Genomic DNA, 51194 nt, shown 5'->3' with positions numbered 1-51194 from the left:
CCAGAGCAGCATGGCCAGACCGCGGATCAGGATACTGCCGCCAATGGTGATGATGACCAGGTTGATCGGGGTTGCCTGCCGCAGCGGTCTGATGGCGAGCCGTTCGAACAAAATCCCGCCTACGGTGGCTGCCGCTATGGCACAGGGGATGGCTGCCCAGATCGGCAGTTTGAGAACCTCCAGAAAAAAGAGCGTCAGCATGCCGCCCAGCATGACGAATTCACCCTGGGCGAAGTTGATGATGCCGGTGGCGTTGTAGATGATCGAAAACCCGATGCCGATCAGGGCGTAGATCGCCCCGGTCGACACGCCGGAAAGTGCGTATTGCAGTACCTGGTCAAACTGCATGGTGTGCTCCGTAGCGACAGTCGGTTATGGGCGGAAAACGTTATTTCAAGAGCACCCAGTCTTTGTTCTTGATCTCTACCATTACAAAAGAATCCTTGGTCAGACCGGCATGGTCGTTTCCCGAGAAATTGAACACCCCGCTGATGCCGGCAAAGTTCCTGCTCTTTTCTATCTGGTCACGAATGGCCGCAGGGCTGTCTCCACCCTTCTCGATGGCATTTGTAACCACCATGATCGCATCCCAGGCATGCCCGCTAAACGTGTCGGCATCAACCTTGAAATGTTTCTGATAGTCTTTGATAAAGCCCAGCAAAGTTTTTTTCTGCAAGTCGGAGTTAGGGAGCGCGTCTGCCACCAGTACCTTGCTGGCAGGGAGCCTGAGCCCCTCGGCGGCGTCACCGGCCAACTCGATGAATTTTTTCGAGGAGACACCGTGACTCATGAAGAGTGGCATCTTGATACCGAGCTGGTGGGCATTTCTGGCAACGATGGCCGGACCGGGATTGGTACCCCAGCAGATCACGGCCTGGGCCTGGGAACCGCGGATCTTGGTCAACTGGGCCGTCATATCCGTATCCTTGGGGCCATAGGTGTCGTCGGATACGATCTTGATACCGTGTTTTTGCGCCTGGGCCTTGAGCTGTTCGCGGCCGGACGCCCCGAAGCCGTCCGAAACGGTCAGAAGTGCCACATTGGTCTGCTTGACCTTTTGCAGGTACTCATAAATTCTCATTACAGCCAACGTGTCGTTATTGGTAGTCTTGAAAACCCACTTCTTTACCGGCTCGGTAATCTTGATGCTGGCGGCGCAGGTAACCAGCGGAATATGCTCTTTCTCGACGATCGGAATCACAGCCATGGCCTCGCCGGACGTGTTGGGCCCAATAATTGCGACAACATGATCGCTCTTGATCAGTTTGGACACCAGTTGCACCGCCTTGGTGGCATCTCCGGCAGTGTCATACACAATCAGTTCCAGTTTGCGCCCTTTGACCCCGCCTGCCTTGTTGACCTCATCCACGACCATTTGAGCGGTATTGCGCATCGGTGCGCCCAGGAAGGAGGCGGGACCGGTCACCGAGAACAGTGCGCCGATCTTGATCGTATCTGCGGCAAACGATACGGTCGAACAGACAAGACACAAAAAGATGAAGCAGCAGACTACCTGGATTTTTTTCATGTAACCCTCCACTGGATTTTTTTCTTTCCCAATCCTGCCTATCCCCTTGACTGCTATCCGTGGTGCCGTGATGTTCGCTGTCATAGAGCTCCTCCTTTTGGTTTACCTGCGGACAAGCTTGCGTGAACGTTTGCAGCGCCCCACTATCAGGCTGCGGCGCCACCCTTGAGGGCTTTCAAATTTACGTCGGCCCCTTTATCCCTGGAAACCTCCCTGACGACCCCCTCCACAACCTGCGCATCGATGGGGAGATGCTTCATGACCGATCCAACCATGACCATGTTCACGGCCTTGGCGTTACCCGCCTCCCTGGCGATTGCCAGCGCATCGATACCATGGGCATCCGAACAGGCCCGGGCGATCTGCTCCTCCACATCCGCCGGGTAGGTAGCCATGCCGGAGGCAACCGTACTGGGATTGATGGTGACCCTGTTGTACACGAGCCTGCCGCCCGGTTTCAGATAGTGACTGTACCTGAGGGCCTCCAACGGCTCGAAGGAGAGCAGGATATCTGCGGAACCGGGCATGACCACCGGAGAGTAGACCCGCTCCCCGATCCGGACGAAGGAGATGACACTCCCGCCTCGCTGGGCCATCCCATGGACCTCGTTCTGCTTGACATCCATGCCGGAGGCAAGGGCGCTTTCGGCCAGCACCCTGGAGGCCATCAGGACCCCCTGCCCGCCTACGCCGGCAATAACGATATTGAATACATTCATGGTTATCTCCTGTCCTCACGCCACGGACATGGCGTCGAATTTACAGACCTGGCTACAGACACCGCACCCGTTGCAGATGTTGGGATCGATCTGCACCTTCATCTTGTCACCGGCCGGCACCAGCCCCAGCGCCACGCAGGTGACCTTGAGACAGGCACGGCACCCGGTGCATTTCTCCGCATTCACGCTCAGCAACGGCTTCTTCAGCCGGTACCGGAGTATGCAGGGGTTGCTGTCGATGAGGACATACGGACCGGGGGTCTCCAGCCCCTTTCGGATGGCGGCCTCGGTCTCCTCCAGGTTGTAGGAGTTGATCGCTGCAACATGATCGATCCCCAGCGCCTTCACGATCGCCGTTATGTCGACCTGTTTTGCTGGCTCCCCTTCCAGCACCCGACCGGAGCCCGGATTTTCCTGGCCGCCGGTCATGGCAGTGGCGCGGTTGTCCATGATGACCACCAGCGCGTTGCCGCCGTTGTAGGCCAGGCTCAGGAGCCCGGTCATCCCCGAATGGAAGAAGGTGGAATCGCCGATGACCGCGACCGGCTTCTCCGTCCTTCCCGCGATCCGGTTGACCTTGGCCATGCCGTGGGCCGCGCTGATGCTCGCCCCCATGCAGATGCTGCTGTGCATGGCGCTGATGGGAGGGAGCCCCCCCAGGGTATAGCAGCCGATATCGCCGGAAACGAAGACCTTGAGCTTGGAGAGGATCGTAAAGAGCCCGCGGTGGGCACAGCCGGGACAGAAGGTGGGAGGACGCTGGGGAAGCCCCTCGACAGGGGCGCCGCACGCAGTCACGGCATCACCGGCCGCTGTCCGGACGATATCCTCGCTCACCTCGCCGCAGTAGGAAATCCGGTCCTTGCCGATATCGACTCGAATCCCCATGGCCCGGACCTGCTCTTCGAATATGCCGTCCATTTCCTCGACAATCATGAACCGCTTGACCTTGGCGCTGAACTCCCGGATCTTTCTTTCGGGAAGCGGATGAACCAGGCCGAGTTTCAGTATCGATGCATTGGGATAGGCCTCCTTCACGTGCTGGTAGGAGACGCCGGAGGTAAGAATCCCCAGGTCGGTATCCCCCATCTCCACCCGGTTGAGGGGGGTCGTCTCGGCAAACGCCTTCAGCTTCAGGAGGCGCTCTTCGACCAGTTGGTGCTTGATCCGGCCGTAATTGGGGAGCATCACGTATTTGGGGACGTCTTTCACCCACTCGCCGACCTTTGGCGCGCGCTTCTCCCCCTGCTCCACAACCCCCTTGGCGTGGGAGATCCGGGTGGTAGTGCGGAGCATGAGCGGGGTATCGAACTGCTCGGAGATCTCGAACCCGGCCCGGACAAAGTCATAGGCCTCCTGGGAGTCGGCCGGGTCCAGCATCGGCACCTTGGCAAACTTTGCATAGTTGCGGCTGTCCTGCTCGTTCTGGGAGGAGTGCTGACCGGGATCGTCGGCCACCATCAGGATCAGGCCGCCATTGACGCCGGTGTAGGTAAGGGTCATGAGCGCGTCGGCTGCCACGTTTACCCCGACATGCTTCATGGTGGACAGGGACCTGCCGCCGGCAATGGAGGCGCCGATAACCGACTCCAGGGCCACCTTCTCGTTGGGTGCCCATTCGCAGTAGACCGCGCCCAGGCGGGCCACCTCTTCCAGGGTTTCGGTGCTGGGGGTGCCGGGGTAGCCGGAGGCAAAGACGCCGCCGGCATCCCCGAAACTCAGGGCAATGGCTTCGTTACCGGAAATTATCTTCTTCATGAATAATATCCCTTCTCGTTATGGTTACAGGTAATGCAGCTCCCTCGCCTGCCTGGTGATCTGCTCGCGAAACTCGGGATGGGCGATATTGATGAGCGCCTGGGTACGCTGCCGGATGCTCTTGCCGTACAGTGACGCCACGCCGTACTCGGTCACCACGTAGCGGACATGGTTACGGCTCGTGACCACTCCGGCCCCCTGTTTGAGCATCGGGACGATCTTGCTCACCTTGGTGCCGTTCCTGAGGGTAGAGGTACTCGGCATGGTGATGATCGGTACCCCCCCTTTGGAGCGGGATGCGCCGTAGATGAAGTCCAGTTGCCCCCCGACGGCCGAATAGAGCCTGGGACCGATGCTGTCGGCGCAGACCTGGCCGGTGAGGTCCACCTCAATGGCCGAGTTCACCGCCACCATCCGGTCGTTCTGCGCGACGATGAACGGGTCGTTCACGTATTCGGAACGGTGCATTTCAAGGAGCGGATTGTTGCTTGTCCATTGGTACAGGCGATCGGTACCGAGGAGAAAGCCGCAGACGATCTTTCCGGGGTGCAGGGTCTTGCGGCTGTTGTTGATCACCCCTTTTTCCACCAGTTCGATCACGCCGTCGGAGATCAGCTCCGAGTGGATACCCAGGTCTTTCTTGGCATGGAGATGCTTGAGCACGGCATCCGGAATAGAGCCGATCCCGAGCTGCATGGTGGCGCCATCGGGAATCAGTTCGGCAATATGGGCCGCGATCCGTTCCGTTGTCACCTCGTCGGCCTCATCCCCCATCGCCCTTTGCGCAAGCTGGTGGTCGGCCTCCACGATGTATTGCATGCGCGAAACGTGCATGAAGGTATCCCCCATGGTCCGGGGCATCTGCCGGTTTACCTGGGCGATGATCGTCCTGGCGGATTCCACGGATGTTATGGCAAGCCCGGCCTCCGCACCCAGCGAGCAGTATCCCTGCTCATCCGGCGGGGAGACGTGGGTAAGCGCCACATCCAGCGACAGATGGCCGTCTCTGAACAGGAGCGGCTGTTCGGAAAGAAACACCGGGGTGAAATCGGCGCGCCCCTCGTTCACGGCCCCGCGTATAGTGTGGCTGATGAAGAAGGCATTGGGCCGGAGGTGCTTATCCATCCCGGGGATGACGTAGTCGCCCGGGCAGATGGTCAGCGGCTGGAAGATCTCCACGTCCTTCAGCTGCGGAGCGCGCCTGACCAGTGCGGCCAACAGCTCCAGGGGTGCCGAGGCGTTTCCGGTCAGATAGATGCGGTTTCCCGATTCGACCGCCTTGAGCGCCTCATCAGAGGTTGTGAGTCGTGATGCGTAGATCTCCCGCCAGCTTGAAACATCCTGCGCGTTCAGAGCAGCCATGACTCGGTTCTCCTTTGGTTAGATTCTGATCCTGCCGTCCACGGCGTAGACGCTGTCGCTAAATGCCATGACCGGGTTCATGTCCATCTCCTGGATCATCGGCAGGTCAATGAGAAGCCGGGAGACCCGCTGGATCAGATTGATGATCGCCGCCTTGTTGACCCCCTTCTCGCCCCTGACACCGTCCAAGAGCGCCGCGGTCTTCAGGCTCGCCAGCATCTCCCCGGCCTCCACCTTTGTCACCGGCGCGATCTTGAACGCCACGTCCTTGAGCAGTTCGACGTAGATGCCGCCCAGGCCGAACATCACCAGGTGTCCCAGTTCACGCTCGGCAGTGGCGCCGACGATCAGCTCGCGCCCGCCGGGGAGGAACTGCTGGACAAAGAAGCGAAGCTTCCCGAACTGCCCGAGGCGGCTCTGCATATCCTCCAGTGCCGCCCGGACCGCGGCAGCATCCTTCAGGTTGATCGTCACCCCGCCCATGTCGCTCTTGTGGTCGATCTCCTCGCAGTCCACCTTGACCACCACCGGAAAGCCGATGGTCTCGGCGGCAGCGACCGCGTCGGCAGCGGTATCGACCACCCGCCAGGAGGCAACCGGGATACCGTACGCCTCGAAGATCGAGTAGACGTCGCTGGCGGAAAGGACGCTGCGGCCGGCCTGCTTTGCCTGGTCGACGATCAATCTGGCCCGGGCACTGTCCACATTGCTGAAGGTCTCGGCCCGGCCGATGTCCCGCTGCCTGATCCGGCCGTACTTGGTGAGAGCGCCCAGCGCCTTGGCAGCATCGCTCGGGTTGGCGTAGAACGGGACACCTCCTTCTTTCAGTATCCCCATGGTCTTCTGGAACCGCTCCATCCTGACGCTGGTGATGAAGTTGCAGACGAGCGGCTTCTTCCCCTGCCGATTTGCCGCTACGATTTCACGGGCAATGGCATCGGTGTCGGTGAACGGGGCGGTGACGAAGGTGATATAGATGCAGTCGATCTGATCATCCTCCAGCAGCACCTCGAGGGCGGAACGGAAATGGGGGCCGCCGGCGGTGGCGATCACGTCGACGGGATTCTCGACGGCCGCTTCCGGCAGCTGGGTCTCGGCCAGCCTGGCGATGGAGGCGTCCGAAAGCCTGGGCACGTTCAGGCCGCACGCAACCAGCACATCGGTGGCGATGACGGCCGGACCGCCGGTATTGGTGATGATCCCCACCCGGTTACCCTTGGGGATCGGCTGGGTGGCGAAGGCCATGGCAGCCTGCGCCATCTCCCCCTCGTCGCTGAAGGAGAGGATGCCGGTCTTCTCGAAGATCAGCTCGGTGGCGATATCCACCCCGGCGAGCGACCCGGTGTGGGAGGAGGCCGCCTTGGCCCCCTCTTCGGTCCGGCCGGCCTTCATGGCAAGGATCGGCTTCTTCGCCGCCACCTCCCGGGCCACCTCCAGGAATTCCCTCGGGTTGGCGAACCCTTCGGTGTAGAGGATAATGGCCCTGGTCCCCGGATCGTCTCCGTAGTAACGGACGACCTCGGAGATGGAGACGTCGCAGGCGTTGCCGTTGGAGGCATAGAGCCGCTGGCCGATCCCCAGGTCGTCAAGGGCCTGCATGATCAGCCCGCCGACCCCGCCGGAGAGCGCCACCACCGAGATGTAGCCGGGTTCGGGGTAGGTGAAGGTGAAGTTGCAGTAGGCCTTCAACTCCGGATCGGAGTTGATGATCCCCTGGCAGTTGGGACCGAAGACCCGGATGCCGTACTTCTTGGCCGTCGAGAGGAACTCCTCCTGGAGCGTTGCCCCCTCCTCCCCCATTTCGCTGAAACCGGCGGAGTTGATGATCACCGCCTTGACCCCCTTCCGGCCGCACTCCTCCATGCTCTGGGGTACCTGGCTGCTGGGGAGGATGATGTGGGCCAGGTCGATCTCGCCGGGCACCTCCGCCAGGGTCCTGTATGCCTTGATGCCGCGGATGTCGGGAGCATTCGGGTTGATCGGGTAGATGGCCCCTTTGTAGCCGTAGGTCTGCAGGTTTTTGGTAATGACGTTGCCGATGGAGAGCTCCTTGGTGGAGGCCCCGACAATGGCAACCGATCTGGGTCTGAACAGTGCATCCAACATCTTATTTCCCCTCCTCAAGCTGTTCGATGAATGCTTCCACATTGGTCCTGGTCTGCTCGTCGGATACGCAGCGCAGGTCGTTCAGGTCGCCGGAGATGACCAGGCTGGGGATGCCGGTTGCCGCCTCCAACCGCTGGGGCAGGCCGTAGCGGCTGTTGGAGTTGCAGGGGCAGGTCTTGGCGTCGTGGTAGATGATCCCGTCGATGCGGAACTTCTGCAGCATCTCCCGGAGATACGTCTCCTTGTACGCGTCGGAGCGGACGATGAAGAGCTCCAGGTAGGCCTTGGCCATGCTGCGGATCGGATCCTTCGCGTCGAAGGAGGGGAAGATCCAGCTGCTGCAGTAGGTGGAGGCCAGCACATTGGTCTTGAGGCCGGCAAACAGCTCGGAATGCTGCCGTAGCCGCCCCCAGACCGGCATCCCTTCCCAGTAGATACGCAAGGACTCTCCCTCGACGGCGGCGACCCCCTCCGTGACCCGCTGCTCCAGTTCGGCCAGGAGCACCTTGTAGTAGTCGATCGCCTCCCGGGTCCCCCGCAGCACAACGGCCGGCCCCATGTGAATGGTGCCGTCGAAAAAGGTGAGCGGTGCAGGGGACGCGGTGGCCGTTTCCAGGACCTGCCTCCAGAGCTCGGTGCACTCCCGGGAGAGGGCAACGGTTTCCCGGAGCCGGTCCATGTCGAACCTGGCTCCGGAGATCGCCGCCAGTGTCGGGATCAGCGCCTCCATCTGCCGCGCCACATCGTCGATGAGTGGGTTGGTGACGTCGTTGATGCTCTTGGGTGAGGTGATGCCGATGCAGGGGACGCTCAGTTCCCTGGCATACCAGGCGAGCCAGTCCTGCACGTCGCGGCACTGGTTGGTGTTGAAAACCAGCAGATCGGGCCTGGGGATGGCATCGATCCCCGGATACGCCTTGGCCAGTGGGGTGACCCCTTTCAGGTAGGCGCCGATGTCGGATGTCAGGTAGGAACAGATGTCCGGCGAATAGCCGATGGCGTTCGCCTCCGGTATCATGTCGGTGGAGAGACGTGTTGCGCCCAGCAAGGCCGCATGGTTTTCCGGAAAGTACACGTCGAACCCCATGGCCCGGAGCAGTTCGGCCGGGCCGACGCTGGTGCACCAGGCAATCTTCTTTGTGCCGCTGGTTGCCGCCTCGTTCAGGCCGTAGAAATAGTCGGCCATGATCTTGTTCATCAGGTCAGTGGCCTGGATCTTCTTTCTCACTATCGTGCCCTCTTCAGCCATTATTGTCTCCTTCCCGAATCCGTGAGGCGTGGAGTCTCAGTAGGTTGGGTTAGGCGGTTGTATCGCCGTAACCCAACATCGCAGCGTTGCTCGTTGGGTTACGCTATCGCTAACCCAACCTACTTTTGGCACTACCCTTTTCCTTCCAGGGCATAGAGCGCCGCACCGATGGCGCCTGCCAGCTGGGGATATTCGGGGACCGCCACCTGCCGGCCGATCATCTCCCCCACCATCTCGACGATATGGGGATTGTGCGCCACCACCCCGCCGGTCATGATGACCCGCTCGGTAAGGGAGTCCATCTCCAGCACTCTCTTGATGACCGAATAGAAGAGCCCCTTGACGATATCGCTCACCTTTTTGCCGTTGCGGATGTTTTCCAGGACTTCCGTTGCGGAGAACACCGTGCAGTAGCTGCCGAGCTTGATCATCTCCGTCGATTGCCGGGCCAGCGCGTTCATTTCCTCCAGGGAAATGTCGAGACGGCTGGCCATCTCCTCCAGAAAGGCACCGGTGCCGGCCGCACACTTGCGGTTCATCTTGAAGCCGGTGCGGCGTCCGGGAGCATCGAGCTTGACAATCTTGTTGTCCTGGCCGCCGATGTCGATGATGGTGATCGCCTCGGGAAAGTAGTGGTGGCACCCCTTGGCAATGCAGCCGATTTCGGTCCTGCTCTCTTCGGTGACAAAGGCCACATTCGCCCGGCCATAGCCGGTGGCCACGGCCCGGACGATGTCGTCGCGGGTTGCGCCGGCCATCGCCAGGGAATCGTCCAGACAGGCAGCAGCGGTCGAGGAAAAGTCGATCCCCGACTTCCTGACCGCATGACCAACAACTCTTCCGTCCCCGTCCAGGACGGCAACCTTGGTTCTTGATGCCCCCATGTCGAGGCCGACAAACAGCTTCTTGGACATTGTTCCGTATCCCTTCGTTCCGCTGATCACTACGCCCAATTTCCTCTTGGTTGGCACACAGCTCCCCCTGCCCCCTCTTAACGCAAGAGGGGGATAACTTCTATTCCGAGGGTAAGGGGAGGTTAGACGGTTCTGGCAACCGGGTGAGTCAGGAGCCGGCCGGCTCCCAGGGGTACAGCCCATGCACCCGCGCATGGAGGCGGCTGAGGCCGAGCAGGGCATCGATGTTCGGGGTGGTTTCGCCGACCTTCTGGCCGATCTCGCGCACGACGCTGACCAGGGCGTCGAGCTCCACGGCCCGACCGGCCTCCACGTCCTGCAGCATCGAGGTCTTGAACGCGCCCAATTCGCGCGTTACCGCGTTTCTCGACTCGCCGCTCTGGGTGATGGGGCAGCCGATCTTCGCGCCGATCCGCGCCGCCTCGGCCATGACATTCAGGCAGAACCGGTTTACCAGCGGATCGTCCAGTATCCGGTCGCAGGTGGCGCCGGTGATCGCGGAAACAGGATTCATGGTCATGTTCCCCCAGAGCTTGAACCAGATATCGGCCTGGATGCTCTTGGAAACCTCGACAACCATTTCCGCGGCGCCGAGAATCTCCGCCAGCTTGCGCAGGCGCGGGGAATCGCTGCCGTCGGGCTCCCCGATGATCAGCCGCTTGCCGAAACCGTGGCGCACGAAGCCGGGCTCGTTCAGGGAAAAGCTGCCGTGGACTACGCACCCGACCACATTTTTGGCCGGAATCGCCGCTCCAATCGAGCCGTCAGGATCGACCGAGGCGAGGCGCGTCCCCGCATGCTCGCCGCCGAACCCTTCGAAGAACCACCAGGAGATGCCGTTCATGGCCGTCATGACTACGGTGTCCGGTCCGATCAGCGGGGCGATCTTCTGTGCCACATACCTCAAGGCGGGTGCCTTCACCGCGATGATGACGATATCCTGCACGCCGAGTTCCGCAGGGTCGTCGGTGGCATGCACCTTTTCCGTGAGAAAGACGCCGTCACTTTGCAGCCTCAGCCCGTGCTCGCGAAGCGCCTTCAGCGTGGCCCCCTGGGCCACGGCGTTCAGCTCGAACCCGGCATGCGCGAGTCGCGCCCCGATGAATCCGCCGACCGAGCCGACTCCGTAGATGCAGATTTTCATGATCTCTTTCCCCTTTCATGATGGAGATGCCGGGACAGCTTGACGTTGACCGTATGCTGGCCGCCTCGGCAATAAAGCAGTGCCCACAAGAGCGTCCATATTTTACCAAACATTGGTTTGCTTTTCACTTCATTAAGCAGCTACCGTGCCGAGCATGTTAAACCGAACGACAGAATTAAACCAGAACAACGCCATGGAAGTAAGCTAAGCGCGACTATCGCCATCCATTTGGCAGCAAAATAACATCGTTACATCATATTGGACCATTTATCTGGGACAAATAGTTCTACTTTGTCAGATTACGTCCCGTAGGACCCAAAAGGGCCTAAAGGACAGAATGCCTGTAGCCCGGCGATTTATCGCCGGGGTTTTAAGGGATGTATTCATACGTCACGTACGTGACTGAAGGTAAAATCCGATCCTGATACCGGGGGATGAATCCCCCGGCTACATGCATTCTGTCCCGATGGGACGAAAGCTTAAATGTGACAAAGTAGAAATATTTTTCAGGATTAATTTTTTGCAGAAAATAAATTGGAGGGAATCTTGAGTCAATCAGGCCAAGAACCGGCCGTACCGGGCACGCATATATTTCAATTTTGAAATATGCGCTTCAAATTTGAAATATTACCGGTAAAAACGGCGTCATTGCGCGCTGGCAGCCATGTTACACAATATGAACGGGGGCGACTTTCAGGAGGGTCCGGTCGAGGAAATTTGCTGCCGTCTTACTGGAACAGGGTTTGAGGGCGGTCGAGGGGAGCATGACGGGCATTTCAATTTTGAAATGCCCGCTTTTTATCTATGATCAAGGTGCCTTTCTGTAGCTCAGCTTGCGCCACAAGGTAGGTTTGCTGATGCCGTACTCCCGGCACAACCGCTCCTTGTCGCCGCCATAGAGTTGAAGCAGCTTGGTGAATATCTCCTTTTCCATCATCTTCAGATCCCTGGATATGCCGATGGTCAGCTCGCTTTCTTTCTTGCGCGCCACCTCCCGGTAACTGGACCGGAACAGGTCGCTTACGGCAGCGCTGGTAATCTCGCCATCCCCGGAGTAGGTGGCGAGCTTGACGATGAAATTCCTCAATTCCCGTATATTGCCGGGCCAGTCATAATCCAGAAGTGGCGCAAAGGCTGTCCTGTCTTTCCAGTACAGCTTCCGGTTGATTTTTCCCGCCTCCCGGTGGAGAAAATTTTCCGCAATGGACAGCACGTCGTCCCGTCTCTCGCGCAGCGGCGGCAGATACAGCTCCAGTTCGCTCAGCCGGTAATACAGGTCCCTGCGGAACTGGCCGCAATCAGCCAGCTCCATGAGATTCTTGTTGGTCGCGCAGATGATCCTGGCATTGAGATCGATGATCTTCTCGCTGCCGACCCTCCTCACCTTCCGCTCCTGCAGGACCCTCAAGAGCTTCGCCTGCATGTTGATCGGGGTCTCGCTGATCTCGTCCAGAAAGATGGTGCCGTTCTGGGCGCATTCGAAAAGCCCTTTCTTCCCCCCCTTGCTGGCGCCGGTGAAGGCCCCGCTGTCGTAACCGAACAGTTCGCTCTCGAACAGGCTGTCGCTTATGGCGCCGCAGTTTACCGAAACGAACGGTCCGTACACCCGCTCGCTCTCGTTGTGGATGCTCTGGGCGAACATCTCCTTGCCGGTACCGGTTTCACCTTCGATAAGGACATTGCCGTCCGACTTGGCAAAAAGCCTGGCCATCTTAACCGCCCGCTCGAGATCGCTCCCCTGGCCCAGGATGTCGCGAAAGCTGTAATTGGCCACCCAGCCATTCTCCAGTATCTCCTTGCGGCGTTTAATCAGCTGCTGGCTGCCGAGCCTGTTAGTTTCGACGATCCGCATCGCCTCGTCGACGGCGAAGGCCACCGACTCCTCATTCGATTCCAGCAATACGCTGTCAATCCCGTGCTTGGTCGCAATGGCACAGACCAGGGCGTCGCCGATGATCAGATCATAACCGCCACCCTGCGCCAGCTCCTCGGACCGGATACTCTCGTCGATCCAGTTCTGGCAGGAGACAAAAGAGTCGTCGCTGGTGATGAAATCGATGCTCAAGCCCTGGATCTCGCTGATGTATTTGGGGTCGCAGATGATATTGGCAGTACTGATGATCACCTTCTTCCTGCCTTTGCCCCCCTCTATCCTGCCAACGGCATCGAGGATATCCGACAACGTCACCGGTATTTCTATCACGGGCACGTTTGTGTAATGCTTTGCCAGCATTGCCATGCCGCCCCGCGAAATAATGACCTGCGCCTTCCTGTCGATTCCTTTGACGACTTCCTCGGACTGCAGGGGCGGCACTTCGATGACCTCGAACCCCACCTCCCTCTCCTTGAGGATCTTGTGGGCGATCTGCGTCATCTTCGCATACGGCGACAGGAATATTACCTCGGGCATCTTCAATATCCTCCGTAGTGGCAAGCAGGCAGAGCCGGAAGCAAATCAAAGACAATTAAACACGGAGCAACGCAGATTTAAACGGATCAACACGGATAAAGAGATAAATTTTTCAAATCCGCGTGAATCCGTTCCGATCCGTGTCCATCCGCGTTCCATTGCAGTCAAGGTTTGCCCTCTGGCGTCAGAACAGCTCCAGTTGCCCCGCATCCTTCCCGGCCTTCTCCGGCCCCTTTCCGCTCCGCCCCCCGGCCTTGGTAACGAGCCGTCCCGGAATCTCACCGACGAAACGGGAGAGCTGGCGCGGCCCGGTCCCCGCCCACGGCCGGATGGCCGAGCTTGTCACTACCAGCCGCTCCCTGGCGCGGGTGAGGCCGACATAGAACAGTCGCCGCTCCTCCTCGATGTCCGCCCTTCCCATGAGGGTACAGGGGAGGAGCCCCTCCTCAGCCCCGGCCAGGAAGACCACCGGAAACTCCAGCCCCTTGGCGGCATGGATGGTCATGAGGGCCACCGCCTCGGCACGCTCGTCATAGAGTGTGGCCAGGGAGAGCTGGCGCAGGTGGTTGCCGAAGGAGGAAAGGTCGCTGCCGAAGCTGGCGGCGAGCGTAACCAGCCGCTTCGCAGCACCTTCGGTCCCGTCGATGCCGAGAAACTCCAGCACACCGGCCAGGGCAGAGGCAATTCCGGTCGCAGGCAGTTCCTCGCGGAAACGCTGAAGCGCATGGCGAAGCCCGCCCAGTGCGGTCAGGGCCGCCGGCGGGATCTCCACCCCGGTCAGCAGGGCGAAGAAGTCGCCGCTCAGGGGGAGCGACGCCTCCAGATGATCCACGGTGGCTGGACCGATGCCGGGGAGCGCAGAGGCAAGGAGCAGCCAGTCGGCAATATCCTCCGAACCTGCTGCTGCCTGGATGAACCGGTAGGCCGGCCTGAGGTCCTTCCCCATGAAGAACGGGACGGCCCCAACCTGCTGGAACGGGATTCCGCGCCGCTCCAGGGCCAGGCCGATCTCCTCCGTCTGCTTGCCGAGCCGGCAGAGGATGGCGAAGTCGCCGAAGCTCCGCCCCCGCCCCTCCTGGTCGCCGCCGCGGCCTGAGTTGAGGGAGAAGCTCTCCACCCCGCCCATCAGCTCCTCGATCCGACGGACCATGAACTCGGCCTCTGCCGCCGGGGTCGGCGCAGTATGGAGCTCGATGGCCCCGTCCCCTGTCACGGCAGCCGTGAGCGGCAGGTTGCTGCGCTGCCGGTTGTGGCTGATGACGCCAGTGGCGGCCTCGATGATGACCGGCGCAGAGCGGTAGTTGCGGACCAGGGAGAGCTCCCTGGTCCCGGGGAGGGAGGCGAGGCGGAAGAAGAAATTCAAGTCGCTGCCGCGGAAACCGTAGATCGCCTGGTCGGGGTCGCCGATGGCGAAGAGGCGGGCAGGCCCGGCCAAAAGCTCTACCAGCGCGTACTGACTGGCGTTCAGGTCCTGGAACTCATCCACAAAGAGATGACCAACCCGTGAGGCCACCCGCCCCTGCAAGTCGGCATCCGCGGTGAGACGCCTGACAAAGGTGGGGATGATCCCGTCCAGGTCGATCGCCTTCAGCCGGGCCAGTTCGCCGAAGTAACGTCGGATCGGCTCCGGCGTTCCCGGCAGTGTCCCATCAATGCCGTAACGCTCCACGAACTCCGCGATCTCCCCGATGATCTCCTCCCGCCGGGTGGCGCTGAGCTCGGGAAAGAGCCGCTTCAGGAGCCGCTCGCGGCTCTCCGGCCCGACCACGGTCAACTCCGGGACCCCCTTCTTCAGCCAGTCGAGGCAGAAGCGGTGGAAGGTACCGACGAAGAGTCCCTCGCCGGCCGGTCCAACCGCAGCCACCAGCCTGGCGCGCAGTTCATCGGCCGCCCTGGTGGTGAAGGTGATGGCAGAGATCCGGGCAGGGTCGGCACCCTGCTCCAGAAGGGATGTCAGGCGGGCCACCAGGGTGTAGGTCTTGCCGGTGCCGGGTCCGGCGGCGACGAGGATCTTTTCCCCAGCGCTCTTGATCGCCTCCTCCTGTTCAGGGTTGGGCCCGCTGGCTGTAGGCTCGGCCAGGCCGACATCTCCCCCGCGGGTTGCCACCGGCGGCAGCGGACCGGTATCGACCTTCTTCTTCCGTCCCCGGCGGGGCGCGTTGTCACCGAACAGGTTTCCCTGGCCGGCCAGCCGTTCAAGTTCCCCCTCTTCGAAAACCCGTATCACGCCGAACTCACCGTCGTACCCGGGCTGACGGATCACCTTTACGTCCCGGACCCGCCTTACCGCCTCCCCCAGGAGCGGCGCATGGAGGGCGATCTCGTCGAGCGGCGCCCGCAGGAGGAGGCCGAACTCGGAGCCAAAACGCTCGATGATCCGGGCGTACTGGCGCATCACCTCCTTGGCGGCCGGACCGACGCCGAGCAGCTCGCCGAGCATTTCCGGGAGCGGAATCAGGCTATTGAAGCCCGGCGCGTCCGGCCCATAGAGCGGCTCTTCCCGGTCGGCAAGTTCCATGACCCGGTGATGCACTCCGACCGTGACCGGCCGGCCACAGACCGGGCAGCGCAGCCCCAGTCTCCGGGTTTCATGCGGGTCGAGGCAGACCTTGCAGTCCCGGTGGCCGTCGAAGTGATACTTTCCTTCTTCCGGGAAAAACTCGACGGTGCCTAAGAAGGTCTCGCGCCGGTTCCCCCTGATGGCGTCGCGCATGGAATAGAAGTCGAGACCGGTATCGAAAAGGTTCGCCTCGCGGCCGAGCTTCTGGGGGGAGTGGCAGTCGGAGTTGGAGATGAGGCTGAAGCGGTCCAGGGCCGAGATCAGCCGGTTCATTTCCGGGTCCGAGGAGAGCCCGGTTTCCAGGGCAAAGACATGAGGGGTCAGGTCGCCGTAGCACTCCTCGATGGCGTCGAAACCCGACTTGGAGCCGAAGAGGGAGAACCAGGGGGTCCAGATGTGGGCCGGCACCAGGAACCCATCCGGCGCCTGTTCCAAGAGGATCTCCAGCAGGTCGCGGCTGTCGAGCCCGAGGATCGGCCGGCCGTCCGACTCGATGTTGCCGATGGCGGCGAGTTTTACGTTGATCCGCTCGGCCGAGGCAAAGTCCGGGACGTAGAGAAGGTTGTGGACCTTTCTTACCTGGCCAGACCGCTTGTAGATACTGCTCACCTCGGCGGTGAGGAGGAAGCGGACCGGGGCGACCGGCAGCGCCACTCCCGGCAGGGGGGACACGAGCCGCGTCTCGTCCCTGAGGCGGAAAAGGCCCGGCTCGGCCGGTATCAGCTCTTCCTTGAGTATCCCCAGCCAGCCCGGATGGGTGAAGTCGCCGGTGCCGACGACCTGAATCCCCTTGATCCGCGCCCAGGCGGCCAGTCCGGCCAGGGTACTCTCCCGGCTGGTGGCCCGGGAAAAGGGGGAGTGGATATGGAGGTCGGCGATGTAGTCCATGGGCTACCGTTCCCCGCCGCCGGAGCCCGGCTTCGTCGGCAGTTCCTGCCCCAGCCGCAGCATCACCTGCTTCATATCGTCCCACACCTCCCGCTTCATGGCCGGGTTGCGCAGGAGAAACGACGGGTGGAAGGTCGGCATGAGCGGAATGCCGTGGTAATCGTGGAAACGTCCCCTGAGTTTGGAGATCGGCTCCTTGGTGGCGAGGAGCGTCTGGGCCGCGAAGGTGCCGAGCGCCACGATCACTGCCGGGGCAATGGCCTGCACCTGACGGAGCAGAAACGGCTGGCACTGTTCGATCTCGGCCGGCTGGGGGTTGCGGTTTCCCGGCGGCCGGCACTTGAGGACATTGCAGATGTAGACCTCCTCCCGTTGGAACCCCATGGCCTGAATGATCTTGGTCAGGAGCTGCCCGGCCTCGCCGACAAACGGCTCCCCCTGCAGATCCTCGTCATGACCCGGGGCCTCGCCGACAAAGACGAGCCGCGCCCGTGGGTTACCCACCCCGAAGACCAGGTTGGTCCGCCCATCCCCCAGCTGGCAGCGGTGGCACTCCCCCAACTCGCGCCGGATGCTGTCCAATCCCTCCGGCTCCGTCACTGGCGCCGGTGCGTAGACCGGTTCCGACTCGGCCGCAATCGGGACAACGACGGATTCAACCATCTCGGGAGGAGGTTCGGCCTGATCCAGGGGGATCAGCTCCATCCCGCTCTCCTCAAGCTCCGTAACATACCCCCGCAGTGCCCGCAACTCCGCCAGCAGTTCCTCATGATCCGACACGGCAAACTCCTTTACATTACTGCAACTTTTCCCTATGATGCTCAATCATGATGTCTCTGGCTGTCCTGTTCGTACTCATCGCCCTGCCCCAAGACGCCTTCGCCTGGGGAGCCGGCATCCATCTTCACCTGGGGACGGTTGCCCTCGCCAACCTCGACCTGCTTCGACCGGCCGTTGCCGCCATCATCAGCGCCTACCCCAACGACTTCCTCTACGGCTGCATCGCCGCCGACATCACGATCGGGAAGAAATTCACCCACTATCTGCTCCACTGTCACCGTTGGAACATGGGACTGAAGATCCTGGAAGAGGCCGGACCGGACCCACAGAAGGCCTGTGCCTACGGGTACCTCTCCCATCTGGCGGCCGACACGGTGGCCCACAACTATTATGTGCCGATGAAAACCATGGAGAGCTTCTCCTCCCTGACCCTCAAGCACGCCTACTGGGAGATGCGCTTCGAAGGGATGGTGGACCGGGAGATCTGGGAGACGGGGAAAATGGTGGCCAGGGAGCATTTCGAGGCCAACGACAGGATGCTGCGGCGGGTCCTCTCGGACACCCTCTTCTCCTTCGGGACCAACAAGCGGATCTTCAACTCCATCCTGCTGGTGAGCCGCCTGGAGAAGTGGCAGCAGGTGCTCCAGACCATCAACGACACCTCCCGTTTCCCCCTGGAGGATGCGGAGAAGGACGAATTTCTGACCCTGGCCCGGGAAGCGGTATTCGACATCCTGGCACACGGCGAGGATGCCCGCTTCTTCCGCGCCGACCCAACCGGCGAACGGGCACTGGCAACAGCCGAAGCAGTGCGGAAAAACCTGCGGCTCCTGTACCGGAGCGGCAAGATCACCAAGGAGCAGGCCCTTGAGCAGTTGGGCGAGATGCAGGGCAAGATGCGGTCGGCAATCTGCGAACCGAAGCTGCTCCTGCAGGTGCTGTCGGGGTAAAGAGGTTCGAGGAAACCCTAGCCACTTACTCCAAATTTCGCAACCTTCATCCTCGTTCCTCGCTCCTGATTCTCTTCACCCGATCCAGAATGATTCCCGCCACCTCGTCCTTCGGCAGGCAGGGATACTCCTCATCCCTGCCGTCCCGGTAGAGCAGGCGCACGATGTTGGTGTCCACCGAGAAGCCGGCTCCCGGCGCACAGACATCGTTGGCCACGATCAGGTCCAGATTCTTTCCCTCCAGCTTCAGCCGGGCATGAGCCACCAGGTCGGCGGTCTCGGCGGCGAAACCGACCAGACACTGCCCCGGCGCCTTCCGCGCCCCCAGTTCGGCCAGAATGTCGGGATTCTTCACCAGATCGATGGTCAGCTGGTCGCTCTTTTTCTTCACCTTGTTGCTGGCCCGCGTCGCCGGCCGGTAATCGGCCACGGCCGCGGCCTTGATGATGACATCGGCATTGGCTGCCAGTTTCAGGACTTCTTCCCGCATCTCCAGGGCACTGGTCACGCTGACGGTTGCCACCCCCCACGGCGCCTCCAGACAGGTGGGGCCGGCCACCAGGGTGACCTCGGCGCCGCGTAGCCGGGCGGCACGGGCGATGGCAAAGCCCATTTTCCCTGACGAGTGGTTGCTGACATAGCGGACCGGGTCGATCTCTTCCATGGTCGGACCAGCCGTCACCAGAACCTTAAGTCCGGCCAGATCGCGACGAGTGGTTGCCGCCACGGCCTCCTCCACGATGATCCGCGGCTCCTGCATCTTCCCCTCGCCCTCCCAGCCGCAGGCCAGTTCCCCCCGGACCGGGGCGACGAACCGGTAGCCGTGCTGCCGCAAGCGCTCCTCGTTGGCGCGGTAGAGGGGGTTCTGGTACATGTTGACATTCATGGCCGGCACGATCAGGACCGGCGCCTTGGTGGCCATGACCGTGGTGGTGAGCATGTCGTCGGCGATCCCGTTCGCGATCTTAGCGATGACATTGGCCGTGCAGGGGGCGATGATGAACAGATCGGCCCGGTCAGCCAAGGAGATATGCCCGATCTCCTGTTCGGCAATCAGGTTGAAGAGCTCCGTGTGCACCGGATTGCCGGAAAGGGTCTGGAAGGTGAGCGGGGTCACGAACTCCTGGGCAGAGCGGGTCATGATCACATGCACCACGGCACCGGCCTTCTTCAGGAGGCGGACCAGTTCGGCTGCCTTGTAGGCGGCGATCCCGCCGGTCACCCCGAGGACGATCTCTTTGTCTTTGAGCATGGTTTTCGTTCCTGGCTAGGTAGTTGTGTTGAGAACTGCTTGGAACGTCTCACTTACTCCCCAGATACGGATTGTGGGCCTTTTCGTGGGCGATGGTGGTCATGGGGCCGTGCCCCGGATAGACCTTGGTGGCATCGGGCAGAGTGAAGAGTTTTCCCTTGACCGACGCGGCCAGATCGTCATACGAGCCTCCCGGGAAATCGGTCCTGCCGATGGAGTCGGCAAAAAGGGTGTCGCCAGAGAGAAGGATACCCTCTGCCGCCAGATAGAGGCAGCAGCCGCCCGGCGTATGACCCGGGGTGTGGATCACCCGGATCTCGTGACTACCGAAACGGATGTTCTGTCCCTCTGTCAGGTGAGTGCCGGGAGATGGCGAGTTCTCTGTGGCAAGGCCGTAGGCGGAAGCCGAACTGGCGGCTTTGGACAGATACGGTTCATCGGAGGCGTGGATCATCAGGGTGGCTCCGGTCTCGGCCAGCAGCCGGCGGTTCCCCCCCATATGGTCGAAGTGACCATGGGTATTGATGACGTAACGGATCGTCAGCCCCTTGGCCCTGATAACGGCCAGTATCCGCTCAGTATCGGCGCCGGGATCGACGACGACCCCCTCTTTGGTCTCCTGATCGGCCAGGATGAAACAGTTGACCCCCAACTGGCCGACAACAATGGTCTCGAATATCATGGGACTCCTCGCGTTGTTGAAGTGACACCCTCCGCCGCTGCCGAGCAGCAGGAGGGGGAAAAAGAGCAGTAGCAGGCGGTGGCGTGCCGAAACCATCTACCGGGAAAACAGGTCGAGGTTTTCCCCCTGCAACGCCGCAAAGGGGGAGTTCTTGAACCCGTCCGGTCGCGGCCGTTCGGTCCGGGGCGGACTGGGCTCGGCCGGCGCGGCTGGCGGCACAGGCTCGACAACCGGCGGGAGATACTCCTCGTCCTCCATGCAGTTCTCCATGTAGAAATACCGGTCGTACAGCCGGTGATAGGCAGTCCAGCGGGCCTGCGGGTCGATCTCTTTCTGGATATGGGTCCTGATGCCGTTGATCTTGGAATCAAGGTCGTCCAGATAGTTGAGAACCGTCGCCTCCAGGGTCTTGGGCCGCTTGGGAGAACCGTACTCGTACTGACCGTGGTGCGAGAGAAGCAGGTGCTTGACGAGCATGGCCAGGTCGCGGGGGAAGTCCGCAAGGCCGGCAATCCGTTCGTGAACCATTTCCACGCCGATGGTGATATGGCCGATCAGCTTCCCCTCGTCCGTGTAGTCAAAGGCCCGGACATAGCTCATCTCCCGGACCTTGCCCACGTCGTGCAGCAGGGCGCCGGCAACCAGGAGGTCCCGATTGAGGCCGGCATACAGGGGAGCAATGGCGTCCACCAGCTTGGCCACCGCCAGGGAGTGCTCCATGAGCCCCCCAAGATAGACATGGTGCATCCCTTTGGCTGCCGGTGCCATCTTGTACAGGGCCATGAATTCAGGATCGGCAAAGAAGGCGTTGAGCAACCCCTTGAGATGGGGGTTGGTCAGGGTCTCCAGGAGCGCCAGCAGCTCTGCTGCCATCTCCTCGATGTCCCGCGGCGTCTCGGGGAGGAAGTCAGCCAGGGCCACCTGCTCGTCGGGCACGCGCCTCAGTTCCGAGATGACCAGCTGCAGCTTCCCCAGGTAGACGGATGCCTTGGCCCGCACTGCCAGGAAATCGTTCTTCTCGAAGAGCGATCCGATCTGATCCACGTTGTCCCAGACCTTGGCGTCGACCTCTCCGGTCTTGTCCATGAGCCGCAGGGTCAGGTACGGCTTGCCGTTCTTGGCCATGGCCGTGATCTTTTCTTTGACGAGGAACAGTTCGTCCACCTGGTCACGGTCCTTGATGCTGCTCACGAAAATCTTGCGCATTGACTGTCCTTTGCTACCGTCATACACCCATGGGCATCGACGGAGTGCTCATTCTTTGGCGTTCTCATCGCATAATACTGATCGACAGGGTCCGTGGCAAGGATTGATCGCTGATCATGACTGTTCGGCTATTTCCCGGGCTATGGCGTCCGCCACCCGGATACCGTCCAGGGCGGCGCTCATGATACCGCCGGCATAGCCCGCCCCCTCGCCGGCCGGGTAGAGCCGCCGAAGGCTCACCGACTGGAGGTCGCCGCCCCGCAGTATCCTGACCGGAGCGGAGGTCCGGCTCTCCACCCCCACCAGGGTCGCCTCGGCAGTGACAAACCCGCGCATCTGCCGCTCAAAGGCAATCAGCCCTTCCCGCAGGGTGTCGGTGACAAAACCGGGAAGCACGGCGGCAAGCTCCGCCTCCACCACCCCCGGCCGGTAGGTAGAGCGGCAGGCTGTCGCCCCCTTCCGCCCCAGGAACGCCAGGAGATTCTGGGCCGGGGCGTGATACCCGGCCCCGCCGGCCAGGAATGCACGGCTCTCCAGTGCCTCCTGGAAAGCGATTCCGGCCAGGGGCGAACTGTCGGGGAAATCCTCCTCCCGGACGTTCACCACCAGGGCGCTGTTGGCATACGGGGCATTGCGGCTCAGGTTGCTCATCCCGTTGGTCACCACCTGGCCCGGGCCTGACGCACCGGCAACCACGACCCCGCCGGGGCACATGCAGAACGAGTAGGCGGAACGGCCGTTCGCGTTGTTGTATGCCAGCCGGTAGTCGGCCGACGGCAGCCGCGGATGGCCGGCAATGGCGTACTGTATCCGGTTGATCAGCTCCTGGGGGTGCTCCACCCTCACCCCGACGGCAAACGGCTTTCGTTCCAGGGCGACCCCGCTCTCCGCAAGCAGCCGGTAGGTGTCCCGGGCACTGTGTCCCGGAGCCAGCACCAGAAAGTCGCACGACTCCTCGCTGCCGTCGCTGCCGGCGACTCCCCGCACCCGGCCGGCATCGGTCAGCAGGCCGGTCAACCGCCACCGGAAACGGATGTCAGCCCCGCAGGCCAGGAGGTGGGTACGGATGCCGCTCACCACCTCCCGGAGGCGGTCGGTGCCGATATGGGGCTTTGCCTGGATCATGATTTCCGGCGGCGCGCCGAACCTGACCAGCTGTTCCAGCACATATCCCAGATTCGGGTCGCGCACCCTGGTGGTCAGCTTGCCGTCGGAAAAGGTGCCGGCCCCCCCTTCGCCGAACTGGACATTGCTCTCCGGGTCCAGGACTCCCCGGCCCCAGAAGGTCTGCACATCCCGCAGCCGCTCGCTAACCGGCCGACCCCGCTCGACAACGATGGGGCTGAGACCGTATTCGGTCAGGCGCAGGGCGGCGAAAAGGCCGGCAGGCCCCATGCCGACGATCACAATCCGCCCCTCTTGCTGCACCGTTGGGAACACGTTCCGGACCGGTTCGGGTGCCACATCCAGGTCCGGATCATCTCCGTGTGACCGCCAAAAATCAGGTTCGTCGGCAACGCTGAACTGCACCGTATACACCGCCTTGATACGCGGCTTTTTCCGGGCATCGAGCCCCTGCTTGAGCACCTTCAGCGCCAGGAGTGCGTCGGCAGGCAGGCAGAAGCGGGCGCAGACGGCTACGGCCAGGGCCTCGGCAGGATGGTCAAAAGGAAGGTTGAGATTGCGCAGGATAAAAGGCATGAAAATCAGGATTGGGTGTTCGTCGATTAACTGGCCACGCCAACTCGCGGGAGCCTGATGCAGAAGGTGGTGCCATGGCTACCGGACTGTTCCACTTCTATTTTCCCCTTGTAGTTCTTCACGATCCTTAAGACCACCGAAAGCCCCATGCCGGTCCCCTTGCTCTTGGTGGTGAAAAACGGATCGAAGATGTTGGGCAGGTGTTTTTTCGGAATCCCCTTTCCCGTGTCCCGCACCCGGATGATAACATCCTGGTCGTCGCAGTCGAGCTGCACCGTCAGTGTCCCGTTGGCTGGCATTTCATGGATCGAGTTGAGAAAAAGGTTGGTAAAGATCTGCTCGATTTCCGACGGATCGGCCTTGAGTGCGTCGGGAATCGTCCGGAACTCCCGGACAACCCGGATACCCTGAAGATCAATCTGGGGGCGGAACATCTCCAGCACCTGATCGACCAACCGGTCGATTTGCACATCGCTGATCTCGTACTTGGGCCGGCGGGCCGCATCCAGTAGTTTGCGGAGTATGCCGTCGATCCGGTCCACCTCGTTGAGGATCTTTTCGATGTATTCCTGCTGCTCGTGCTCTTCCAGACCGCTCCGGATCAGTTGGACGAAGAGACTGATGGAGTTGAGCGGATTCCTGATTTCGTGGGCCATGCCGGCCGCCAGGTAGCCGAGGGTCGCCAGCTTTTCCGACTGGACGATCTCCACCTGGGCACGCTGAAGCGCCTCGCTCTTTTCCTGTACGCGCGCTTCCAAATCGCGGTTCCAGTGCTCGATCTCCGCTATTAACCGCTCCCGTTCGGCCAGAAGTTCCCGGTTATGCAGTTCCACTTCCCTGACCCTGAGCACCCCGTCGATACGGTCGGCAAGGTTCTGGTTGTTGAACGGCTTGAGGATGTAATCCGAAGCCCCCGCCTTCATCAACTCGACCGCAATCTCCTCGCTCCCCTTGCCGGTGAACATGATGACATAGGTGTCGGGATAGGTCGACCGGATCTGGCGCAGCAGCGTGAGGCCGTCCGTCCCCGGCATCATGTAATCCAGGAGGACCAGCTGGGGTCGGGACTCCTCCACCAGCGCCAGGCCGGTTGTGGCATCGCTGGCGGTCAGTACCTGATACCCGCGGTTGCGGAGAATTATCGAGGTGAGATCGAGGATAACCCGCTCATCGTCGATGACGAGCAGTGTCGACTTTTTCTTTTTTCCATCCCTGGGCATTGCTATCAGGTCCTGTCAGCAGCGGTTGTCGCGGGCATAGAAAAGGGCAGCAAAGGCTGCCCATTCCGGATCGAAACTTCAAGCATGTGGAATCCTTAGGGGAGACGGACGGTCAGGACCGGGCAGCCGGCGCCGCGCACGACCCGCTCGGCGGTGCTGCCGAACAGCATATGATCCAACCCGCGACGGCCATGGGTCCCCATAACGATGAGAGAAGCCCGGGCCTCTTCGGCTTTCTTGATGATCTCTTCATAGGGAATACCGGAGAGGATCATGGTCTCGTGGTCGGCAAAATCCTTTACCTTGGTGCGGCAGAACTTTTCCATCATCTTTTCCGCCCCTTCGACGATCTCCTTTTCCAGGTTCTCGAAAGAGATATGCGGGACATAGAAGCCGCGCAGGTCCACCGGCTCGTTGATGACATGGACGATGAGCAGCTTGGCGCCATATTTCCGTGCCAGACTGAGGGCATAGTCGAACACCTCTTCCGAGGTCTCGGCAAAGTCATTGGCAAAAAGGATGGTTTTGAACTCCTTCATAACAGCCCCCTTTGGCCCTTAATGGGTCGTCTCCTTGAAGATCTTTTTCAATATCGATTTGAGCTCGTCAATCTTCACCGGCTTGTTGATATACTCGAATGCCCCCAGATTCATCGCCTCTATGTACGATTCCACCCCGCCGTAGGCGGTGATCATGATGACGTTGCTCTTGGGAAAATGCTTGTTCAGTTCCCGGAGAAAGGCGATGCCGTTCATTTCCGGCATGTTTATGTCGGTAACGATCAGGTTCACATCCTGCTGCCGGAGATAGTCCAGCGCCTCGTAGCCGTTGGCAACGCTTTCGACCAGAAATCCTTCCTGGGCCAGCAGCCGTGAAAGCCCTATGCGGGCGTTCTCTTCATCGTCCACCACGAGAATTCTCTTTGCCTGTTTTGCCACACAACTCTTCAATGAATAGCGCATAACGCATGGAGTGTAGCATGGCATCTGCCGGTGTCAAGTGGCCAATGCGGCGGCAGTCGCCTTCCCGAGGGCAACGGTGCGGCGCAGCTTTATCGCGGTCAGAATCAGGTTGGAGATGATGGAGACAAAATAGATCTCGTCCTCGGAAAAGGTCTTTATGGACGTGCTATTGAGGTTGATGACCCCGTAGATATCGCTTTTGTCGGCAATGGGAAAAGAAAGCATGGCATTGTACTTCTCTTCCTGCAGCTCTTCGAAGTTTACGTACCGCGGATCCTTGGATGCCCTGTCCAGCGAGATGTACTGCCTGTCCCGCGCCACGCTGCCGGTGATTCCCTCACCGAGCCGAATCTTTATTTTACCCACAAAGGATGGATCGAAGCCGTGCGTGGCGGCCAGCACCAATTCGTCCCCCTCCATGAGGTACAGATTGCAGACACTGACTTTCAATTGGGCGGCCATTTTGCTGGCCATCTGCTGCAAGACCTGCGGAAGTTCGAAATCAGAGGAAACGAGCATGCTGATCTCTTCCAGGGAGATGATTTCCAGGTGTTCGCGGTTGGCCCGCTGCATGGTCAGGACCATTTTACCTTTTTCGTCCTCGAGGAACGGAGTGAAGCTTGCCTTCTGGAAAAAGGGATTGACCGTCTTGACCCGTTCCGTCATCGTCCTGAAGTCGGAAAAGCCGCAACTGCACGTCATCTTCACCCGGTAGTTATCGATCCGCACACTCTTCATTACCTTGCCGCATTTACGACACCGTGCAACCACTTGCATAGCGAAACTCCTCTTATGGGGCGTTTTGAGCCTTGGCCCTGAGCACCAGATGGGCGGGCTTTCCCGCCTCACCCAGCGACTGGATCGGCTTGCCGTTGAAATCTCCTTCAAAAGCGGCGCCGTTACCCACGTCCAGTATGAAACTGCGCTCGCCCTTCCACTCTATGACATCCCCGCTCTTGAGTTCGTACTGCTGGGACATGGCGTCATCGATGGTAATGGTGAGCCAGCTGTCCTGAACCACCTTGAGCCGGAGCACAACTCCTTCGCTTGGGGACTCCCCCCGGGGTTGCTGCCCTGCCACCGGTTGCGAACCGGCGGCCGGCGCAACCGGTTGCTCCTGGTGCCGGCGGGCACTGGTGACGGCAAGCTGTCGCGGCTGCGTCGCTGAGGGCGCCACCACTGCCGGGATGGGGTGATCAACCGTGGCAGTCGGTTGTACCACCGGTCCTGGCCGCCGGTCGCCGGTCACCAGGGCTATCAACACGATAAGGACCAACAGCAGGGCGGGAAGAAGCCAGTTCCGTGCCGTGTTCGCCCCTCCCGGCTGCCGGCGGGGAGGACGTTTCCCCTGATCGCTACGGTCGTTGTCTCCCGATTCCGGCAGAGGCGGGTCCAGGAGAGCGGCGATCTCGGCCTCTCCCAACCCGAGAAACTGGGCGTACTGACGAATGAAGCCACGGCTGTAGGCACCGCTCGGGAGCTTGTCCAGGCGGTCTTCCTCAATGGCCAGGAGATAGCCCTTGCCGATCCTGGTTACCCGGGCAACCTCTTCCAGGGCTATCCCGCGGGAAGTCCTGAGCTCCCGCAGCGTGGCTCCGACCCGGCCATTGGCATGGTATAGATCCGGCGACTCAGACACCGTCATCTCACTTCGTGAGGTCCAGATACTCACGGGACAACTGCCCGATCTCGGCATCGGGAGAAATCCGCACCACCTCCCGGAAGGAGGCGCGGGCGGCGCTGTTATCTTTTTGTTTCAGGTAGACCAGGGCAAGGTTGTAGTGGGCTGCGGCATAATCGGGGTAAAGTTCGATCGCCTTCCGGTATTCGGTAACGGCCAGGTCGAGCTTGTCGAGCGAAGAGTAGACCTTGCCGAGGTTCAGGCGGGCCCGGGGATCACGGGGATAGGTAGCGACGAGCGGCCGGAGAATGGCCAGCGCCTGCTGGAACTCTCCCTTGCCCGAATAGCTAATGGCCAGATTGATGGCCGCAGCGGCCTGGTCGAGATAGAAAATATCCTCGGTCACCAGCTTGAACTGGTAGATCGCCTCGTCCCAGCGCTTCGTCTCCAGGAATACGAGCCCCAGATTATTCCTGGCGTCGGTATACGTCGGCTTCAGCGCCAGGGCCCGGCGGAATTTCTGCTCGGCAATCTCGAACTTACCCTTGCGCAGATAGGTCAGCCCCAGGTAATTGAGGAGCTCCGGGTCATCCGGAGAAAGCGACTCGGCCTGGGTGAACTCGACGAGTGCCCCGGTGATATTGTTTTCGGCCAGATGGGACTGCCCCATCTGAAAATGGTAGGATGCCTGATTCCTGGCAGTCGCGGTCATACTGCAGGCGGTGAGCATCAGGGCAAGCGCTATGCTTGGAAACAGAAAACGGCACATATCCATTGGTTTCCCCGGTGCGCAGGCCACTGAACGCGCCGGCCGCGAGCCTCCCTATGAGCAAATTCACAGCATGCGTGCGGCACCCTAGCAGATTCGCCCGACAGTGTCAATCCGGTGGGACTTCCGGCACGTTAGCCGGCGGCAAGCCCCTCGAAATGGGTCATCCCCTTGAAGCTCCGATAACGGGCCTCGATTTCCGGGTATGCCAGCCGCTTCAAACGATTCAGGCTGAAGTCCTCCACCGTAAAGGAGGCCATGACACTGCCGCAGACAATGGCCTGGCGGATGCCCTCCTCGGAAAGGTTGCCGGTATTGGCCAGATACCCCATGAAGCCGCCGGCAAACGTATCTCCTGCTCCGGTCGGATCAAAGACCTCTTCCAGTGGGTAGGCCGGCGCGGCAAACACCGAAGAACCGGCAAACATCAGCACCCCGTACTCCCCCCGTTTGATGATCAGGTTCTTGCACCCGAGGGCGAGGATCGAGCGGGCCGCCTTCACCAGGTTGACCTCGCCCGAAAGCTGCCGCGCCTCTCCCTCGTTGATGATCAGAAAGTCGACCTTGGCCACCACCTCTTTGAGCGCCTCCGGCTTGGACGATATCCAGAAATTCATGGTGTCGCAGGCGACCACCTTCGGCTGCCGGACCTGACGCAGCACCTCCAGTTGGAGTTCCGGATCGATGTTGGCCAGGATCAGGTACTCGGCATCCCGATACGCCTCCGGCACCCGGGGACGAAACGAGGCAAAGACGTTCAGATGGGTTTCGAGTGTCTGGGCCTCGTTCAGGTCGAAGCCGTAGCGCCCCTTCCAGTGGAAGGTCTTCCCCTGGTCACGGACCAGCCCCTGCAGGTCGATGTTCCGGGAACGGAGAAACGCCACATGTTCCTCGGGGAAATCCTCGCCGACCACCCCCACCAGATTCACGTCGGTGAAAAAACTGGCCGAAGTGGCGAAATAGGTCGCTGACCCGCCCAGAACACTCTCCCCTTTGCCAAACGGGGTCTCAACCGAATCGATAGCCACGGAACCGACAACCAGTACTCCCATTCCAATCTCCTTGATCGTGCAGAATCGGCACTGGCCTTTACTGGGAAAGGTTTCAGCCCCGACACATGGTATACTGTGCCTTCCAGATCAGGTCAAGTGCTAACTACTGGTTCGTGAACTGGGCATACCCATGCTTGCCCTGACAGCCCGGAACGGGTATAGTCCTTCCATGCTGAGCTTTTCCATTACCGAATCCGATCACTGCCGCCAGCTTGAAAGCTGGCTGCACACCGTGCTCCCTACGGCTCCCGCCGCCTATCTCCGCAAACTTCAGACCCGCGGCCACCTGCTGGTAAACGACCAGCCAGCCACGGCAACAACCCTGCTGGTAAGCGGCGACCATATCGCGATGAAGGAAAGTGCCCGGACCAGGGAACTGCTGGCATCGACACGACCGCTTCTCGATATTCTCTACGAGGACGAACGGGTCATTGTCGCCAACAAACCGCCGGAATTGCCGGTTCACCGGACCGGCGAAGACGAACCGACCCTCCTGGCCGTTGCCGAACGGTTTCTGGAACTACGGGGTACCCCCTGCCGACTCCGGCCGGTGAACCGCCTGGACCGGGGAACGTCCGGTGCCATCATCCTGGCCAAAAGCTCCCTTGCTGCCGGCATGTTCGGCCGACTCGTAAAAGAGGTGGGGCTGGGCAAACTGTACCTGGCCATCGTCCCGGGCCAGCTGCCGGACGCGGGAATTATCACTTCCCCGCTGGCCGGCAAGGAAGCGGTGACCCATTTCCGTTGTCTGTTCCAGGGTGCAACCGAAGCGTTCCTGGCACTGGTCCCCCTGACCGGCAGGACACATCAGCTCCGCCGCCATCTCCAGCAGTTGGGGCACCCGATCATCGGTGACCGCCGCTACGGTGGACCGACGCTCCCAGATAATCAGGGACACCTCCTCCATGCCTTTCTCCTCACGCTCCGGCATCCGGAAAACGAAAGGGAGCTGGGCATTACTGCCCCGCTCCCCCCTGGCTTCCTTTCGACCCTGAAAACGCTCGCCGGTCCCTCCAGCGGCGAACTCCTCGCAGCGCTGCCGCACCTCAGCCTGGCAGATATTTCCCGATAAGCAGGTCCAGGTTCTGCCGCGTCTCGGCAGGAATCACCTTCGGGTCGCTGATAACCGCGTACCGCAGGGCCGAGGCACAGGGACAGCTCCGCTCGGCCGCGATATCGGCCACGGCATGGCGGATGATGTTCTTGGCCGTGGCAACGTTTTGTTTGATGATCTGGATCACCGCCTCGACAGACACGTCCTCATGGGCGTCATGCCAGCAGTCGTAATCGGTGGAGAGGGCGATGATGCCGTAGCAGATCTCCGCTTCCCGGGCCAGCTTGGCCTCGGTCAGGTTGGTCATGCCGATGACGGAGGCCCCGAGGCCGATGTACATGAACGACTCGGCCCGGGTGGAAAAGGCCGGTCCCTCCATGCAGACATAGGTACCGCCTTTGTGAACCGTTGCTCCGGCCCGCTGGGCTGCGTCGAACAGGACATTGGAAAGCTGGGCGCAGACCGGATCCGCTAAAGCCACGTGGGCCACGACCCCGTTCCCGAAAAAAGTATCGGCGCGGACCCCCTTGGTCCGGTCGATGAACTGGTCGGGAATTACGATATGACCCGGCACGATGGCCTCTTTAAGGCTCCCCACCGCGGACACTGAAATGATCCGCTCAACCCCCAGCTTCTTCATGCCGTAGATGTTGGCCCGGTAGTTCACCTCCGAAGGCAGCAGGCGATGCCCACGGCCATGCCGCGGCAGGAAGACCATCCGCACCCCGTTGAGAATGCCGGTAACGAACTCGTCCGACGGCTCGCCAAAGGGTGTCTCCACCCGCACCGTCGTAACCTCGGCCAATCCCTCCATCTCATACAGTCCGCTCCCGCCGATTACCCCTATTGCCTGTTCAGTCATGGTGCCTCCTTTCCGTTTTCACTTTTCACACTTCTTCGCTTCTCCAGCTTCCCTTTCAACTGTCCGCACGCCGCCGAGATATCCCCTCCCCGGCTGTCCCGGGTGATGACGGTTACATGCCTGTCGATCAGATACTTGTGGAACGCGTCGATGGCCGCGCGAGTCGGGGACTTGAAATCGCACCCTTCGTGCTCGTTGAACGGGATCAGGTTCACCTTGTTGGGGATATCGCTGATGAGCCGCAGAAGCCGCCTGGCGTCGTCCAGCGTGTCGTTGACCCCGCCGAGCATGACGTACTCAATGGTGATCTTGCGCCGCGACGGCAGCGGAAATGCCCGGCACGCCTTGAGCAGCTCGGCCAGGGGATACCTGCGGTTCACCGGCATGATCCGGTTGCGCAGTTCGTCGGTGGTGGCATTGAGGGAGACTGCCAGATTGACCGTGACCCGCCGACCCAGCTCAATCATCTCGGGTACCAAGCCGCTGGTGGAAACCGTCACCCGTCGGTTGGAGAACTGCAGACCGTTGCCATCCATCAGGATCTGGATCGCCCGGACCACGTTGTCCAGGTTATGGAGCGGTTCCCCCATCCCCATGAACACGATATTGCGGATATCGGCATCACGGCGCACCGCACAGACCTGGTTGACGATTTCCGCTGTCGTCAGGTTGCGGGTAAGATGAAAGGTGCCGGTGAGGCAGAACTCGCACGCCATGGCGCACCCGACCTGGGAGGAGATGCACAGGGTATTGCGCCCTTCGTCCGGGATCAGGACCGACTCGACCGCTTCTCCGTCAGCCAGGATGAAGAGGTATTTGCGGGTGCCGTCGTCCCCCACCTCCACCGTCTCCGGTGTCAGGCTGCTGACAAAGGCGGTCTCTTCCAGTTCCAGGCGCAGATCCTTGGAGAGGTTGGTCATTTCGGCAAAAGAACAGGTATCCCTCTGGTAGAGCCACTTGAAGATCTGGGTGGCACGGAAGCGCTCCTTCCCTTTGCCGGCAAGAAACCGTTCCAGCTCGGGAAGGGTAAAATTCTTAAGATCAGCGAGATTCGACATGGTCTCCTACGAAAAAAGCCCTTCCGGAGAAGGGCTCAATGGATACGGCGCTGCTGGTGCCAACTATACCAGCTCCAAGGCACTGAAGAAGTAAGGGATTTCAAAAGCGGCCGTCTCCGGGGCATCGGACCCGTGGGCCGAGTTCTCCTCGATGTTCTTGGCAAACTCCTTGCGAATGGTGCCGGGCTCGGCATTGGCCGGGTTGGTGGCTCCCATCAGGGTCCGCCAGTCGGCAATGGCGTTCTCTTTCTCCAGGGCCATGACGATCACCGGGCTTCTGGACATGAAGGCACACAGATCGTTAAAGAACGGACGCTCTTTGTGAACGTAATAAAAGCCTTCGGCCTGGGCCTTGGTCAGGTGGATCTTTTTCATCCCGACGATGCGAAATCCGGCATCCTCGATCTTGGTGAGAATCTTGCCGCTGAGGTTGCGTTCCACCGCATCGGGCTTGATTATGGCAAATGTTCTTTCCATTTATTCCTCCACGCAGTTACTAAAGGTAATTTAACCGAATATTGCCGTTTACCATGTGGCATTCGTTTCTGTCAAGTGGCTTCAAATATGCGCGAACAAAAAAATAGCCCACGGATTGCCGTGGGCTATTTTGCTCCCCGTGAGGGGAAAGTCCTTACTTCTTCTCAGCAGGGGCAGCCGGAGCAGCTTCCGGAGCCTTGGCAGAAGACATCGGCTTCTGAGCTTCAGGAGCCTTGGGAGCTTCAGCAGCCGGAGCCGGAGCCGGAGCTTCTTCTTTCTTCTTGCAACCGGCAGCAAAAGAAAGGGCCAGGGTCAGACACAGTGCCAGAGAGATCATCTTTTTCATCGTTACATTCTCCTCTTTTTTTTGGTTACCAAAAGTACGCATCGCGTATGGTAGCTCACACAACGAAGAGGAAATATACTAGCTTCCCCGGAAATGTCAATATTTTTTTAAAAAAAATATCCACAATTATTTCGAGAAGTTAAACAAACCACGCATACTGTATACGTAAATAATTATCATTAATGCAGTAGGCGTTCCATGGAAAATCGAGACGATTTTCAACAAGCCGCTTAACCACCCTTCACCAATCATCTGCAGCCAGCACAGTCAGAATAGGTGCCTCACTCTCTCCACTTGCCAAACTCCGGCAGAATGTATTAGAGTGCCAATCCATTGGCAACCCTTCATCAAAGGAGCAGTAAATGTCCGACAAACTTTCTCGCAAGGACCAGCAACTCCTCCTCGCCATCGCCCGCACGACAATCGATTCCTACGTCACCAACAAGACGGTTTCTGCACTTCCGGAAGCGTATCCAGCCCTTGATGAGCAACGGGGCTGTTTTGTTACCATCAAGAAGGACGGCGCCCTGCGCGGCTGCATAGGAACCTTTACCTCCGACAAACCTCTCAACCGGACGGTTCAGGAAATGGCCGTCTCCGCCGCAACCCGGGACCCGCGGTTTTATCCGATGAAACAGGCCGACCTGGCGGACTACCATCTGGAGATTTCGGTCCTCTCACCTCTCAAAAAGATCGATTCCATTGATGAAATCATTGTCGGAACCCACGGGCTGTACATGGAGAAAAATATCGCCAGGGGGGTGCTTCTTCCCCAGGTGGCAACCGAATTCGGCTGGGACCGGGAGACGTTTCTCCGGCAAACCTGCCTCAAGGCCGGACTCAGACCTGACGAATGGCAAGACGGCGTCACGATCTACATCTTCAGCGCAGACATTTGCAGCGACAACTGACAATCAACGGCTGGCTCGCCGTTACCATGCAGAAAAAGGAAAAAGGGGAGACGCCGAGGCATCTCCCCTTTTTCCAACAACAGGCCACTGACTAGGAAAGCTGGCGGCCGCCTTCGGCAGCCCACTTCTCAAGCATTGCCGTGGTGACCGACTTCGGACGCTCAAGAGCGTAGCCGAGACCACGGTCCCAGGTAATGTTAGCCATGCAGCCCAGGGCGCGGCCCACACCGAAGAGGACGGTGTAAAATTCGAACTCGGTCAGGCCATAGTACATCTGGATGACGCCGGACTGTGCATCAACGTTCGGCCAGGGGTTCTTGGTCTTGCCGTGCTCAGTCAATACGCCAGGGGCGACTTCAAAGATCATAGAGATAACCTTGAAGAGTGGATAGTCTTTGAGTCCCGGAGTGTTCAGGCAGAACTCGCGCTGTGAGGTGTAGCGCGGATCGGTCTTGCGTAGAACGGCGTGACCGTAACCCGGGATGACCTGACCGGCATTGAGAGTATCCCAGAGTGCAGCTTTGATCAGCTCTGCGGTAGGCTCTTTATCCTTGCAGTACTTCTCCTGGAACTTAAGGGTCCAGTCGAGAACTTCCTGATTGGCAAGACCGTGCAGAGGGCCGGCAAGACCGTTGAGGCCGGCAGAGTATGCATAGTAAGGATCGGAAAGGGCAGAGTGAACCAGGTGAGTCGTATGAGCGGAAACGTTACCCGACTCATGGTCGGAGTGGAGGATGAAGTACATACGGGCAACATCCTTGTACTCCTCTTTCTGACCTATCATATGGGCAAAGTTTGCACCCATATCAAGCGTCGGATCGATGGCAATCTGCTTGTCGCCACGATACTTGAGGTTGTAAATAAATGCGGCAATGATGGGGATACGGGCAACGACATCGCACGCATCTTCATAAACATATTCCCAGGCAATGTTCTTGTTGAATTTGCCTGAATTGTAGAAACCGGCAAACTTGGAGTCTTTCTGCATTGTCAGGATGCCGACGGAGAGCATTACCATCGGATGGCTGTCACGCGGCAGGGCGCGGATTACATCAAACACGTACTGAGGAACGTTCTGGCGGGTCTTCCACTCGGCAACTACTTCGTCAACCTGAGCCTGTGTCGGCACGTCACCGGTAAGGAGCATGTACCAGAAAGACTCGACTGTCGGGTAGTTGGAGCCAGCTGCCTTGGGGAGCGCCGCAAAGGTCTCGGGAATTGTCTTGCCACGGAAGCGGATTCCTTCCTGAGGATCGAGGTAGGAGATGTCGGTTACGAGGCTGCGGATGTCACGGGCGCCACCGATGCACTGGTCGATGGTGACCTGGTCGATGATGACCTTGCCGAATTCCTTGGTGAGCCGGGTGGTACGGGGGCGGAACTCCTCAATCTTCTGCTTAAGCGTTTCCTTAAGTGCCATGGTGCGTGCTCTCCTTTCATGGATGATGGTGGGTGCCGTGCTGAGACTTCTCCAGACTAACCGAAACGAGTGAACTCCCTCCTTTCTGTTTTCATGAATGCTACCGTAAAGCTGTATGCACTGCGACCAGATAAAACGGTCATTAAGGACGAGCAGGACGCTCTTAGGGGGAGGTGCGTTATCTCTTACGGATACTGTATACAAAATTTTGCTCACATATAGCATCGTACCAAATTAAGATCAACAAAAATTTATTATTCAGCAATTCAGAGCACCACCAACTCGGCGGGCGAGTGGGTGAGCTGCCTGAGCAGGCCGTCGTCGGCCAGATAAAAGGTGTCTTCGATCCCCACCGCCCCTTCGCCGGGGAAGACCACCTTCGGCTCAAAGGCAAAGACCATCCCCGGTTCAAAGAACTGGTCGCCGATCCCCCGGGCGATGAACGGGTATTCGTCGATTTCAATGCCAACGCCGTGCCCGATAAAGGAAACCTGACTCCCCATCAACCCCATGAAGGACTCACCATGCCCCATACTGACGGCCATGGCACGACATTCGTCATACACCTCTCCCCAGGATGGCCGGGCCGGCACCAGTTCCTTCATCCGCTCCTGGATCTTCACCATATCGTCGTAGGCCTTCCGCAGCTTCGCGGACAGCCCCCCGATGGAGAAAATGCGGGTCTGGTCGACAAAATACCCATCGCAGCACCCGGAGATATCCACGACAATCGGTTCGTGCCGTTCTATTGGCTTGAAACTCGCCCCCAGGCCAAAGGATGGTCCCACACCAAGCCCCCCCAGTGGAGTGTCGGTGTAGGCTGGAACGGCACTGTCCGCGCCGGAACAGGTGAGGCCGAAGACCAGCCCGCCATTGAAGGCTCGCATCCGCACCAGTCCCTGATGCCCTTCCCGTCGGGATACGTATTCCAGCTCGGCCGTCAGCTCAAGATCGGTCATCCCCTCACGGGCAACTTCGGAGACCCGCTGATAGACCTTGTGCACCTGATCGGCGGCATCCTTGAGGAGATGGATCTCATAGGCGCTCTTGATCATCCGCACCAGGCGGATCAGCGGGGTCGCATCGCTGAACGCGGCCTCGGGAAACACAGTGCGATACCGATCATAAAAGGTAACCGGCAACACATCCATCTCCAGGCCGATCCGCTTCGGCACCGGATAGCCATACTCGGTCAGAATGCGGGGGATGTCCTTCATGGAACCAAACGGGAGCACCTCCCGGAGTCCCGACTCCATCCGTGCCCGCAAGGCATCGCGACGCACCATATAGAGTGGCTGGCCATGGGCCGGCACATACAGGTTCCCGGTCTGGGTGGTACCGGTGAAATAAAAAAGATCGGCATTCTGAACGATAATGACCGCATCGAGCCCGACACCGGCCATCCGTTCCTGCAACCGCTGGCATCGGAATTCCAGTTCAGTGACCGGCGTTACCCGCATCTCTTTGCTCCTTCGCGACTTTTTCCAAATGCCTGCGCCTACGACCACCGAGAAACGACTCTTCAATGACGATGGCTACGAACAGGACGAGAAACAGTGCCCAAATAATCGCTATAGCCTTTACCATGCCTGCATCTCCGGTTCGGTTACCTGCGCGGCATGAGCCGGCACGCGAACTGTATACACAACTCTTTGCCCCCTGTCCAGAGCAAACCTGCATTCAACGGTATTTCAACAAAACCACTCTGCTGACAGTCGTGATTTTAGCTTTTTTTTGACCGGAAAAACGGGTAGGGTTGCCCTCGGAGGACTCGACATGAGTGGTCGTATTTTTGAGCCGTCGACCATCGGCGGTTTCACCATTGTTCCCGAAGGGGCACCGGCGCCGGACAATGGTATCCCGCTTTTTTTGGGGAAAAGGGGGGCCTTCGGCTCGGGCGAGCACGAGACGACCGCCTCCTGCCTGGAGGTAATGAGAAGCCTTCCCGGAGTTGCCGGCGCCCGGGTCCTCGATCTGGGAAGCGGCACCGGCATCCTGGCCATTGCCTCAGCCAAGCTGCAGGCCGCTTCGGTTGTCGCGATCGACCTTGACTGGCGGGCAGCAACGTCCTGTCACGACAACGTCCGGATCAACCGGGAAGAACGCAGGGTGCTCACCGTCTGCGGCGAGCTTGCCTGCCTGGCCAATCACCAGTTCGATCTGATCCTGGCCAACATCTATGCCGACATCCTCCTGGCGGTTGCCGACCAGTTGGTCAGCCTCACCCGCCCAGGAGGGAGCATTCTTCTCTCCGGCATCCCCCTCCAGGACAAGTACGACATCTGGCGCCGCTATGACAACCAGGGGTGTGAACTGGTGAACAGCAGGATCATGGAAGAGTACGTCACCTATCTCTGGCGGAAGAGATGACACGTAAAACGCCCGTCATTAGTTGCTGACGGGCGTTTTGAGACTTTCTCGCGACGTTTCCGGGTCAGACGGAAGCAGACGCCTCATCCTCCAGATGCAACTCCTTGATCGCCATCTCCCGTAACTTGAATTTCTGGATCTTGCCGCTGGCGGTCATCGGGTAGCCGTCGACAAACTTCACGTACTTGGGGATCTTGTAGTTGGCAATCTTTCCCCGGCAGAACTCCGTGACCTCATCCTCGGTCATCTCCACCCCCTTCTTGAGGATGATGGCTGCCATGACCTGCTCCCCGTACTTCCGGTCCGGGACCCCGTAGACCTGGATGTCGGAGACCTTCGGGTGGGTGTACAGAAATTCCTCGATCTCCTTGGGGTAGATATTCTCGCCGCCGCGGATGATCATCTGCTTGATCCGGCCGGTGATCTTGCAGTAACCGTTCTCGTCCATGATCGCCAGGTCCCCGGTGTGGAGCCAGCCGTCGCTGTCGATCACCTTGGCGGTCTCCTCCGGCATCTTGTAGTACCCCTTCATCACCATGTAGCCGCGGGCACAGAGCTCTCCCTGCTTGCCTGGCGGCAGGGCGGCGCCGGTCTCGATATCGATGATCTTCACCTCGGCGCCGGGAAGCGCCCGGCCCACGGTCGCCACCCGCAGCTCGATGGAGTCCGCGGTCCGGGTCTGGGTGATGCCGGGTGAGGACTCTGTCTGGCCATAAACGCTGGTAATCTCGGTGACGTGCATATCTTTCACGACGCGCTTCATCACCTCGATCGGACAGACGGAACCTGCCATGATGCCGGTCCGTAAGGAGGTAAGGTCGAACCTGCCGAACTCCGGGTGTTCCAACTCGGCAATGAACATGGTCGGAACCCCGTGGACCGCGGTGCAGCGCTCCTTCTCGACGGTCCGGAGCACCTTCAGCGGATCGAAGATCTCCACCGGCACCATGGCGGAGCCGTGGGTCACGCAGGCCATGACGCCGAGCACACAGCCGAAGCAGTGGAAGAACGGCACCGGGATGCAGAGGCGGTCGTTCTCGGTGAACTTCATGCACTCACCGATGTGGAAGCCGTTGTTGACGAGGTTATAGTGGGTCAGCATCACCCCCTTGGGGAACCCGGTGGTGCCGGAGGTATACTGCATGTTGATCACGTCGTGCCGATCCAGCGTGGCCTCGACCGCTGCCAGTTCGGCATCGGGGACGTCTTTGCCCAGTTCGAGGAGTAGGTCGAAGTTGACCATCCCGGAGGGCGTCTGCTCGCCGATAAACACGACATTCTTCAAAAACGGCAATGTTGCGCTCGCCACCTTGCCCGGCTCGCTCTGCCGAAGCTCCGGCACCACCTCGTAGAGCGTCTCGACATAATCGGTATCCTTGAACGTCTTGACCAGAAAGAGGGTCGACGTATCCGACTGGTTGAGGATATATTCCAGCTCTGCCGACTTGTAGCTCGTATTCACGGTGACAAGAATCGCGCCGATCTTGGCCGTGGCAAACTGGAGCATGGCCCATTCCGGAACATTGTAGGCCCAGATGGATACGTTGTCCCCCTTCTTTACCCCCAGACGCAGCAGACCCTTGGCAACCTGACGACAACGCTGATTGAACTCGGCATAGGAATAGCGAATATCCCGTTCGGGATACACGAGGGCATCATGACCGGGATACGCGGCCGCAATGTGATCCAGCAGCCCGCCAACGGTAAATTCAAGCTGTTGTGCCATAGAGTGCTCCTTCAGGGAAAGGTGATTGCGGGACACCCACCGCTCTGCCTCAGCTACTTCTGGTCAATGGCGGTCAACTGCCACTCGCTTGCCCCGATTACCCGGGCAAAGGTCCAATATTCCTCGAACTTCACCGGCTCTACGTTGCTCCCGCCGACGACCGTACCCGTCTCATCGGTGGTGTAATCGAGCAGGTTGGCATAAATGAGCGCGGTAACGAAGTCCCACCCCTGCTCCTGCCACGCCTCGGTGATCTCCACGTTTCTGACCGCGATGTTCTCCAGCCGGTTGATCCGCTTTTCCCGCAGGAGCCGATCCACATCGTCCTGCATGATGCGTCGCATCTCCGGAGTGAGGAGGGTGGCAACCGGGGTCAGGTCCCGATGCATCCAGGCCCCCTGGATCCGGAAGAAACTATCCATCACCTGATCATTGAACCGGGCCTCGTCAAACGAGGCATCCATCTGCCGGATATGGGAAATCCCCCGGGCCAGGTCGTCACCGGCCGTTGCCTGCAGTTGGGGCGGTTCCTGGTACTGGTGCAGAGTCGGCTGTTCATAACTGCTTTGCTGGAAGTCTCCCCGGTAGATTGTTGCCTCCTGGCGGCGGGCCTTGACGAAGCGGTAGATGAGATAGCCGATCCCTGCCAGAAGGACGATTTCGAACAGGCCAATGCCGCTGCCACCGACACCGCCGCCCCATCCGCCGCCGAAACCCATGCCGCGGAACAGCATCCCCCCTAACATACCACCCAACATCCCGCCCATGACGCCGCCGGCCATGTTACGGAAGAAACCGCCGCTGGCCGGTTGGGGCTGCTGGTAGGGCGTGGCAGGTCTCTGGGGTGTCGGCTGCGCGGAAGGAGCTGGCTGAGAATAGGGACTCGACGGGCGCGAATAGCTTCTCGATCCACGGCTCCCCATCGATCGGCCGCCGCCGAAACGGGCCTCTGCATACCCTTGCCCCACACTCACTCCCACCAGCAGAGTCAGTGCCGCTATTGACAACAATCGGATCATGATTCGTTTCATATATCTTCCTCGTTTCTGCCGGTACAGGAGCAGTTTTTGCCCAGTCCGGCAACCATGGATGACCTGCGTGACAATAGTCGCAATAATGTAATCACGATCAGGTTAAAGTCAAGGAACAAATACCACTGATCATTCAAGATGATCGGAACTCCACGGCAGCTATTGACATCCATCTTCAATTATCTATATAATTTTTTCAGAGGTTAGATACGGGTTGAAAGGAGGTGTCGGTATATGAAGAAACTGACGGCTCTGAAGTCGGCCAGAACCGAGGTGCCGGTCCGCCATACCGGCAAGCCGTCCACCAGTGCACCGACCATTGTAGAAGGGGGAAATCTGCCGGCCATCGAACGGAACATCCTGTCGACGCTGACTGAAATGGAACGGTGGATGGAAGAGTCTTTTGCAAGGCCATTCTCCGGCTTTCGACTGATGCCGTTCCGGCACATGTTCCAGGACCTGGGGATGAAGGGTGATATTTCCCCATCGGTCGATGTCTTTGAAGAAGGCAACGAGGTAGTGGTAAAGGCTGAACTTCCCGGAATGAAGCGTGACGAGGTGGATGTCCGACTCAGCAACAACATGCTCACCATTTCCGGGGAAAAGAGATCCGAAGGGTCCGTGGAGCGCAAGGACTTTATCAGACTGGAGCGTGCCTACGGTTCTTTCAGCCGCACCGTACGACTTCCCGAAGGGGTCAAGGCAGAGGGTGTCAAGGCCCATTTCGTGGACGGAGTACTGGAAGTCAGGATCCCGCGAGAAGAAAACAAATCCCAAGTACGGCATATTGACATCGAATGAATTGATCGCAACAGTGGGTTCAAGGTGGCAGGCAGGGGGAATCACAGGTTCCCCCTGCCTGCGTCTCGATGGCAGAGGGGTACGCCTTGACAGAAAGGGCATGACTCTGTATAAGTTTTCGGTGTGTTAGCATCCGGGAGCCCTTAATGTTCATATTTGCCAATTTTCTCGTCGCTGTTGCCAGACTCGCCGACATCCTCCTCACTATTTACATGTATCTGATCATCGGCAGGGCCATTATCTCCTGGGTGAATCCCGATCCCTACAACCCCATCGTCAGCTTCCTCACCAGGGTAACGGAACCGGTTCTCGACCGGGTTCGCAGCAAACTCCCGAATCTGGGCGGCCTGGACCTGTCCCCGATGGTGGTGATCCTGATCATCATCTTCCTGCAGAAGTTTGCCGTCGACTCGCTCTATGATGTTGGCTACCGGATGAAGATGGGCGGAGGATTCCATTGAAAATCACCCCGCTCGACATTCAGCAGCAACAGTTCAAAGGAAAGATGCTCGGAGGTCTCGACCCGGAAGACGTTGACGCCTTTCTCCAGACGATTGCCCAGCAGATGGAAAATCTCATCAGGGAAAACAGCGAACTCAAGGAGCAACAACGGCGGGCCACGCAAGAGCTGGAGGAAATGGCCCGGCAAGAGGGGCAACTGCGGGAAACGATGCTGGCCGCCCAGAAGATTACTGAGGAGATGAAGAACAATGCCCAGAAAGAAGCCACACTTATCATCTCTGAGGCGGAGCTTAAGGCTGAACGGATAGTTGCCGACGCCGAGAAAAACCTCTCCCAGTTGAACGGCCAGATCCAGGAACTCAAACGTCAGAAATTCCAGTTCGAGACGTCGCTGAGATCGCTGCTGGACAATCACGGCAAAATGCTTTCGTTCAATGATGAATAGGAGCGACGGCAGCACCATTCCCATCCGGGAAGACGGGAATGGCATCACCTTTCCGGTCCATGTCCAGCCCAGGGCCAGCAAGAACGAATTGTGCGGGGTGGTCAATGACGCCATCCGGCTTCGCCTCACCTCCCCCCCGGTAGAGGATGCCGCCAACAAACTCTGTATAACCTTTCTCGCCGGGCTGCTGGGGGTGGCGAAATCCAGTATCAGCATCGTTGCCGGCGCCCATTCACGCCACAAGACCGTTCGTGCCCGCGGCGTCACAACCCGGGAACTCCTGGAACTTTTGGAACGCAGTGCGTGATATTCGTCCATTCACGGCTACCCGAATCCCTGTCAAGGAGCAGCATACCGATGAAGGCTAAAGACATCATGGTCACCACGGTGCCGGTCATCTCCCGGAAAGCCACCGTCAGAGAAGCATACCTGATTCTCAGGAAGAATCTGGCCAAGGAAGAAAACCTGAACACGGCACCAGGACTGATTGTGGTGGATGAAAAGGGCAACCTGGCAGGCATTCTTTCCCCTCTCACCATCATCAAGGTCCTGCTGGCTTGCGCCCGCACAACCAGGTGCATAGAGGCAGAGGCTCCCTCAACCGTCGACACGGAGCTCTGCAAACAGGTTCGTGAAAAGCTGGTGGAAGAGATCATGGACTGGCAGGCAATTTCCGTGACCGAAGATGCCGATCTGCTGGACGTCGCCGAACTGTTCGTCAAGCACCGCTTTCAGCGGATTCCGGTCGTCAAGAACAATGGGGTCGTTGGCGTCATCTACCGATCACGGGTGCTGTTTGCCCTGGCAACCTGCCTCGACAGCTGAAAACTCGCCCCCATGGCCAACCGATGAGTTTCTCTACCGAAACTTGTTACCACTCTTGACAAATGAATGCCTCCGTCACTATATTAATGAATAGAAAAACGTTGTTGAGGAGGTTGGTTAACCATGCCCATCTATGAATACCAGTGTCAATCATGCGAACACCACTTTGAGCTTCGCCAGAAATTTTCAGATCCGCCCGCAAACCGGTGTCCCGAATGCGGCGGGGAAGTCCAGAAACTGATCTCATCAACGGCCTTCAGCCTGAAGGGTGGCGGCTGGTATGCCGAAGGATACGGCAACGGGAACAAGAAAAGCGAAGCCCCGACCTGCCCGTCCGGCGGCAGCTGCGCCGGTTGTCCATCCGCAGCCTGACATACCTGCCAATAGCGCTCCCAATCCCCCGCAAGGGGGATTTTTTTGTCTGCAGCCACGGGGAAAGCCCTTTACAAACCATGGGGCGTTTCCTATTATGCACCCTTATTCAAAAGGCAAGGAGAGACGCATGGCGACCATAATAGACGGCAAGGCCATCGCTGCCAGGATCAGACAGGAAATTTCCCGGGATGTTACCACCTTGAAGGCGAATGGGATCACTCCCGGACTGGCGGTAGTGCTCGTTGGAGAAGACCCTGCCAGCAAGGTCTACGTCAGCATGAAGGAAAAGGCCTGCGCCGACGTGGGGATATTCTCGGACGAACATAAACTCCCCGCGAACACGACCGAGGCAGACCTCCTTGCCCTCATCGACCGACTGAATAACGATCCCCGCATTCATGGCATTCTGGTCCAGCTCCCCCTTCCCAAACAGATCAACGCGGAAAAGGTGCTGGAAGCCATTTCCCCGAACAAGGATGCCGACGGATTTCACCCCTATAACGTCGGGCGGTTGATGATCGGCAAGCCGACGTTCCAACCCTGTACCCCTTACGGCGTAATGGTCATGCTGAAGGAAACGGGCATCGACCTCGCCGGCAAGGAAGTGGTCGTGGTCGGCCGCTCCAACATCGTCGGCAAGCCGGTTGCCCTCATGTGTCTGCAACAAAATGCCACCGTCACCATCTGCCACTCAAGGACCAAGGATCTCGCTGCCAAGGTCGGCCAGGCCGATGTGGTAATTGCGGCCGTTGGTCAGCCGGAGATGATCAAGGGGAGCTGGATAAAGGAAGGGGCCGTGGTTATCGACGTGGGGGTAAACCGGGTCGGTGAAAAAAAGCTGGTAGGCGACGTGGAATATGGCGCTGCAGCCGAACGTGCCAGCGCCATCACGCCGGTCCCGGGCGGGGTCGGCCCCATGACCATTACCATGCTCCTCTACAACACCGTCGAATCGGCGAAAAAACGGTGACTCGTAACTCGTGACTGGAAAGCCCTTTCGGATTGACCAGTCACCAGTCGCCAGTTACGAGTCACCAGTCACGGATTCAACATGATCGTCAGCAGGCAAAAGCCTTTCGATGAACTCCTTGCACAACTGGACGGGAGCCAGAGGATATTTCTGGTTGGCTGTGCCAAGTGTGCCACGGTCTGCAAGTCCGGCGGCGAGGAAGAAATCTGGAAGATGCAGGAGTCGCTTGCCGCTGTTGGCAAGGAGGTGACCGGCTCACTGATCATTGACGAGGCGTGCCACATGCTCCGGGCCCAGCGCGACCTGCGGGGCAAGAAGGATATGGTGGAAGATGCCGATGCGTTTCTCGTCCTAGCCTGTGGCGCCGGCGTCCAGTCCGTATCGTCCAGTTTGGACAAAAAAACCGTTGCCGGCCTGGACACCCTTTTTCTCGGCAACATCCTGCGTTTCGGGCAGTTCGAGCAGCGCTGCTCCCTCTGCGGGACCTGTCTCCTGACCCGGACGGGCGGCATCTGCCCGGTCACCGCCTGCCCCAAAGGGCTCCTCAATGGCCCGTGCGGAGGAATGGACCAGGGGCATTGCGAAACCTCTCCGGAAAAGGAATGCGCCTGGGTGCAGATCTTCCAGCGCCTGCAGCGGCAAGGGGCTGAAGCGGCCCTGCAGAACAGCGTCGCCCCCAAAGATTACTCCTCCTGCCGCTCACCCCGCTCATTGAAACTGGACCGCTGACCCATGGGAAACCGCTTTCGGGAAAAACTCACTACCGGACAACTCGTCGTAACCACCGAAGTCTGCCCTCCCAAGGGGTGTGACTGCGGCCAGTTCCTGGCAACGGCGCGCACGCTGGCACCCCTGGTTGACGCCATCAACGTTACCGACAACCAGGGGGCGAACATGCGCATCTCCCCCCTGGCAGCGGCCGCACTACTTGTCAGGGAAGGGATCGAGCCCATCTACCAGATCACCTGCCGGGACAGGAACCGTCTGGCGCTGCAGAGCGACCTGCTCGGCGCGGCAGCCCTGGGGATCACCAACATCCTGGCACTGACCGGCGATCACATCTCATTCGGTGACCACCCGGAAGGGAAGCCGGTCTTTGACCTCGATTCGGTCCAACTCCTGGACACCATTGCAAGGCTCAACAACGGCCAGGACCTCTCGGGCAGGGCGCTTGACAGCACCCCGGCATTTTTCCCCGGAGCCGCCGCAGCCCCGGAGGCGGAACCGTTCGAGCCGACCCGCTACAAACTTGCCAAGAAGGTCGCCAGCGGCGCTGCCTTCTTGCAGACACAGGCAATCTTTGATCTGTCAAAATTCGCGCGGTTCCGCGAACTGGTCCAACCTTTGGGGGTCAAGGTCATTGCCGGCATCATTGTTCTCAAATCCGCAGGCATGGCCAGATACATCAACCGGAACATCCCCGGGCTCACCGTTCCCGATGAACTGGTTGCCGAGCTGGAAGGGTCGGCTGACCAGCTTGGCACTGGCGTGGCCATCGCCACACGCCTGGCCCGGGGACTGACCCCGCTCTGCGACGGCATTCATCTCATGGCAATGGGCCGGGAAGATGTCATCCCGCAGATTGTGAATGATCTCGAAATCAACTGATTCAGCTGGAGGAACACCCCATGCAAGTTAAAAAAGCCGTATTCCCGGTTGCGGGCCTTGGCACCAGGTTCCTCCCGGCAACCAAGGCATCACCAAAAGAGATGCTCCCCCTCATCGACAAGCCGCTGGTGCAGTATGTCGTGGAAGAGGCCGTTGCTGCCGGCATCGAGCAGATTCTCTTCGTCACCGGCCGGGGCAAGCGTGCCCTGGAAGACCATTTCGACATCGCCTTCGAACTTGAGGCGCTCCTCTACGACAAGGGGAAAGACGCCGAACTGTCACAGATACGAGAGATCGCCGAAATGGTGGACATCTTCTACGTCCGCCAGAAACAGGCACTCGGACTCGGTCACGCCATCCTCTGCGCCCGGGACTTCATTGGCAACGAGCCTTTTGCCGTTCTCCTGGGAGACGATATCATCGACGGCGGCCGGCCCTGCCTGGGCCAGCTCCTCGATGTCTACCGGAAATACCGCGGCACCGTCCTGGCCCTGGAACAGGTGCCGATGGAGAACATCTCCTCTTACGGTTGCGTACAGGCCACTCCCATCTCCGATCGCATCTTCGAGGTCACCGACCTGGTGGAAAAACCGCTGCCTGAAGACGCCCCATCCGACCTGGCCATCATCGGCCGCTACATCCTCACCCCGGAGATCTTTCCAATTCTGCAAAAACAGACACCCGGCAAAGGAGGGGAGATTCAGCTGACCGACGCCATCCGCACCCTGTCCCGCGACGAAGCGATCTATGGCTGCCGTTTCGAAGGGACCCGCCATGATTGCGGGGACAAGCTCGGTTTCCTGAAGGCGACGGTGGACCTGGCGCTCAAACGGGAGGAGTTCCATGGAGAGTTCGAAAAATATCTGCGGGAGAGGCTCGGCTGCTGTTGATCAATGCAGGGAGCGGGTCCCCCCCCTGACGATGCCGTAACGGAAAAAGGCGATCAGATTGAAGCTGTCCTTGTCGTATCCCCGTGGGAAACGGCCAACCGGCCCGATCTGGCCGAGGGTCCGCAGCACCTCTTCGTCCAGTATCCTGCTGCCCGAGCTCTGGAGAATTTCCTTCTGGATAATCTCGCCATTGCGATTGAAGGTAATCCGCACCGGCGTCACCCCCTCGATACCCAACTTAGCAGCCTCTGAAGGATAGCGCCACACCCCATAGACCGCTGTTTCGAATCGCCGCAGAAACGATCCGAACAGGATGTCGTCGGTATTGAGAAAGCGGGTGGCGCCTTCCGCCACGTCGGGCGCATATTGGCGCCGGTATTCCTCCTCCAGCCTGGCCATGGCAGTGGCACTCGGCACGAGTTTCGGCTGTTGTTCCCCGCCGCGTCTCGCTTTGGGCCTGAACAGTTCTTCCTTTGGCGACGGTTCTGCTGGTGCCTCGCCCCGTTCCGTCGGCCGCTGCGGCATGAGCTGCTCCCGCGTTGGTGGCCGATAGGCCGGCACGGTCGGTTGTGCAGGGGCGATCACACGGTCTCGCTCGGCCATACCACGTGGAGCGGTCTCCCGTGGCACCCGGCGTCGTTCTTCGGCCTGGTGGCGGACGGGAGGTCCCGGTGCGGGCTTTTTCGCCTTGAGCTCGGGAAGATCCTGGAGATCCACCATCAACGGTTCCGACAGCTCACTCTTTTTTTCAACGGGCAAAGAAAGAAGCAGTAAAAAAACGCCCAGATGGAGCAGGAGGGAACAGGCGAGGAGAACCAGAAAGGATTTTTCGATATACCGTTCGTTCATGGCGGGCGCGGCTCATGTCCGGTCTTCTGCCCGGATATTCAGTGAGGCACATCTCCTTTCTTTTCGATTCGTACCGTTACAATGGCATTTTTCTTCACCTCTTCGCAGGTCAGCAAATACCCGTTCCAGAGCACCTGCTCCCCCCGCTCGGGAAAGCGCCCCAACTCGTCAAGAATGAGTCCGGCAACGGTATCATACGGGACGGAGTCCGGGAGTGTCACGTGCAGCAGGTCCTTCAGATCGTTTACCGAGATCAGGGCATCCACCCGGAGACTGCCATCGGACAGGGTTTCCACGCGGCGCGGCTCCCCGATATCATGCTCGTCCTCAATTTCTCCAACCAGTTCTTCCAGCAGATCCTCGGTGGTCACCAGGCCGCTTATGCCACCATACTCGTCCACCACCAGTGCCATATGAATCCTTTGGCGCTGCATTTCCTTGAGCAGGTCATTGACCTTTTTCCCTTCTGGCACATAAAACGGGGGACGAATGATGCTTTCCAACGGGAACGCGGGGTCAGTCACCATCTTACCGAGAAAATCCTTGCCATGGATGAAGCCTTCCACACTCTCGATGCTCTCCCTGTAAACCGGATAACGGGAATACTGGTTTTCCACTATGAAGCGCAGCATCTCGTCGCGACCGAAATCGAGATCAAGGGCAGCCATGCGGGTCCTGGGGACCATCACCTCGCGGACACTGGTGTGGGTAAAATCAAAAATGTTCTGGATAAACTCGTTTTCAGCTGCGGTAAAGATGCCCGACTCATGCCCCTCAGAGACCATGAGCTGGACTTCCTCGCGGGTAATGAAAGGACGGTTGTCTCCCCGTATCCCCATAATCCACAAAATACCCTTGCTGGAAATCGATAGGAACGAAACGAACAGTGACGCAATCCGGCCCAAAAACACCAGCGGCCTGATTATCTGCAGAGCCAGGGTGTCGGCGTACATAAGGCCGATGCTTTTCGGTACGAGCTCGCCAAGCACCAACGAGACGTACGATATGATCGTAACCATGATCCCGATGGAGATCGCTTGCGCTCCGTTATGCAGGAACTCAACAGGCGAACGTTGCAGAAATGGTTTTATATGCTCAATGGCGATAATTCCCCCCATGGCTGATGCGAGGGAGCCCACCAGTGTCACGCCGACCTGAACTACAGCGAGAAGGCGATGGGGATCGCTTTGAAGTTCTTCAACCAGTTTGGCTCGTTCATTACCCACGGAAACAAGTTGAGCTATTCTGCTCTTACGGATGGAGATAATCGCAAATTCGGAACAGGCGAAGAATCCGTTAAGGATAATCAGAAAGACAATGACTAAAATTTGCAGAAATATAGTATCCACTATCCTTCTCTGATAACTACGGGCAGACAGATGGGATTAATATTGACTGACCTTACAGATGGTCCTGCAGCAGCAATCACATCTCCCCTCTGCCTGCGGAAACCAATTCGTTAAAATACTGTACGTTTTCACAAAACATACTGCCTGCTTCAAAGGAAATGACCTGTTCAGCAACAAGCTTCGCCAAGCTGGAATCAATCGACTGAAACTCTTCCGACGACTCTTTGAATAGAGAGCGGAACTGATGGACCTTTCCTTCACGAATCATATCTTTTATCCGGGGAGAATTGACAAGTTTTTCATATGCAAGCGTCCGGCCTGTTCCATCTTTTTTCTGAATCAGGCGTTGATTGAGTATCAGCAGGAAATTCTCAGCCAACTGAACCCTGATCTGCTGTTGCTGCTCGACAGGAAATATATCAACAATGCGCTCAAGAGCTGTGGTTGCAAAGTTGGCGTTCAGAGTGGATATTACCAGGTGTCCGGTTTCTGCGGCATGAAGTGCTCTGGCAATGGTCTCGGGGTCCCGCAACTCCCCGATCACAATGACGTCCGGTGCCTGCCGGAAAATACTATGGAGCCCTTGATGAAATGATGGGGTATCCCTGCCGACCTCCCGTTGATTCACGTTGCTCAATTTATGTGTGTGGTGAAACTCGATCGGGTCCTCAACGGTGATGATATTACATTTTCTGTGCGCATTGATTGCATCGATCAGGGCTGCAAGCGTTGTACTCTTCCCGTGGCCGGCAGGTCCCGTGATCAGGATCAGCCCCTGATTCCTGAGGGCATAGTCGGCAAGCCCATCGGCAAGCCCCAGGCGCTCCAGTGTCGGTATCTCCTCAAGCATACCGCGCACGACAATTGAGTAAGAATCCCGTTGCTTGAAAATATTGATCCTGAAACGGCCGAGCCCGGGGATTGTCTTTCCCAGATCGATATCGCCATCTGCCGCCAACAGTTCTTTGAGCGGTGCGGTCAGGAGTTCATCAACAAAAACGGCCGTGTCGTGCGGCGTAAGACGTTGATAGGCAAGGCGGCAAATTTCATTATTTTTCTTAAAGCATGGGGGGACGCCTGCGATAAGAAGCAAATCCGAAGCATGCTCCTGAACCAGCATCTCCAGATATCTCATCAGGCTTGACCGTCCCTCATCCGTCTCCGCTGGTGTTCCCCGCCCAAGTATCTCCATCCCGGATACCGGATGATCGAGCACGCCGCCTTTCCCTTCGATATATTGCAGAAGCTTTTCCATCTGTGCATACGGAACGACAATGGGCTGGATGGTCTTGCCGAGAGCGAATTCGAGGTCTTCCAGTGCGGCAGGATCATTCGGCTCGACCATGGCCATGAAAATATTCTTCGTGCCGATAGCGATTGGAATTACCTTGTGTTTAATGACCTGCTCATAGGGAATCATCTTCAACACATGGGGTTGTATGGTCAATTTTTCCAGATTGGCCGTGGGCAACCCGAACTTCTTCTCAAGGATGGCAAGCAGTTCTTCTGTGCTCACATACCCCAATTCCAGGAGAATTGAGCCTAGTCTTCCGCCTGTCTGATCCAAATGCTTCAACGCAATACCAAGTTGATCCTTGGTAATATATTCGTATTCCAGAAAGAGATCCCCAATCCGTGGAATTCGCGACGTCTCATGTTTCTTCTTTGGCATAACCCACCCTGCATTAGCATTAATTTTCATCATTTGTGCCAGAGAAATGTCTGCAATGCAAGGGGGAAGCAAAAAAGGGCACGAAAAAGGGAGCCTGGTGACGAGAAAGGTCACGGGCACCATGGAGAGATGCCAGTTATCGTCAGGAGAGAGTTAGACAGGCGGGAAGAAGTGAAACCTACTTTCCCAGCAGCACCTTCAACTGTTCAGGCAGGAACGGTTTGTTAATGGCGCCCTTGAATCCGAACGCTTCAGGGTTTTCAACAACAGCGTCGTACGGGTTACCACACGAGACATAGGCCACAATATCCGGATCTATTTGAATGAGCCTGGGCAGTGCCTCCCTGCCACCCATTCCGCCGGGAACATTAAGATCGAGGATTGCTGCTTTGTAACGAACCCCTGCAGAGAAGGACTTTTGACATTTTTCAATGGCCTCTTCCCCCGAAGAGGCAAACTCTATGGCAAAACCCAGTTTATTGAGAAGTATTCCCGCAATGAACCGTACATCTTCGTCATCATCCATAACCATGACTATAGGTTGATTCGTTTGAACACTCATTATTTCTTCTCGTCTGGCCACGTAAGGGGGGTGGGAATCAGCCGGGATACTGCCAGGCATGCTGTGCCCCCATAATTCACGTTCCTTACTTATATCCAATCAGCGGCCATGCAGCAAGCCACATTCGCATATTTCCTCTGTCCCCCATATACCGATAACTGAGCGCAGCTCCCCGCCATACGTGCCAGCTTGTTTGGCAAAAAAAAAGCCACCAGACCTTTCGGACTGGCGGCTTTGTGAAAAATTCCCGGCGGCGACCTACTCTCCCACACAGCTACCCGTGCAGTACCATCGGCCC

Annotated in this window: 50 protein-coding genes; 14 read left to right on the top strand and 36 right to left on the bottom strand. The window is 59.0% G+C overall.

The window, feature by feature from the left end:
- The 12 genes from JN12_RS17295 to JN12_RS17240 all read right to left on the bottom strand — a co-directional run.
- Window positions 1-348: ABC transporter permease subunit (locus JN12_RS17295; RefSeq protein ID WP_407925393.1), on the bottom strand; the 348-nt coding region annotated here is incomplete at its 3' end.
- Between the two features lie 40 nt (window positions 349-388).
- Window positions 389-1528, bottom strand: a complete 1140-nt coding sequence (locus JN12_RS17290) for an ABC transporter substrate-binding protein (protein ID WP_145025063.1) — start codon at window positions 1526-1528, stop codon at window positions 389-391.
- Between the two features lie 146 nt (window positions 1529-1674).
- The gene (locus tag JN12_RS17285) at window positions 1675-2247 is read right to left on the bottom strand and encodes an indolepyruvate oxidoreductase subunit beta (RefSeq protein ID WP_145025061.1); all 573 of its coding nucleotides are present in this window, start codon (window positions 2245-2247) and stop codon (window positions 1675-1677) included.
- A 15-nt stretch (window positions 2248-2262) separates the two neighbouring features.
- Window positions 2263-4005, bottom strand: a complete 1743-nt coding sequence (locus JN12_RS17280) for a thiamine pyrophosphate-dependent enzyme (RefSeq protein WP_145025059.1) — start codon at window positions 4003-4005, stop codon at window positions 2263-2265.
- A 24-nt stretch (window positions 4006-4029) separates the two neighbouring features.
- Window positions 4030-5367, bottom strand: coding sequence for an acetyl-CoA hydrolase/transferase family protein (locus JN12_RS17275; RefSeq protein WP_145025057.1), 1338 nt, complete (start codon window positions 5365-5367; stop codon window positions 4030-4032).
- A gap of 18 nt (window positions 5368-5385) precedes the next feature.
- The gene (locus JN12_RS17270; protein ID WP_145025055.1) at window positions 5386-7473 is read right to left on the bottom strand and encodes an acetate--CoA ligase family protein; all 2088 of its coding nucleotides are present in this window, start codon (window positions 7471-7473) and stop codon (window positions 5386-5388) included.
- Between the two features lies 1 nt (window position 7474).
- The gene (locus tag JN12_RS17265) at window positions 7475-8722 is read right to left on the bottom strand and encodes a 2-hydroxyacyl-CoA dehydratase subunit D (RefSeq protein WP_145025053.1); all 1248 of its coding nucleotides are present in this window, start codon (window positions 8720-8722) and stop codon (window positions 7475-7477) included.
- A 131-nt stretch (window positions 8723-8853) separates the two neighbouring features.
- Entirely contained in the window at window positions 8854-9636 is a 783-nt protein-coding gene (locus tag JN12_RS17260; protein ID WP_145025051.1) for an acyl-CoA dehydratase activase, read from the bottom strand.
- Between the two features lie 148 nt (window positions 9637-9784).
- Entirely contained in the window at window positions 9785-10780 is a 996-nt protein-coding gene (locus JN12_RS17255; RefSeq protein WP_145025049.1) for a 2-dehydropantoate 2-reductase, read from the bottom strand.
- 808 nt (window positions 10781-11588) lie between these two features.
- Complete coding sequence (locus tag JN12_RS17250; RefSeq protein WP_145025047.1) at window positions 11589-13190, bottom strand: sigma 54-interacting transcriptional regulator; 1602 nt, start codon at window positions 13188-13190, stop codon at window positions 11589-11591.
- A 184-nt stretch (window positions 13191-13374) separates the two neighbouring features.
- A complete protein-coding gene (locus tag JN12_RS17245; RefSeq protein WP_145025045.1) occupies window positions 13375-16638 on the bottom strand; it encodes a UvrD-helicase domain-containing protein in 3264 nt (1087 codons plus the stop codon).
- Between the two features lie 3 nt (window positions 16639-16641).
- Window positions 16642-17418 carry a uracil-DNA glycosylase gene (locus JN12_RS17240; protein WP_281287745.1) on the bottom strand — a complete coding sequence of 259 codons (777 nt, stop codon included), beginning with the start codon at window positions 17416-17418 and terminating at the stop codon, window positions 16642-16644.
- A gap of 47 nt (window positions 17419-17465) precedes the next feature.
- Between JN12_RS17240 and JN12_RS17235 the strand changes: the two genes are divergently transcribed.
- On the top strand, window positions 17466-18368 hold the full coding sequence (locus JN12_RS17235) for a zinc dependent phospholipase C family protein (RefSeq protein WP_145025043.1): 903 nt from the start codon (window positions 17466-17468) through the stop codon (window positions 18366-18368).
- Window positions 18369-18414: 46 nt separating this feature from the next.
- Here the strand turns inward: JN12_RS17235 and coaBC are convergent, their stop codons facing one another.
- The 11 genes from coaBC to JN12_RS17180 all read right to left on the bottom strand — a co-directional run bounded on the left by coaBC (window position 18415) and on the right by JN12_RS17180 (window position 28833).
- Window positions 18415-19620: a bifunctional phosphopantothenoylcysteine decarboxylase/phosphopantothenate--cysteine ligase CoaBC gene (gene coaBC, locus JN12_RS17230; RefSeq protein WP_145025040.1), complete on the bottom strand. Its 1206-nt coding sequence runs from the start codon at window positions 19618-19620 to the stop codon at window positions 18415-18417.
- 49 nt (window positions 19621-19669) lie between these two features.
- Window positions 19670-20302, bottom strand: coding sequence for an MBL fold metallo-hydrolase (locus tag JN12_RS17225; protein WP_145025038.1), 633 nt, complete (start codon window positions 20300-20302; stop codon window positions 19670-19672).
- 96 nt (window positions 20303-20398) lie between these two features.
- Window positions 20399-21508 (bottom strand): 3'-5' exoribonuclease YhaM family protein, encoded by a 1110-nt coding sequence (locus JN12_RS17220; RefSeq protein ID WP_145025036.1) that lies wholly within the window; start codon window positions 21506-21508, stop codon window positions 20399-20401.
- A 114-nt stretch (window positions 21509-21622) separates the two neighbouring features.
- Window positions 21623-23209 (bottom strand): NAD(P)/FAD-dependent oxidoreductase, encoded by a 1587-nt coding sequence (locus tag JN12_RS17215; RefSeq protein ID WP_145025034.1) that lies wholly within the window; start codon window positions 23207-23209, stop codon window positions 21623-21625.
- A gap of 26 nt (window positions 23210-23235) precedes the next feature.
- Window positions 23236-24429, bottom strand: coding sequence for a hybrid sensor histidine kinase/response regulator (locus tag JN12_RS17210; protein ID WP_145025032.1), 1194 nt, complete (start codon window positions 24427-24429; stop codon window positions 23236-23238).
- Window positions 24430-24524: 95 nt separating this feature from the next.
- Entirely contained in the window at window positions 24525-24968 is a 444-nt protein-coding gene (locus JN12_RS17205; protein WP_145025030.1) for a universal stress protein, read from the bottom strand.
- 18 nt (window positions 24969-24986) lie between these two features.
- On the bottom strand, window positions 24987-25367 hold the full coding sequence (locus JN12_RS17200) for a response regulator (protein WP_145025028.1): 381 nt from the start codon (window positions 25365-25367) through the stop codon (window positions 24987-24989).
- A gap of 57 nt (window positions 25368-25424) precedes the next feature.
- Entirely contained in the window at window positions 25425-26168 is a 744-nt protein-coding gene (locus tag JN12_RS17195; protein WP_145025026.1) for a GAF domain-containing protein, read from the bottom strand.
- A 13-nt stretch (window positions 26169-26181) separates the two neighbouring features.
- Entirely contained in the window at window positions 26182-27036 is an 855-nt protein-coding gene (locus tag JN12_RS17190) for a helix-turn-helix domain-containing protein (RefSeq protein ID WP_145025024.1), read from the bottom strand.
- Between the two features lies 1 nt (window position 27037).
- Window positions 27038-27781 (bottom strand): tetratricopeptide repeat protein, encoded by a 744-nt coding sequence (locus JN12_RS17185; RefSeq protein WP_170242017.1) that lies wholly within the window; start codon window positions 27779-27781, stop codon window positions 27038-27040.
- A gap of 134 nt (window positions 27782-27915) precedes the next feature.
- Complete coding sequence (locus tag JN12_RS17180) at window positions 27916-28833, bottom strand: PfkB family carbohydrate kinase (protein ID WP_145025022.1); 918 nt, start codon at window positions 28831-28833, stop codon at window positions 27916-27918.
- A 130-nt stretch (window positions 28834-28963) separates the two neighbouring features.
- Here JN12_RS17180 and JN12_RS17175 point away from each other — a divergent pair, with 130 nt between their 5' ends.
- Window positions 28964-29905 carry an RluA family pseudouridine synthase gene (locus JN12_RS17175; RefSeq protein ID WP_246125906.1) on the top strand — a complete coding sequence of 314 codons (942 nt, stop codon included), beginning with the start codon at window positions 28964-28966 and terminating at the stop codon, window positions 29903-29905.
- Here the strand turns inward: JN12_RS17175 and mtnP are convergent.
- The 4 genes from mtnP to JN12_RS17155 form a co-directional block, all read right to left on the bottom strand.
- Entirely contained in the window at window positions 29880-30749 is an 870-nt protein-coding gene (gene mtnP / locus JN12_RS17170) for an S-methyl-5'-thioadenosine phosphorylase (protein WP_145025020.1), read from the bottom strand. The two genes, JN12_RS17175 and mtnP, sit on opposite strands and share 26 nt — an antisense overlap.
- Window positions 30746-31807, bottom strand: coding sequence for a 23S rRNA (adenine(2503)-C(2))-methyltransferase RlmN (gene rlmN / locus JN12_RS17165; RefSeq protein ID WP_145025018.1), 1062 nt, complete (start codon window positions 31805-31807; stop codon window positions 30746-30748). The genes mtnP and rlmN overlap by 4 nt, the downstream gene beginning before the upstream one ends.
- A gap of 63 nt (window positions 31808-31870) precedes the next feature.
- Window positions 31871-32284: a nucleoside-diphosphate kinase gene (gene ndk, locus JN12_RS17160; RefSeq protein ID WP_145025015.1), complete on the bottom strand. Its 414-nt coding sequence runs from the start codon at window positions 32282-32284 to the stop codon at window positions 31871-31873.
- Between the two features lie 154 nt (window positions 32285-32438).
- Window positions 32439-32630 carry a hypothetical protein gene (locus JN12_RS17155; protein ID WP_145025013.1) on the bottom strand — a complete coding sequence of 64 codons (192 nt, stop codon included), beginning with the start codon at window positions 32628-32630 and terminating at the stop codon, window positions 32439-32441.
- Between the two features lie 362 nt (window positions 32631-32992).
- Here JN12_RS17155 and amrA point away from each other — a divergent pair, with 362 nt between their 5' ends.
- Entirely contained in the window at window positions 32993-33541 is a 549-nt protein-coding gene (amrA, locus tag JN12_RS17150; RefSeq protein ID WP_145025011.1) for an AmmeMemoRadiSam system protein A, read from the top strand.
- 91 nt (window positions 33542-33632) lie between these two features.
- On the opposite strand, the gene JN12_RS17145 is transcribed toward amrA, so the two are convergent.
- From JN12_RS17145 to JN12_RS20565, 3 genes are all read right to left on the bottom strand, one after another.
- Window positions 33633-34961, bottom strand: a complete 1329-nt coding sequence (locus tag JN12_RS17145; RefSeq protein WP_145025009.1) for a citrate (Si)-synthase — start codon at window positions 34959-34961, stop codon at window positions 33633-33635.
- 266 nt (window positions 34962-35227) lie between these two features.
- Complete coding sequence (locus tag JN12_RS17140; protein WP_145025007.1) at window positions 35228-36421, bottom strand: M24 family metallopeptidase; 1194 nt, start codon at window positions 36419-36421, stop codon at window positions 35228-35230.
- Entirely contained in the window at window positions 36399-36548 is a 150-nt protein-coding gene (locus tag JN12_RS20565) for a hypothetical protein (protein ID WP_170242014.1), read from the bottom strand. The genes JN12_RS17140 and JN12_RS20565 overlap by 23 nt, the downstream gene beginning before the upstream one ends.
- A 189-nt stretch (window positions 36549-36737) precedes the next feature.
- On the opposite strand from JN12_RS20565, the gene JN12_RS17135 reads away from it, so the two are divergent.
- Window positions 36738-37331: a 50S ribosomal protein L11 methyltransferase gene (locus JN12_RS17135; protein ID WP_145025005.1), complete on the top strand. Its 594-nt coding sequence runs from the start codon at window positions 36738-36740 to the stop codon at window positions 37329-37331.
- Between the two features lie 64 nt (window positions 37332-37395).
- On the opposite strand, the gene JN12_RS17130 is transcribed toward JN12_RS17135, so the two are convergent.
- Window positions 37396-39057, bottom strand: coding sequence for an AMP-binding protein (locus JN12_RS17130; protein WP_145025003.1), 1662 nt, complete (start codon window positions 39055-39057; stop codon window positions 37396-37398).
- A gap of 53 nt (window positions 39058-39110) precedes the next feature.
- Window positions 39111-40088, bottom strand: coding sequence for a Tim44 domain-containing protein (locus JN12_RS17125; RefSeq protein ID WP_145025001.1), 978 nt, complete (start codon window positions 40086-40088; stop codon window positions 39111-39113).
- A 234-nt stretch (window positions 40089-40322) separates the two neighbouring features.
- On the opposite strand from JN12_RS17125, the gene JN12_RS17120 reads away from it, so the two are divergent.
- The 10 genes from JN12_RS17120 (at window position 40323) to galU (ending at window position 46464) form a co-directional block, all read left to right on the top strand.
- Window positions 40323-40889, top strand: coding sequence for an Hsp20/alpha crystallin family protein (locus tag JN12_RS17120; protein WP_145024999.1), 567 nt, complete (start codon window positions 40323-40325; stop codon window positions 40887-40889).
- Window positions 40890-41035: 146 nt separating this feature from the next.
- On the top strand, window positions 41036-41350 hold the full coding sequence (locus JN12_RS17115) for a YggT family protein (protein ID WP_145024997.1): 315 nt from the start codon (window positions 41036-41038) through the stop codon (window positions 41348-41350).
- Window positions 41347-41796, top strand: a complete 450-nt coding sequence (locus JN12_RS17110) for a DivIVA domain-containing protein (RefSeq protein WP_145024995.1) — start codon at window positions 41347-41349, stop codon at window positions 41794-41796. Before JN12_RS17115 ends, JN12_RS17110 begins: the two co-directional genes overlap by 4 nt.
- Window positions 41786-42103 (top strand): DUF167 domain-containing protein, encoded by a 318-nt coding sequence (locus JN12_RS17105; protein WP_145024993.1) that lies wholly within the window; start codon window positions 41786-41788, stop codon window positions 42101-42103. The genes JN12_RS17110 and JN12_RS17105 overlap by 11 nt, the downstream gene beginning before the upstream one ends.
- A gap of 50 nt (window positions 42104-42153) precedes the next feature.
- Window positions 42154-42621 (top strand): CBS domain-containing protein, encoded by a 468-nt coding sequence (locus JN12_RS17100; RefSeq protein WP_145024991.1) that lies wholly within the window; start codon window positions 42154-42156, stop codon window positions 42619-42621.
- A 123-nt stretch (window positions 42622-42744) separates the two neighbouring features.
- Window positions 42745-42993, top strand: coding sequence for an FmdB family zinc ribbon protein (locus JN12_RS17095; RefSeq protein ID WP_145024989.1), 249 nt, complete (start codon window positions 42745-42747; stop codon window positions 42991-42993).
- Between the two features lie 130 nt (window positions 42994-43123).
- Window positions 43124-43966: a bifunctional methylenetetrahydrofolate dehydrogenase/methenyltetrahydrofolate cyclohydrolase FolD gene (gene folD / locus JN12_RS17090; RefSeq protein WP_145024987.1), complete on the top strand. Its 843-nt coding sequence runs from the start codon at window positions 43124-43126 to the stop codon at window positions 43964-43966.
- 81 nt (window positions 43967-44047) lie between these two features.
- Window positions 44048-44695, top strand: a complete 648-nt coding sequence (locus JN12_RS17085; RefSeq protein WP_145024985.1) for a methylenetetrahydrofolate reductase C-terminal domain-containing protein — start codon at window positions 44048-44050, stop codon at window positions 44693-44695.
- A 3-nt stretch (window positions 44696-44698) separates the two neighbouring features.
- Entirely contained in the window at window positions 44699-45574 is an 876-nt protein-coding gene (locus JN12_RS17080; protein WP_145024983.1) for a methylenetetrahydrofolate reductase, read from the top strand.
- A gap of 20 nt (window positions 45575-45594) precedes the next feature.
- Window positions 45595-46464, top strand: coding sequence for a UTP--glucose-1-phosphate uridylyltransferase GalU (gene galU / locus JN12_RS17075; protein ID WP_145024981.1), 870 nt, complete (start codon window positions 45595-45597; stop codon window positions 46462-46464).
- On the opposite strand, the gene JN12_RS17070 is transcribed toward galU, so the two are convergent.
- The 4 genes from JN12_RS17070 to JN12_RS17055 all read right to left on the bottom strand — a co-directional run bounded on the left by JN12_RS17070 (window position 46465) and on the right by JN12_RS17055 (window position 50896).
- Entirely contained in the window at window positions 46465-47313 is an 849-nt protein-coding gene (locus tag JN12_RS17070; protein WP_145024979.1) for an energy transducer TonB, read from the bottom strand.
- A 38-nt stretch (window positions 47314-47351) separates the two neighbouring features.
- Complete coding sequence (locus tag JN12_RS17065; RefSeq protein ID WP_145024977.1) at window positions 47352-48662, bottom strand: hemolysin family protein; 1311 nt, start codon at window positions 48660-48662, stop codon at window positions 47352-47354.
- 76 nt (window positions 48663-48738) lie between these two features.
- Complete coding sequence (locus JN12_RS17060; protein ID WP_170242012.1) at window positions 48739-50334, bottom strand: PilT/PilU family type 4a pilus ATPase; 1596 nt, start codon at window positions 50332-50334, stop codon at window positions 48739-48741.
- A gap of 178 nt (window positions 50335-50512) precedes the next feature.
- A complete protein-coding gene (locus JN12_RS17055) occupies window positions 50513-50896 on the bottom strand; it encodes a response regulator (protein ID WP_145025065.1) in 384 nt (127 codons plus the stop codon).
- Between the last annotated feature and the right edge of the window lie 298 nt (window positions 50897-51194).

Source organism: Geobacter argillaceus (assembly GCF_007830735.1).
Classification (GTDB): domain Bacteria; phylum Desulfobacterota; class Desulfuromonadia; order Geobacterales; family DSM-12255; genus Geomobilibacter; species Geomobilibacter argillaceus.
Note: the sequence above shows the minus strand (reverse complement) of the source record. Positions and strands in the feature narration are given on the sequence as shown.

Coding starts and splice junctions, on each gene's coding strand:
- JN12_RS17145 (WP_145025009.1), bottom strand. CDS start 34,961: ATGGCACTTAAGGAAACGCTTAAGCAGAAGATTGAGGAGTTCCGCCCC.
- JN12_RS17250 (WP_145025047.1), bottom strand. CDS start 13,190: ATGCCCGAGGTAATATTCCTGTCGCCGTATGCGAAGATGACGCAGATC.
- JN12_RS17100 (WP_145024991.1), top strand. CDS start 42,154: ATGAAGGCTAAAGACATCATGGTCACCACGGTGCCGGTCATCTCCCGG.
- JN12_RS17245 (WP_145025045.1), bottom strand. CDS start 16,638: ATGGACTACATCGCCGACCTCCATATCCACTCCCCCTTTTCCCGGGCC.
- JN12_RS20565 (WP_170242014.1), bottom strand. CDS start 36,548: ATGGTAAAGGCTATAGCGATTATTTGGGCACTGTTTCTCGTCCTGTTC.
- JN12_RS17135 (WP_145025005.1), top strand. CDS start 36,738: ATGAGTGGTCGTATTTTTGAGCCGTCGACCATCGGCGGTTTCACCATT.
- JN12_RS17235 (WP_145025043.1), top strand. CDS start 17,466: ATGATGTCTCTGGCTGTCCTGTTCGTACTCATCGCCCTGCCCCAAGAC.
- JN12_RS17185 (WP_170242017.1), bottom strand. CDS start 27,781: ATGTGCCGTTTTCTGTTTCCAAGCATAGCGCTTGCCCTGATGCTCACC.
- JN12_RS17175 (WP_246125906.1), top strand. CDS start 28,964: ATGCTTGCCCTGACAGCCCGGAACGGGTATAGTCCTTCCATGCTGAGC.
- galU (WP_145024981.1), top strand. CDS start 45,595: ATGCAAGTTAAAAAAGCCGTATTCCCGGTTGCGGGCCTTGGCACCAGG.
- JN12_RS17285 (WP_145025061.1), bottom strand. CDS start 2,247: ATGAATGTATTCAATATCGTTATTGCCGGCGTAGGCGGGCAGGGGGTC.
- ndk (WP_145025015.1), bottom strand. CDS start 32,284: ATGGAAAGAACATTTGCCATAATCAAGCCCGATGCGGTGGAACGCAAC.
- JN12_RS17060 (WP_170242012.1), bottom strand. CDS start 50,334: ATGCCAAAGAAGAAACATGAGACGTCGCGAATTCCACGGATTGGGGAT.
- JN12_RS17260 (WP_145025051.1), bottom strand. CDS start 9,636: ATGTCCAAGAAGCTGTTTGTCGGCCTCGACATGGGGGCATCAAGAACC.
- JN12_RS17265 (WP_145025053.1), bottom strand. CDS start 8,722: ATGGCTGAAGAGGGCACGATAGTGAGAAAGAAGATCCAGGCCACTGAC.
- JN12_RS17280 (WP_145025059.1), bottom strand. CDS start 4,005: ATGAAGAAGATAATTTCCGGTAACGAAGCCATTGCCCTGAGTTTCGGG.
- JN12_RS17275 (WP_145025057.1), bottom strand. CDS start 5,367: ATGGCTGCTCTGAACGCGCAGGATGTTTCAAGCTGGCGGGAGATCTAC.
- JN12_RS17130 (WP_145025003.1), bottom strand. CDS start 39,057: ATGGCACAACAGCTTGAATTTACCGTTGGCGGGCTGCTGGATCACATT.
- JN12_RS17270 (WP_145025055.1), bottom strand. CDS start 7,473: ATGTTGGATGCACTGTTCAGACCCAGATCGGTTGCCATTGTCGGGGCC.
- coaBC (WP_145025040.1), bottom strand. CDS start 19,620: ATGCTCAAAGACAAAGAGATCGTCCTCGGGGTGACCGGCGGGATCGCC.
- JN12_RS17215 (WP_145025034.1), bottom strand. CDS start 23,209: ATGCCTTTTATCCTGCGCAATCTCAACCTTCCTTTTGACCATCCTGCC.
- JN12_RS17070 (WP_145024979.1), bottom strand. CDS start 47,313: ATGAACGAACGGTATATCGAAAAATCCTTTCTGGTTCTCCTCGCCTGT.
- JN12_RS17085 (WP_145024985.1), top strand. CDS start 44,048: ATGATCGTCAGCAGGCAAAAGCCTTTCGATGAACTCCTTGCACAACTG.
- JN12_RS17155 (WP_145025013.1), bottom strand. CDS start 32,630: ATGAAAAAGATGATCTCTCTGGCACTGTGTCTGACCCTGGCCCTTTCT.
- JN12_RS17220 (WP_145025036.1), bottom strand. CDS start 21,508: ATGCGCAAGATTTTCGTGAGCAGCATCAAGGACCGTGACCAGGTGGAC.
- folD (WP_145024987.1), top strand. CDS start 43,124: ATGGCGACCATAATAGACGGCAAGGCCATCGCTGCCAGGATCAGACAG.
- mtnP (WP_145025020.1), bottom strand. CDS start 30,749: ATGACTGAACAGGCAATAGGGGTAATCGGCGGGAGCGGACTGTATGAG.
- JN12_RS17205 (WP_145025030.1), bottom strand. CDS start 24,968: ATGAAGGAGTTCAAAACCATCCTTTTTGCCAATGACTTTGCCGAGACC.
- JN12_RS17055 (WP_145025065.1), bottom strand. CDS start 50,896: ATGAGTGTTCAAACGAATCAACCTATAGTCATGGTTATGGATGATGAC.
- amrA (WP_145025011.1), top strand. CDS start 32,993: ATGTCCGACAAACTTTCTCGCAAGGACCAGCAACTCCTCCTCGCCATC.
- JN12_RS17080 (WP_145024983.1), top strand. CDS start 44,699: ATGGGAAACCGCTTTCGGGAAAAACTCACTACCGGACAACTCGTCGTA.
- JN12_RS17190 (WP_145025024.1), bottom strand. CDS start 27,036: ATGACGGTGTCTGAGTCGCCGGATCTATACCATGCCAATGGCCGGGTC.
- JN12_RS17210 (WP_145025032.1), bottom strand. CDS start 24,429: ATGCCCAGGGATGGAAAAAAGAAAAAGTCGACACTGCTCGTCATCGAC.
- JN12_RS17095 (WP_145024989.1), top strand. CDS start 42,745: ATGCCCATCTATGAATACCAGTGTCAATCATGCGAACACCACTTTGAG.
- JN12_RS17255 (WP_145025049.1), bottom strand. CDS start 10,780: ATGAAAATCTGCATCTACGGAGTCGGCTCGGTCGGCGGATTCATCGGG.
- JN12_RS17115 (WP_145024997.1), top strand. CDS start 41,036: ATGTTCATATTTGCCAATTTTCTCGTCGCTGTTGCCAGACTCGCCGAC.
- JN12_RS17195 (WP_145025026.1), bottom strand. CDS start 26,168: ATGCAAGTGGTTGCACGGTGTCGTAAATGCGGCAAGGTAATGAAGAGT.
- JN12_RS17140 (WP_145025007.1), bottom strand. CDS start 36,421: ATGCGGGTAACGCCGGTCACTGAACTGGAATTCCGATGCCAGCGGTTG.
- JN12_RS17290 (WP_145025063.1), bottom strand. CDS start 1,528: ATGAAAAAAATCCAGGTAGTCTGCTGCTTCATCTTTTTGTGTCTTGTC.
- JN12_RS17180 (WP_145025022.1), bottom strand. CDS start 28,833: ATGGGAGTACTGGTTGTCGGTTCCGTGGCTATCGATTCGGTTGAGACC.
- JN12_RS17225 (WP_145025038.1), bottom strand. CDS start 20,302: ATGATATTCGAGACCATTGTTGTCGGCCAGTTGGGGGTCAACTGTTTC.
- rlmN (WP_145025018.1), bottom strand. CDS start 31,807: ATGTCGAATCTCGCTGATCTTAAGAATTTTACCCTTCCCGAGCTGGAA.
- JN12_RS17125 (WP_145025001.1), bottom strand. CDS start 40,088: ATGAAACGAATCATGATCCGATTGTTGTCAATAGCGGCACTGACTCTG.
- JN12_RS17105 (WP_145024993.1), top strand. CDS start 41,786: ATGATGAATAGGAGCGACGGCAGCACCATTCCCATCCGGGAAGACGGG.
- JN12_RS17120 (WP_145024999.1), top strand. CDS start 40,323: ATGAAGAAACTGACGGCTCTGAAGTCGGCCAGAACCGAGGTGCCGGTC.